At 62.8% G+C, this 55291-nt stretch carries 61 protein-coding genes and 1 pseudogene (2 of these 62 only partly in view); 33 read left to right on the forward strand and 29 right to left on the reverse strand.

The window, feature by feature from the left end; all coding sequences use genetic code 11:
* Positions 1–258: the 3' end of a TetR/AcrR family transcriptional regulator gene (locus O7A70_RS17595; RefSeq protein WP_015318879.1), read on the forward strand. Its footprint begins 333 nt before the window's first position; only the last 258 of its 591 coding nucleotides appear in the window; its start codon lies off the left edge, out of view; its stop codon occupies positions 256–258.
* Positions 259–573: 315 nt separating this feature from the next.
* Here O7A70_RS17595 and O7A70_RS17600 read toward each other — a convergent pair whose 3' ends face one another.
* The 7 genes and pseudogenes from O7A70_RS17600 to O7A70_RS17630 form a co-directional block, all read right to left on the reverse strand.
* On the reverse strand, positions 574–1596 hold the full coding sequence (locus O7A70_RS17600) for a LacI family DNA-binding transcriptional regulator (protein WP_337141503.1): 1023 nt from the start codon (positions 1594–1596) through the stop codon (positions 574–576).
* A 27-nt stretch (positions 1597–1623) separates the two neighbouring features.
* Positions 1624–2415, reverse strand: a complete 792-nt coding sequence (locus tag O7A70_RS17605; protein WP_337129943.1) for an ATP-binding cassette domain-containing protein — start codon at positions 2413–2415, stop codon at positions 1624–1626.
* Between the two features lie 3 nt (positions 2416–2418).
* Complete coding sequence (locus O7A70_RS17610) at positions 2419–3405, reverse strand: ABC transporter permease (protein WP_337141505.1); 987 nt, start codon at positions 3403–3405, stop codon at positions 2419–2421.
* 115 nt (positions 3406–3520) lie between these two features.
* Positions 3521–4456, reverse strand: coding sequence for a substrate-binding domain-containing protein (locus O7A70_RS17615; protein WP_023794606.1), 936 nt, complete (start codon positions 4454–4456; stop codon positions 3521–3523).
* Between the two features lie 293 nt (positions 4457–4749).
* Positions 4750–5907: a fumarylacetoacetate hydrolase family protein gene (locus O7A70_RS17620; RefSeq protein WP_337141507.1), complete on the reverse strand. Its 1158-nt coding sequence runs from the start codon at positions 5905–5907 to the stop codon at positions 4750–4752.
* A 96-nt stretch (positions 5908–6003) separates the two neighbouring features.
* Positions 6004–6903 carry an aldose 1-epimerase gene (locus O7A70_RS17625; RefSeq protein WP_337141509.1) on the reverse strand — a complete coding sequence of 300 codons (900 nt, stop codon included), beginning with the start codon at positions 6901–6903 and terminating at the stop codon, positions 6004–6006.
* Positions 6890–7257 (reverse strand): annotated as a pseudogene (locus O7A70_RS17630) (SDR family oxidoreductase); the annotation flags it as partial. The pseudogene O7A70_RS17630 and the gene O7A70_RS17625, both read right to left, overlap by 14 nt.
* Before the next feature lie 198 nt (positions 7258–7455).
* Here O7A70_RS17630 and O7A70_RS17635 point away from each other — a divergent pair.
* From O7A70_RS17635 to O7A70_RS17655, 5 genes are all read left to right on the forward strand, one after another.
* Complete coding sequence (locus tag O7A70_RS17635; protein ID WP_337141511.1) at positions 7456–8343, forward strand: ABC transporter permease; 888 nt, start codon at positions 7456–7458, stop codon at positions 8341–8343.
* Positions 8340–9161, forward strand: coding sequence for an ABC transporter permease (locus tag O7A70_RS17640; protein WP_337141513.1), 822 nt, complete (start codon positions 8340–8342; stop codon positions 9159–9161). The genes O7A70_RS17635 and O7A70_RS17640 overlap by 4 nt, the downstream gene beginning before the upstream one ends.
* Before the next feature lie 27 nt (positions 9162–9188).
* Complete coding sequence (locus tag O7A70_RS17645; protein WP_337141515.1) at positions 9189–10259, forward strand: ABC transporter substrate-binding protein; 1071 nt, start codon at positions 9189–9191, stop codon at positions 10257–10259.
* 178 nt (positions 10260–10437) lie between these two features.
* Positions 10438–11046: a cupin domain-containing protein gene (locus O7A70_RS17650; protein WP_337141516.1), complete on the forward strand. Its 609-nt coding sequence runs from the start codon at positions 10438–10440 to the stop codon at positions 11044–11046.
* Entirely contained in the window at positions 11036–12121 is a 1086-nt protein-coding gene (locus tag O7A70_RS17655; RefSeq protein ID WP_337141518.1) for an ABC transporter ATP-binding protein, read from the forward strand. The genes O7A70_RS17650 and O7A70_RS17655 overlap by 11 nt, the downstream gene beginning before the upstream one ends.
* A gap of 449 nt (positions 12122–12570) precedes the next feature.
* Here the strand turns inward: O7A70_RS17655 and O7A70_RS17660 are convergent, their stop codons facing one another.
* A complete protein-coding gene (locus tag O7A70_RS17660) occupies positions 12571–13275 on the reverse strand; it encodes an SOS response-associated peptidase (RefSeq protein WP_337141519.1) in 705 nt (234 codons plus the stop codon).
* A 166-nt stretch (positions 13276–13441) separates the two neighbouring features.
* Here O7A70_RS17660 and O7A70_RS17665 point away from each other — a divergent pair, with 166 nt between their 5' ends.
* Complete coding sequence (locus O7A70_RS17665; protein ID WP_337141520.1) at positions 13442–13795, forward strand: nuclear transport factor 2 family protein; 354 nt, start codon at positions 13442–13444, stop codon at positions 13793–13795.
* A 90-nt stretch (positions 13796–13885) separates the two neighbouring features.
* Here the strand turns inward: O7A70_RS17665 and O7A70_RS17670 are convergent, their stop codons facing one another.
* A complete protein-coding gene (locus O7A70_RS17670) occupies positions 13886–14365 on the reverse strand; it encodes an SRPBCC family protein (protein WP_337141522.1) in 480 nt (159 codons plus the stop codon).
* Positions 14362–14718, reverse strand: a complete 357-nt coding sequence (locus tag O7A70_RS17675) for an ArsR/SmtB family transcription factor (RefSeq protein WP_337141524.1) — start codon at positions 14716–14718, stop codon at positions 14362–14364. Before O7A70_RS17675 ends, O7A70_RS17670 begins: the two co-directional genes overlap by 4 nt.
* Before the next feature lie 161 nt (positions 14719–14879).
* Here O7A70_RS17675 and O7A70_RS17680 point away from each other — a divergent pair, with 161 nt between their 5' ends.
* Positions 14880–15233, forward strand: a complete 354-nt coding sequence (locus O7A70_RS17680; protein WP_337141526.1) for an ArsC family reductase — start codon at positions 14880–14882, stop codon at positions 15231–15233.
* Between the two features lie 61 nt (positions 15234–15294).
* On the opposite strand, the gene O7A70_RS17685 is transcribed toward O7A70_RS17680, so the two are convergent.
* From O7A70_RS17685 to O7A70_RS17695, 3 genes are read right to left on the reverse strand one after another with little or no spacing between them, the layout of a single operon-like run.
* Positions 15295–15651, reverse strand: a complete 357-nt coding sequence (locus O7A70_RS17685) for a DUF488 domain-containing protein (protein WP_140771668.1) — start codon at positions 15649–15651, stop codon at positions 15295–15297.
* A 15-nt stretch (positions 15652–15666) separates the two neighbouring features.
* Positions 15667–16932 (reverse strand): aminopeptidase, encoded by a 1266-nt coding sequence (locus tag O7A70_RS17690; RefSeq protein ID WP_337141528.1) that lies wholly within the window; start codon positions 16930–16932, stop codon positions 15667–15669.
* Positions 16929–17921 (reverse strand): LysR substrate-binding domain-containing protein, encoded by a 993-nt coding sequence (locus tag O7A70_RS17695; protein ID WP_337141530.1) that lies wholly within the window; start codon positions 17919–17921, stop codon positions 16929–16931. The genes O7A70_RS17690 and O7A70_RS17695 overlap by 4 nt, the downstream gene beginning before the upstream one ends.
* Before the next feature lie 96 nt (positions 17922–18017).
* Between O7A70_RS17695 and O7A70_RS17700 the strand changes: the two genes are divergently transcribed.
* The 3 genes from O7A70_RS17700 to sbmA all read left to right on the forward strand — a co-directional run bounded on the left by O7A70_RS17700 (position 18018) and on the right by sbmA (position 20849).
* The gene (locus O7A70_RS17700) at positions 18018–18242 is read left to right on the forward strand and encodes a hypothetical protein (protein ID WP_032935024.1); all 225 of its coding nucleotides are present in this window, start codon (positions 18018–18020) and stop codon (positions 18240–18242) included.
* Positions 18243–18317: 75 nt separating this feature from the next.
* On the forward strand, positions 18318–19478 hold the full coding sequence (locus O7A70_RS17705) for a YbfB/YjiJ family MFS transporter (RefSeq protein WP_337141533.1): 1161 nt from the start codon (positions 18318–18320) through the stop codon (positions 19476–19478).
* Between the two features lie 108 nt (positions 19479–19586).
* On the forward strand, positions 19587–20849 hold the full coding sequence (sbmA, locus tag O7A70_RS17710; RefSeq protein WP_337141534.1) for a peptide antibiotic transporter SbmA: 1263 nt from the start codon (positions 19587–19589) through the stop codon (positions 20847–20849).
* Between the two features lie 26 nt (positions 20850–20875).
* On the opposite strand, the gene O7A70_RS17715 is transcribed toward sbmA, so the two are convergent.
* Positions 20876–21880, reverse strand: coding sequence for a polysaccharide deacetylase family protein (locus O7A70_RS17715; protein WP_337141629.1), 1005 nt, complete (start codon positions 21878–21880; stop codon positions 20876–20878).
* 192 nt (positions 21881–22072) lie between these two features.
* Between O7A70_RS17715 and O7A70_RS17720 the strand changes: the two genes are divergently transcribed.
* Both O7A70_RS17720 and der read left to right on the forward strand, forming a co-directional pair.
* A complete protein-coding gene (locus tag O7A70_RS17720) occupies positions 22073–22738 on the forward strand; it encodes a tetratricopeptide repeat protein (RefSeq protein WP_027142295.1) in 666 nt (221 codons plus the stop codon).
* Positions 22735–24165, forward strand: a complete 1431-nt coding sequence (gene der / locus O7A70_RS17725; RefSeq protein WP_337141536.1) for a ribosome biogenesis GTPase Der — start codon at positions 22735–22737, stop codon at positions 24163–24165. Before O7A70_RS17720 ends, der begins: the two co-directional genes overlap by 4 nt.
* 18 nt (positions 24166–24183) lie before the next feature.
* On the opposite strand, the gene O7A70_RS17730 is transcribed toward der, so the two are convergent.
* A complete protein-coding gene (locus tag O7A70_RS17730; RefSeq protein ID WP_337141538.1) occupies positions 24184–25104 on the reverse strand; it encodes a LysR substrate-binding domain-containing protein in 921 nt (306 codons plus the stop codon).
* A gap of 116 nt (positions 25105–25220) precedes the next feature.
* Between O7A70_RS17730 and O7A70_RS17735 the strand changes: the two genes are divergently transcribed.
* A complete protein-coding gene (locus tag O7A70_RS17735) occupies positions 25221–26531 on the forward strand; it encodes an MFS transporter (RefSeq protein ID WP_337141540.1) in 1311 nt (436 codons plus the stop codon).
* 7 nt (positions 26532–26538) lie between these two features.
* Here the strand turns inward: O7A70_RS17735 and O7A70_RS17740 are convergent, their stop codons facing one another.
* Positions 26539–27717 carry an acyltransferase family protein gene (locus tag O7A70_RS17740; protein WP_337141542.1) on the reverse strand — a complete coding sequence of 393 codons (1179 nt, stop codon included), beginning with the start codon at positions 27715–27717 and terminating at the stop codon, positions 26539–26541.
* Between the two features lie 247 nt (positions 27718–27964).
* On the opposite strand from O7A70_RS17740, the gene O7A70_RS17745 reads away from it, so the two are divergent.
* The 6 genes from O7A70_RS17745 to O7A70_RS17770 all read left to right on the forward strand — a co-directional run bounded on the left by O7A70_RS17745 (position 27965) and on the right by O7A70_RS17770 (position 32095).
* A complete protein-coding gene (locus O7A70_RS17745; protein WP_337141544.1) occupies positions 27965–29146 on the forward strand; it encodes a cell wall hydrolase in 1182 nt (393 codons plus the stop codon).
* A gap of 257 nt (positions 29147–29403) precedes the next feature.
* Entirely contained in the window at positions 29404–29805 is a 402-nt protein-coding gene (locus O7A70_RS17750) for an AtpZ/AtpI family protein (protein WP_337141545.1), read from the forward strand.
* 57 nt (positions 29806–29862) lie between these two features.
* On the forward strand, positions 29863–30621 hold the full coding sequence (locus O7A70_RS17755; RefSeq protein ID WP_027142301.1) for a F0F1 ATP synthase subunit A: 759 nt from the start codon (positions 29863–29865) through the stop codon (positions 30619–30621).
* 85 nt (positions 30622–30706) lie between these two features.
* A complete protein-coding gene (locus O7A70_RS17760; RefSeq protein WP_013896722.1) occupies positions 30707–30931 on the forward strand; it encodes a F0F1 ATP synthase subunit C in 225 nt (74 codons plus the stop codon).
* 62 nt (positions 30932–30993) lie between these two features.
* Positions 30994–31593: a F0F1 ATP synthase subunit B gene (locus tag O7A70_RS17765; RefSeq protein WP_140507881.1), complete on the forward strand. Its 600-nt coding sequence runs from the start codon at positions 30994–30996 to the stop codon at positions 31591–31593.
* Between the two features lie 10 nt (positions 31594–31603).
* Entirely contained in the window at positions 31604–32095 is a 492-nt protein-coding gene (locus O7A70_RS17770; RefSeq protein WP_337141546.1) for a F0F1 ATP synthase subunit B, read from the forward strand.
* A gap of 118 nt (positions 32096–32213) precedes the next feature.
* Here O7A70_RS17770 and O7A70_RS17775 read toward each other — a convergent pair whose 3' ends face one another.
* Together O7A70_RS17775 and O7A70_RS17780 are read right to left on the reverse strand one after the other, a co-directional pair.
* Complete coding sequence (locus tag O7A70_RS17775; protein WP_337141547.1) at positions 32214–32912, reverse strand: ribonuclease HII; 699 nt, start codon at positions 32910–32912, stop codon at positions 32214–32216.
* A 152-nt stretch (positions 32913–33064) separates the two neighbouring features.
* On the reverse strand, positions 33065–34219 hold the full coding sequence (locus tag O7A70_RS17780) for a PA0069 family radical SAM protein (protein WP_337107942.1): 1155 nt from the start codon (positions 34217–34219) through the stop codon (positions 33065–33067).
* 151 nt (positions 34220–34370) lie between these two features.
* Between O7A70_RS17780 and O7A70_RS17785 the strand changes: the two genes are divergently transcribed.
* Positions 34371–34898, forward strand: coding sequence for a glycosyltransferase (locus O7A70_RS17785; protein ID WP_337141548.1), 528 nt, complete (start codon positions 34371–34373; stop codon positions 34896–34898).
* A gap of 31 nt (positions 34899–34929) precedes the next feature.
* On the opposite strand, the gene moaB is transcribed toward O7A70_RS17785, so the two are convergent.
* From moaB to O7A70_RS17815, 6 genes are all read right to left on the reverse strand, one after another.
* Entirely contained in the window at positions 34930–35484 is a 555-nt protein-coding gene (gene moaB, locus O7A70_RS17790) for a molybdenum cofactor biosynthesis protein B (protein ID WP_337141549.1), read from the reverse strand.
* A 1-nt stretch (position 35485) separates the two neighbouring features.
* Positions 35486–36373 (reverse strand): 4-(cytidine 5'-diphospho)-2-C-methyl-D-erythritol kinase, encoded by an 888-nt coding sequence (locus O7A70_RS17795; RefSeq protein WP_337141550.1) that lies wholly within the window; start codon positions 36371–36373, stop codon positions 35486–35488.
* Between the two features lie 26 nt (positions 36374–36399).
* Complete coding sequence (locus O7A70_RS17800) at positions 36400–36585, reverse strand: hypothetical protein (RefSeq protein WP_127277518.1); 186 nt, start codon at positions 36583–36585, stop codon at positions 36400–36402.
* 83 nt (positions 36586–36668) lie between these two features.
* The gene (locus O7A70_RS17805) at positions 36669–37532 is read right to left on the reverse strand and encodes a S49 family peptidase (RefSeq protein ID WP_140507976.1); all 864 of its coding nucleotides are present in this window, start codon (positions 37530–37532) and stop codon (positions 36669–36671) included.
* A 77-nt stretch (positions 37533–37609) separates the two neighbouring features.
* The gene (locus O7A70_RS17810; protein ID WP_337141551.1) at positions 37610–38410 is read right to left on the reverse strand and encodes a tRNA1(Val) (adenine(37)-N6)-methyltransferase; all 801 of its coding nucleotides are present in this window, start codon (positions 38408–38410) and stop codon (positions 37610–37612) included.
* Complete coding sequence (locus O7A70_RS17815) at positions 38410–38634, reverse strand: putative signal transducing protein (protein WP_027142312.1); 225 nt, start codon at positions 38632–38634, stop codon at positions 38410–38412. Before O7A70_RS17815 ends, O7A70_RS17810 begins: the two co-directional genes overlap by 1 nt.
* 189 nt (positions 38635–38823) lie before the next feature.
* Between O7A70_RS17815 and O7A70_RS17820 the strand changes: the two genes are divergently transcribed.
* The 5 genes from O7A70_RS17820 (at position 38824) to O7A70_RS17840 (ending at position 43683) form a co-directional block, all read left to right on the forward strand.
* Entirely contained in the window at positions 38824–39840 is a 1017-nt protein-coding gene (locus O7A70_RS17820; RefSeq protein WP_337107884.1) for a polyprenyl synthetase family protein, read from the forward strand.
* 108 nt (positions 39841–39948) lie between these two features.
* Positions 39949–40617, forward strand: a complete 669-nt coding sequence (locus O7A70_RS17825; protein ID WP_337141552.1) for a GntR family transcriptional regulator — start codon at positions 39949–39951, stop codon at positions 40615–40617.
* 107 nt (positions 40618–40724) lie between these two features.
* Positions 40725–41318, forward strand: a complete 594-nt coding sequence (locus tag O7A70_RS17830; protein ID WP_337141553.1) for a biotin transporter BioY — start codon at positions 40725–40727, stop codon at positions 41316–41318.
* Positions 41315–41764, forward strand: a complete 450-nt coding sequence (locus O7A70_RS17835) for a DUF1284 domain-containing protein (protein WP_337141554.1) — start codon at positions 41315–41317, stop codon at positions 41762–41764. Before O7A70_RS17830 ends, O7A70_RS17835 begins: the two co-directional genes overlap by 4 nt.
* Before the next feature lie 143 nt (positions 41765–41907).
* Positions 41908–43683 (forward strand): tetratricopeptide repeat protein, encoded by a 1776-nt coding sequence (locus O7A70_RS17840; RefSeq protein WP_337141630.1) that lies wholly within the window; start codon positions 41908–41910, stop codon positions 43681–43683.
* Between the two features lie 100 nt (positions 43684–43783).
* On the opposite strand, the gene O7A70_RS17845 is transcribed toward O7A70_RS17840, so the two are convergent.
* Entirely contained in the window at positions 43784–44245 is a 462-nt protein-coding gene (locus O7A70_RS17845) for a GNAT family N-acetyltransferase (RefSeq protein WP_337141555.1), read from the reverse strand.
* Positions 44246–44443: 198 nt separating this feature from the next.
* Here O7A70_RS17845 and O7A70_RS17850 point away from each other — a divergent pair, with 198 nt between their 5' ends.
* On the forward strand, positions 44444–45388 hold the full coding sequence (locus tag O7A70_RS17850; RefSeq protein ID WP_337141556.1) for a glycine--tRNA ligase subunit alpha: 945 nt from the start codon (positions 44444–44446) through the stop codon (positions 45386–45388).
* A 3-nt stretch (positions 45389–45391) separates the two neighbouring features.
* Here O7A70_RS17850 and O7A70_RS17855 read toward each other — a convergent pair whose 3' ends face one another.
* Complete coding sequence (locus O7A70_RS17855; RefSeq protein ID WP_181165842.1) at positions 45392–45568, reverse strand: hypothetical protein; 177 nt, start codon at positions 45566–45568, stop codon at positions 45392–45394.
* 194 nt (positions 45569–45762) lie between these two features.
* On the opposite strand from O7A70_RS17855, the gene glyS reads away from it, so the two are divergent.
* Together glyS and O7A70_RS17865 are read left to right on the forward strand one after the other, a co-directional pair.
* Complete coding sequence (gene glyS, locus O7A70_RS17860) at positions 45763–48141, forward strand: glycine--tRNA ligase subunit beta (RefSeq protein WP_337141557.1); 2379 nt, start codon at positions 45763–45765, stop codon at positions 48139–48141.
* Between the two features lie 176 nt (positions 48142–48317).
* A complete protein-coding gene (locus tag O7A70_RS17865; protein WP_337141558.1) occupies positions 48318–48614 on the forward strand; it encodes an ATPase in 297 nt (98 codons plus the stop codon).
* Positions 48615–48692: 78 nt separating this feature from the next.
* On the opposite strand, the gene O7A70_RS17870 is transcribed toward O7A70_RS17865, so the two are convergent.
* Together O7A70_RS17870 and O7A70_RS17875 are read right to left on the reverse strand one after the other, a co-directional pair.
* Positions 48693–49079: a hypothetical protein gene (locus tag O7A70_RS17870; protein WP_140882963.1), complete on the reverse strand. Its 387-nt coding sequence runs from the start codon at positions 49077–49079 to the stop codon at positions 48693–48695.
* Between the two features lie 176 nt (positions 49080–49255).
* A complete protein-coding gene (locus tag O7A70_RS17875; RefSeq protein WP_442921192.1) occupies positions 49256–49714 on the reverse strand; it encodes a hypothetical protein in 459 nt (152 codons plus the stop codon).
* Positions 49715–49868: 154 nt separating this feature from the next.
* On the opposite strand from O7A70_RS17875, the gene O7A70_RS17880 reads away from it, so the two are divergent.
* From O7A70_RS17880 to O7A70_RS17895, 4 genes are all read left to right on the forward strand, one after another.
* A complete protein-coding gene (locus O7A70_RS17880) occupies positions 49869–50843 on the forward strand; it encodes an L-threonylcarbamoyladenylate synthase (RefSeq protein WP_337141632.1) in 975 nt (324 codons plus the stop codon).
* Between the two features lie 9 nt (positions 50844–50852).
* A complete protein-coding gene (locus tag O7A70_RS17885) occupies positions 50853–52283 on the forward strand; it encodes an FAD-binding oxidoreductase (protein ID WP_337141559.1) in 1431 nt (476 codons plus the stop codon).
* A 190-nt stretch (positions 52284–52473) separates the two neighbouring features.
* Positions 52474–53040, forward strand: a complete 567-nt coding sequence (locus tag O7A70_RS17890) for a DUF6101 family protein (protein ID WP_149904078.1) — start codon at positions 52474–52476, stop codon at positions 53038–53040.
* 267 nt (positions 53041–53307) lie between these two features.
* Complete coding sequence (locus O7A70_RS17895) at positions 53308–55161, forward strand: ABC transporter ATP-binding protein (protein ID WP_337141560.1); 1854 nt, start codon at positions 53308–53310, stop codon at positions 55159–55161.
* Between the two features lie 75 nt (positions 55162–55236).
* Here O7A70_RS17895 and ubiA read toward each other — a convergent pair whose 3' ends face one another.
* Positions 55237–55291 carry the 3' end of a 4-hydroxybenzoate octaprenyltransferase gene (gene ubiA / locus O7A70_RS17900; protein ID WP_027142327.1) on the reverse strand. 929 nt of this gene lie beyond the right edge of the window, so the window shows 55 of its 984 coding nt (coding positions 930–984); its start codon lies beyond the right edge, outside the window; it ends in the stop codon at positions 55237–55239.

Consider the following 55291-nt stretch of genomic DNA (forward strand, 5'->3'; position numbering starts at 1 on the left):
GCCGCCGAACTGACCGAGCCCGATCACCCGGCAAGGCGCGTGATCAAGGAACTCAAGGAAGCCCAGCGCGAACGCCTGGTCGGGCTCTGCCGGGATGCCGGCATCGGTCAGGCCGAACTTCTCGCCGATACGCTGTCGCTGCTGTTTGAAGGCGCGCGCGTCAGCGTGCAGACCGTCGGTGCCGAGGGCCCGAGCACGCAGTTCGTGCGTATGGCCGAAGGGCTGATCGTTTCCTTCAGGGGCACCGCGGCAGGCTGACGTCTGCCGGACTGCCAACGATCTGTGCGATTCCGTGACCGGACGGACCGGACCGCACGCTTTTGGCGCGGCGGCGTCGTAATAGCTGCGGATCAGAACGAAAAAAGCCCGCTGCCGGGAGGAGGTGGCAGCGGGCTCGATTTCGAATGTGGTGCGGGAGGAGGTGCACCCCATTCAGCGTCGGCATCGCATCTGGGAGGAGTAGATGGCCGACAACCAGAAACTACGAGTTGCCCAATGATTCGGCAACAATGAATTGTGCATAGCTGCTGTGCAGATTTGCCGGGTCCCTCGATGAAGTTCAGGAGTACGACCTCACTGCACCGGCACGTTTTCCCTGAAAATCAGTCGCGGCTCGATGAATTTGCGCGTGAGATAGGGCGCCGATGATGCGATCGAGCCGAGCAGTTGGATCACCGACTGCTCCGCGATCAGCCTGGCGTTCTGATCGATGACGACGTCGGCGAGGTCGTCGACGAGATAGCCGCGTGTCTCCCTTGTCAGGTCGTGGCAGATGAACACCGGCTTGCGGTTGGGCCTGGCTTCGCGGATCGCCTTGGCAATGCCGGAGCGCCCGGCGCCGACGCAATAGATGCCGAGCAGTTCCGGCTCGTTGCGCAACGCCTTCATGGTTTCCGCATAGCTGGCATCGGGCTCGTCATTGATCTCGACGGCGCTGCTGACGGTAAGATTGGGAAACTCCTCGCCAAGCACAGAGCGGAAGCCCATCGCGCGCTCTTCATGGCCGCGATAGGAGCGCGAGCCGACGACCATCGCCAGCTGCCCCTCGCGGCCGCCCAGCAAGCGTCCCATCAAAAGGGCCGCCGTCCGTCCCGCCACGCGGTTGTCGATGCCGACATAGGCCGAGCGGGGTGCGGCCGGAATATCGGACACCAGCGTCACCAGGCGGATGCCGGCCTCGACCATGTCGCGCAGGATGTTGCGTGTCCTGGGATGATCGACCGCGATGACACCGACGCCGTTGGCCCGCAGCGACAGTTTTTCGACCGCTGTCTGCAGGGCATTGGGCGAGATGCCGGCAAGATTGTGGATCCGGCAGGACGCCACAAGCGGCAGGCGCGAGGCGTAGTCCTCGATATGCTTTGCCAAGTCCTGCATGAAGGCATTACTGCCGATCGGCAGGAAGAATTCGAGGTTTGCGGGTTTCGAGGGAAGCGTCACCTGGTCGGCGACCGGCAAATAGCCGAGCTGCTTGGCGGCCTCCATGACGCGCTGCCGGTTGGCGGCACTCGCTCCGGGCCGATTGTTGAGCACCCTGTCGACCGTTGCGGTTGACAGCCCGCAGTTCCTGGCGATGTCGGAGACGGTGGCCTTCATGCCGCGACCCTGTGCGTCGATGCCTCCTCAGTGCCCCGGCTTGCCGTCGGCGAGGGCGTCGCGGATGTCCTTGTCCGACATGCCGGTGATGATGCGCTCGACCTCCGTCACGGTTGTGGTCTTCGGATCGATGTCGTCGGCGACCACCTTGCCCCTGCGCATGACGACGATGCGGTCGACCACCTGGAAGACATGGTGGATGTTGTGCGCGATGAAGATGCAGGAGTGGCCGGAATCGCGCGCGTTGCGCACGAAGCTCAGCACGCCTTGCGTCTCGGCGACGCCGAGATTGTTGGTCGGCTCGTCGAGGATGATGAGGTCGCTGTCGAAATGCATGGCGCGCGCGATCGCGACCGCCTGGCGCTCGCCGCCGGAGAGCGAGCCGATCGGCGTCGTCGGCGGGATGTTCTTGGAGATGCCGACCTGTTTGAGCAGGTCGCGAGCGACCGTGTTCATGGCCTCCTGGTCCATGCGATTGAGGAAGCGCGGCGGCTTGATCGGTTCACGACCCAGGAACAGGTTGCGCGCGATCGACAATTGCGTGACCAGGGCGGAGTCCTGGTAGATGGTCTCGATGCCCTGGGCGATGGCGTCGCTGGTGCTGCGCAAGGTGACCTTCTTGCCGCGGATGAAGATGTCGCCGCTGGTCAGCGGCACCGCGCCGGAGAGAACCTTGATCAGCGTCGATTTGCCGGCGCCATTGTCGCCCAGTAGGCCGACGATCTCACGCTCGTTGACATGGAAATTGGCGTCCACCAGCGCTTGCACGCGGCCATAGGACTTGCGGATGTTCTGCATGCGGATCAGTGGCTCGGCCATGGTTCAAGTCCCCGCCTGGTGCCGGCGTTCCAGCCATGAATGCAGCGCCATCATGCCAAGGATGATCGCGCCGATGAAGATGTTGTAGGCAAGGCCGGGCACGCCGATCAGCACGATGCCGTTGCGCATCACGCGCAGGATCAGGATGCCGAGCACGGTGCCGATGATGGTGCCGCGCCCGCCGGTCAGCGCCGTGCCGCCGATCACCACCATGGCGATCACCTCGAGCTCGTAGCCGGTGCCGCTGTTGGGGTTGGCGGCGGATGTGCGCAGCGAGGAGATGACGCCGGCAAGCGAGGCCATGAGCGACGACAGGACGAACAGGCCGACCTTGACGCCGCTGACATTGACGCCGCGGGCGCGCGCCGCGTTGGGATTGCCGCCCGCCGCCTGGATCCAGTTGCCGGTCCGGCTTTGCGTCAAGACGTAGCCGAGCGCGATCGCCGCGGCGATGAACCAGAACAGCGACATGTAGATGCGGAACGGCCCGATGAAGAAGTCGCCGACCAGCGCCTCCGCCAGCCAGCTGCCCTCGGCGCTCCAGGTGCGCTGCGGAAACCCGTCGGTGATGAAAAGCGCGCTGCCGCGCACCACCAGGAGCATGCCGAGCGTCACCAGGAAGGACGGGATCTTGAGCTGCGTGACGAACCAGCCATTGACCAGCCCGATCAAGGCGGCAACCACCAGCGCGACGACGAAGCCCATCTCCAGCGACGTGACGCCGGCATTGAACAGCGTCCACATCAGCACCGGCGAGAAGCCGAACAGCGACCCGACGGAAAGGTCGAATTCGCCTGACGTCATCAGCAGCGTCATCGCCAGCGCGATCAAGCCGAGTTCGACCGTGAAGGCCAGTGTGTTGGAGATGTTCTGCGGTGACAGGAAGTCGTGGTTGAAACCCCAGAAAACGGCGATCTCGACGATGAGCAGAACGAAGGGTCCGAATTCCGGCCGCGCGATCAGGCGTTGAGTGAGCGAATGATTTTCCACTGGTAACCCGCGACATGGTTGGAACGGGCCGCGACCACCACCGCATCGGGTGGACATGCCGCGGCCATGAAGGTATCTGGCGCCGCACGAGATGCGCGGCGCCAGCGATCGCGGATTATTTTCCGGACAGGATCTTGTCGTAGACCGCCGCGGTGTCCTTCTCGTAGAGCGCGCCGGTGATGACGTTGAAGCCCGGAGGAATGCCGCTGGCCGCCATGTTGGCGAGCGACAGTGCCACATAGCTGGTCGCCTGCGGATCCTGCCACTGGCCGGCATTGACATAGCCGTTCAGCACTTCCTGGGTGGTGTCGAGCGAGTTGCCCCAGCCGACGACCGGGATTTCGCCCGGCTTGACGCCGACCTGGTCGAACACGCGCTTGATCGAACCGGTGACGAGGTCGCCCAGGCCGATGATGGCTTTGACCTTGCCCTTATGGGCGGTGAGATAGTCGACCATGCGGTTGATCACCTCGGCCTGGTCGAGCGTCGCTTCGGTCACTTCATAGGTGATGCCGAGCGGTCCGAAGACGCTCTTGATGCCTTCTTCTTCCTGCACGCCGTAGGTGGCGCCGGGGATCTCGACCGGCATCCATACGAAGTCGCCCTTTTTCACCAGGCCCTTGTCGACCAGATACTGCGCCCAATGCTTGCCGAAGGTGACGTTGTCGCCACCGACATAGGCGTTGAAATTGGCCTTGGGATCGGGCGTGTTGAAGTTGATGATCGGAACGTTGGCCGCGCGCGCTTCCTTGACGATCTCGACCAGGCTGCCCGGATCGGGGCTGGTGGTGACGATGCCGTCGGCCTTGGCCGAGAGGGCGGCGCGCACCGCTTCCTGCTGCGAGGCGACGTCTCCATTGTGGAACGAGGTGTTGACGGTGTTGCCGGTGTCCTTGGCCCATTGCTTGGCGCCGGCGAGGAAGTAGGTCCACACCGGGTCGGCCGGCCCGCCATGTGAAATCCAGTAGAACGTCTTGGCCTGCGCGGCTGCCGGAATGACCGTCAGCGCGATCAGCAGGCCGTAGAGCACAAGTCTTAATCTCGTCAGCATTTGATTTCCTCCCGGTTGAAGATGATCCGTCCCTTGTTCCGGCTTCAGCCGGATTGCGTCTTTTGCCAGCGCCGCTCGGATGCCTAAGAGCATTCCCTTTTTCGACGGATGGCAAGCCTCCATCTGCAGATGTAGTCGGCGCCTGACGGGGCGCCATCAACGACCCCATCAGATCGCATCAGTTGGGATGATTTTTTCCAGGCCAGCCGAATGATCGTCGCCGAGGCTCAGCCGGGCGGACTGCCCTGGCCAGTTTGGGCGGTCACTTGGGGCGAAAGCCCCCGAAGAGCCGGTTAGAGCAGGCCGGCCTTGGCGAGATCCCGCATCAAATGGCTGGCGCCGTAGCTCCAGTGCGGGCAATCGGGCGACAGCCGCACGCGGTTGACCAGTGCGCCGAATTTTTCCGACGAGATGGTGACGATGTCGCCGACCTTGTGCGTGAACCCCTTGCCCTTTTCGCCGCGATCCTTCGACGGCACGAACATCGTGCCGAGATAGAGCGCCAGCCCGTCCGGATACTGATGGTGCGGCCCCATGGCCGCCGCAACCAGTTCCTCCGGCGAACGGCTGATCTCGGCCATCGAGCTTGCGCCCTCCAGCGAAAATCCGTCTTCGCCCTCGACCTTCAGGCGCACGACGGCCTGCTTCACGTCATCAATGGAGAACGTATCGTCGAACAGCCGGATGAAAGGGCCAAGCGAGGCCGAGGCGTTGTTGTCCTTGGCCTTGCCGAGCAGCAGCGCCGAGCGCCCTTCGACGTCGCGCAGATTGACGTCGTTGCCGATGGTGGCGCCGACGATCCTGCCGCTTGACGTGGCGATCATGGCGATCTCCGGCTCCGGATTGTTCCAGGTCGACACCGGGTGGAGGCCGACGTCGGCGCCGAAGCCGACCGAGGCCATGGGCTGGCACTTGGTGAAGATCTCGGCATCGGGGCCGATGCCCACTTCCAGATATTGCGACCAGGCACCGCGCGAAATCAGCTTGGCCTTGATCTCCATCGCCTCGGGCGAACCGGGCTTGAGCTTCGACAGGTCGTGACCGATCAGGCCGGCAATGTCGGCGCGGATAGCGTCGGCCTTTTCCGCCGAGCCGCGCGCCTGTTCCTCGATCACCCGCTCGAGCAGGCTGACGACAAAAGTGACGCCGGATGCCTTGATCGCCTGCAGGTCGACCGGAGACAGCAGAAAGGGTTTTGCCGGATCGCGCGTGGCTTCGAAACTGTTGGCCGCGATATCGTCGAGGAGGCCGATCGGCCTGCCCTTGGCCGAGCGCACATGGCCGGCCGGATCAGCCAATTCGCAAACGTCGCGCACCGTGGGCGCCGCGCTCGACGTGATGTCGAAGACGGTCCCGTCACGCACCGTGACCACAATGGGATGCGAGGCGGGCGGTAGTCGAGCGCGGCCGAGAAAGACACCGTCACCAGGGATGTTAATCGTGTTCGTCATCGTTCTCTCGTTGTTGGGCGGGACAAATCAGATTGTGAAATTCCGGCGGCCTCTCTTCAAGTCAAATCGCACCGAAGGCCACACGCTTCTCCGGCATCAAAGCTCATGCCAGCGCAGTCGCGTCCGCGAGGTCATCGATTCCCTCGGCTCGAGTGTCCTCAGGCCGCCGATGTGATGAGCATCCACTGTATGCGAGACAGGTTCGAAACAGAAAAAACCGGCGTCTCGTGCCGGCGAATAGAGAATGAAGACGCCGAGTGGCGGCGATGCCTCGATCGAGACGACGATGGCATCATCGGGTTGGACGATCGAGGCGCGTCCATCCCATCCCTCAAACGCATTGTTTACCCAGGTATCGGGAAGCGGCGCACGTCTCGAGAAATCCCAATCGAGGTGGTCGGTGAGTGGCACCATCCTGGTCGGCAGGTGGCGTTCATCCTCAAGCCAGACGCTCTTGGCCGATGCCTGGAGCGACGTGTGCGCCTTGCGCGGAAACCATGGATGGAAGCCAAGCCCATAAGGCAGCCGGATTTCGGCCCGGTTCTCAATGGTCAAAGTAGCGCTCAACGCGCCGTTCTCCAGTCCATAGAGCACGCTCGCATAGTAGCGATAGGGTCCGATCGACCCATCGCCCAGAACAAACTCCGCCTCGGTCCCCGTCCGCCGCTTCAGACGCCAAGGCTTTTGAAAAGCGTCGCCATGAAGCGGGAACGGCTCGCCTTCGACATTGGGTTCTATCGCATGGAAACGCTTGTCGAACTCGAAGCCGCCGCCGGAAATCCGGTTCGACCATGGCGCCAGCAACTGGGAGCCGAATTTCAGCAATCCTTCCGACGGCTTTATCACCGGTGTGACCACGCCGTCGGAGCGAAGCGCGTCGTAGCGCAGGATTGCCGCGCCCTGGCGAGGGTTGACAACCACCCTGGCGCGTTCGTCGGCAAGTTCGATCGTGTCCATGTTCGTCATCGACGGGATAACACGACTACCAGCCGCCATCGACGTGGATATCCTGACAACTGATCATGTCCGCGGCAGGCGAAACAAGAAACAGCACAAGATCGGCGACGTGATTCGGCTCGATGCGGCGCTTCAGGCTCTGGTTGCCATGATCCAATCACTGTATTCCTTGAGCCGCTCGCCGAACACGCGCCCCTCTGCTTCGGAAACGACTGCGCCCGGCGACACTGCATTTACGGTGATACCATGCGGCCCCAGTTCCCGTGCCAGCAATTTCGTGAGGCCCAGCATCGCGCCCTTCGATGCGACATAAGGTACATAGCCATCCCACCGGCCATTGAGTGTGATCGAGCAGAAGTTCACGATTTTACCATACGCCTTCGCCTTCATGCCGCTTCCACCTTCACCCGTGCGGCCCATCCCGTCCACGCCTTCCGACGGGGGTGGCCGCGACCATCAAGTGGTATCGACGCTGGACGGGTTCGAAGGCTGGGTTGATGGGGCGCCGATCAGGCGAGGTCGTGATTCAGCTTGACAGTTTCATGAATATGAAAAAAACTAAGATGATTTCATAATCTTACAGGCAGGTCGATGTCGACCCTTGCAGCAAATCAGCCGTTGCCGGAATTCCGCTCTTCGCCGGTGTTCCGCTTCACCATGTTGCTGCCCGGCGCATTGGTCACCTTCCTGCTGATCCTGTTCGCCCTTGGCCTCGTGCTTTTCCTTGCCTTACGCGGCAATGACGGCTCATTGCTCGGCGCCGGTTTCAGCCTGTCGAATTTCATCACCGTGGCCTCGGACCCTCTCTACTGGACGGTGACGTTGCGCTCGCTGGTCATCGCCGGCCTGGTGACGATGGCAACGGTCGTCACCGCCTATCCCGTCGCCTACTATCTGGCCTTCCATGCCGGCCGCAGGCGCGGCCTGCTGCTGTTCCTGGTGACGCTGCCGTTCTGGACCAGCTATCTCCTGCGTGTCTTCGCCTGGAAGATCGTGCTGGCCTACAATGGCGTGCTGAATTCGGCGCTGATTGAAAGTGGCATCTGGTCCGAGCCGACACTGGCATTCCTCAACACGCCGGCCGCTGTCGTCGTCACGCTCGCCCACGCCTACGCGCCTTTCGCCATACTGCCGATCTATGTGGCGCTGGATACCATTCCGAAATCGCTGCTCGAAGCCGCTTCCGACCTTGGCGCCAGGCCATTCACATCATTCCGCCGCGTCGTCCTGCCCAATTCGATGCCGGGCGTCCTGGCAGCGGCCCTCGTCGTCTTCGTGCCGACCGTCGGCGACTATGTCACCCCGGCCATGGTGGGCGGCCCAGCCAGTACCATGATCGGCTCGCTGATCCAGTCGCAGTTCGGCAAGGCCAATGACTGGCCGTTCGGCGCCGCACTTTCGGTCTGCGTCATGCTGGTCATTCTGCTCGTGGTGTTGGTCGCGCGCGGCGCCGACCGCCGGTTTGGCAGCCGCACATGAAAGCAGGGCACGCCAACATGAAACGGGATGGCCGGTGGCTCGGCCTGTATGTGGTTGCCTATCTGGTCTTTCTCTATCTGCCGGTCCTGCTGATCCCGCTGTTTTCCTTCAACGATTCCATCCAGGCCGCGTTTCCCCTGCAAGGCTTCACACTGCAATGGTATGCCACGCTCCACGGCAATCCGGCCCTGTCGGGTGCGCTCGTCAACAGTCTCGTCATCGGCGCCATCGCCGCCTCGGGCGCCACGCTGTGCGGCATCACCGTGTCCTATATGGACCTCTATGGCCGCTCACCGCTGGCCGCCACGATCAGCGCCATCGCGCGGCTGCCGATCCTCATTCCCGGCGTCATCGTCGGCATATCACTGCTGATCCTGGTCAATCTCGTCGGCCTCGGACCGTCGCGTGTCGCCATCGTGCTCGGCCATATCCTGGTCGCCTTGCCGACCACCGTGGTCGTCATGCGTAGCCGTTTCGCCGCCATTCCCGGGACGGTTCGCGAGGCGGCGCTCGACCTCGGCGCCTCCGACTGGACGACGTTCCGGCGCGTCATGCTGCCGCTCAGCCTGCCTGCCGTGCTGTCGGCCTTCATGCTCGCCTTCCTGATCTCCTTCGACGAGTTCATCGTCGTCTTCTTCCTCGCCGGCACGGAGCCGACCCTGCCGCTCTATATCTGGAGCCAGCTGCGCTTTCCCCGCTCGCTGCCAACCGTCATGGCGCTGGGAACAGTGATCCTGGCCGTGTCCTTCATCATCGCCGGAACCGCCGAAATCCTGCGCCATCGCGGGCTCGGCGCGGTTCGCCGCAATCCAGCCTGAACCACAACAACGAGAGAGGAGAACAAAATGATAGTCCACCTGAAATCGATATCGGGACACAAGGCCCGGGCCGGCCTCGCAGCACTTGCGCTAGCACTGTCTTCGACCGTGGCGCTCGCCGCCGAGAAGCTGCAGTACTTCACCTGGTCGGGCTACGAGCTGCCCGATTTCAACAAGAGCTTCCTTGCCGCGCACCCCGATGGCGTCGAGGCTTCGATCTTCGGCGACGACGACGATGCCTTCACCAAGGTCAAGGCCGGCTTCCGGCCCGATATCGCGCACCCCTGCTACGACAAGGTGGCGCGCTGGAACAAGGAAGGCCTGCTGCAGCCGATCGACACCAAGCGCATCAAGAACTGGGACTCGATCTTCCCGGTGTTCAAGAACCTGCCCGACCTGCAGGCCGGCGACGGCAAGGTCTGGATGGTGCCATGGGACTGGGGCAACACCTCGATCCTCTACCGCACCGATCTGGTGAAGAACCCCGAGGCGAGCTGGAACCTTCTGTGGGACAAGCAATATGCCGGCCGTATGGCGACCATCGATGCGGTGCACGACACGCCGATCGTCGCCGCACTTCTGGCCGGCGTAAACCCCTTCGATATGACGGCGGAGCAGATGGACAAGGTCGCGGCAAAATTGCGCGAACAGCGCCCGCTGCTGTCGAGCTACACGACCGACATGACCTCGGTCGAGCAGGCGCTTGCCAGCGGCCAGTTGGTCGCTGCCATGACCTGGAATGCCTCGGCCACCTCGCTCAGGAAGCAGGGTGTGCCGGTCGAGTTCATGAAGCCGAAGGAGGGCATGCTGACCTGGGCCTGCGGCTTCGTCATGCTGAAGGACGCCAAGAACGTCGATCTCGCCTATGACTTCATCAACAGCCGGCTGGACGCCGATTCCGGCAAATTCCTGATCGAGTCCTACGGCTATGGCAGCTCGCTCTCGACCGCCTTCGCCGGCGTGCCGAAGGACGAATTGGAAAAGTTGCAACTGCCGTCCGACCCGGAAGTGATGTTGAAGAGCACGATCTTCACTGGGCCGATGAAACAGAACGACGATGTCGCCAAGATGTTCGAAAAAGTGAAGGCTGGCGGTTAAGCGCGGTTCTTCTTTCTCCCATTGTTGTGGGAGAAGGTGTCGCCGAAGGCGACGGATGAGGGTGTTCCAGCTTGGCACCGGCGGTATTCCGTCACGCACCCCTCAACCGTCTCGGCGCTGCGCGCCGGTCCACCTTCTCCCAGAAGAAGGGGAGAAGGGAAAACAACGAGGATCGACAATGGACATACTGGACGAAGCCGCTTCAAAGCCGAAGGACGATGCCGACGTTCGCGTCGGCCGCCGCGTGCGGGCGTTGCGACTCGAGCGCCGCTTGTCACTGGCAGAACTGGCGGCAAAAACCGGCATATCGATCGGTGCGCTCAGCCAGATCGAACGCGGCATGTCCTCGCTGCGCGTCAAGGTGATCTGGCCGCTTGCCGCCGCCCTCGACATCGAGCCGTCGGCGCTGATCGCCGACGGCGGCGATGCCGTCAATGATCTCTATTGCGTGCGGGCCGACAAGCGGCGTTCGATCCCCGTGAAGTCGGAAGGCATCGCCAAGGCGCTGCTGTCTCCGCCCGGCGCCACGCTGACCGGCATGCTGGTGACGGTGGAAGCCGGCGGCGGCACGGCGGAAGCCTATGCGCATGCCGGCCATGAATTCGGCTGTGTACTCGCGGGCGAGGTCGAACTGGTGGTGGATTCGACGAAATATTTGCTGAAGGCCGGCGACAGTTTTGCTTTCAAGAGCACGCTTCTGCATGCCTTCCGCAACCCCGGTGGCGAGCAATGCCGGATCCTTTGGGTCAACACGACCAAGCCCTCCGAGGTTCGCGATGGCGCCTGATCCAATTGTGCGGCTGCAGGCGGTGTCGAAGGTGTTTCCGGGTGGCATAGTCGGGCTCGATGCCGTCGATCTCGACATCGTCGGCGGCGAATTCCTGACCCTTCTGGGTCCGTCCGGCTGCGGCAAGACCACCAGCTTGCGCGTCATTGCCGGCTTCGAAAGCCCTTCGAGAGGCAGAGTGTTGCTCGATGGCCGCGACATCACCGCGCTGCGGCCGTTCGACCGGCCGGTCAACACCGTGTTCCAGGACTATGCGCTGTTTCCTCATATGAATGTCGCCGAAAATGTCGGCTTCGGCCTGTCGCTGCGCAAGCTGGCCGGCGGCGAACAGGCAAGACGCGTCGCCGAGGCTCTTGACATGGTCGGCCTTGCCGACAAGCTGCGCGCCCGCGTCTCCGAATTGTCGGGCGGCCAGCGCCAGCGTGTCGCGCTTGCGCGTGCCATCGTCTGCGAGCCCCGCGTGCTCCTGCTCGACGAGCCGCTGTCGGCGCTGGATGCGCATCTGCGCGAACAGATGCAGGTCGAATTGAAGCGGCTGCAGTCGCGGCTCGGCACCACATTCGTCATGGTCACGCATGATCAGACCGAAGCGCTGTCGATCTCCGACCGCATCGTCGTCATGAACAAGGGCCGCATCGAGCAGACCGCACCACCGGCGACGCTTTACGACCGCCCCGCCACCAAGTTTGTGGCAAGTTTCATCGGCACCATGAACCTGCTGCAGTCGCGCTTTGTCGGCAGCTATGGCGATCGCCTGCGTTTCACCGCCGGCGCCTTGCCGCTGGAAGCTGTCCCCGACACCGGCGATCAGCCTCGCGAGGGCGAGATGCGCACCATAGGTGTGCGCCCGGAGGATTTGCTGGCGGCCGCCGAGGCCACGCCCGGTACGGCGCCGGCACGGGTCAACAGCATCGTCTTCCATGGCCGTACGTTGCGCCTGCACGCCGAACTGGGGCAAGGCATGCCCGTTGTCATCGACGCGCCGCGCCAGGCCGAGGGCTTTCAATTCAGCGCCGGCGACGTGGCGCATATCAGCCTTCGCCGTGGCGCCAACTGCCCTATGTTGCCTGGGTAGTTGTGGGTCGCCGCTATGGGGCTGGTTCCATGCTATGTGGTCAACAAAAGAACATTGGAATTAAGTAGGAATTGACTCGTCCAGGAATGAATTCCTATTTTGGCGGATGCCCGAACCCAGCAGCCGGCCGCGCCGAAATGTGCAAACCCTTTGCTTGGCCCACGAAGTCGGGCAGCTAATTCGTGTCCGATGCAGGAACTGCAACATCACTCGGTACTATCTGCCGGGCGATCTAGCGAAGCTGGTCGGTGACATCCCCTTTTGGGACGTTGAACGGCACATGCGATGCGAGCGCTGCAAACTTCGCGAGCTTGACGCGGGCATCATTCTGCCAAGCGCGGCCGAACGTTTGAAAATTCGTATCAGGCGCCTTGTCGAGATTCGCATGGTTCGCCGAGTGATTTGGCGAGACGACGATTGAAGGTGCGGCTGGCAGGGTAATCCTTGGCTTAGAAAAGAGATCCTTGGACTGGCACCTGCTGCGGGAACTTGATCTGTGTGGGTGGCTTCTCAACGATGACCAACGCGTCGTCGGGAGCCATCCGCTGCAAATGCCGGGCTTCCGTCCACGGCGCTGTCAGCCAGGTCTCCGTCTCGTCCGGTGTGGTCAGGATCACAGGCATAGCCTTCTCATGGATCGGCGCGATAAGGGCGTTCGGCTTGGTTGTCATAAAGGCGTATAGTTCAAAGTCACCGGGCCCATCCTTGACTTTTCGAACGCCCTGCCAGCGGGTCCAGAAACCAGCGAAGAAGAATAAAGATCGGCTTTCGTCACGGGCAAACCAGTAATTTCGCTGGATCCCTGTTTCTGGGTCCTTGTCGTTCGAGGTAGGGCTGGGTTCGGCAAAGCTGGTCACTGGCACGACACACCTGTGTTCGACGCCGACATACTGTTGCCAGTGCGAATATTGCGGATTGCGAACGTTCGTGGTGCCGTAGTCGGCCTTACCTTTCATGCGCTCTGGCGGCGTCGGCAAACCCCAAAGCAGTTTCGCTAGCTCCCGATTCCCCTGTGGCGTGTTGCGAACAACCGGGCCGAGCTGATTGGGATAGATATCCACTGAAGGTTCGAGATTGCCGATGACGTCGCGCAGGGTGCGTGTCCATTGGCGGACCGCCTCTTGCGTCGTGGTGATGTTGTAGAGGTTGCACATTCACCCAGCATTGCGGAATTGGCTTGCGTCTGCAACCGAAGTCGATCCGCGATAGGATGGCCAGGCACCCATCCTGACAGCGCCATGTCAGCTATCGAACGGTCCGGCGGTGGTCGGCCAGCAGGCGGTTCCCTATTTGCAATGGGTCTGAACAGGAGGAACACAAATGACGACAGCGGAAATTGCCAAGGATTTCACCGAGCTCCTCAAGCAGGGCGACAATGAAGGCGCTGCCGAGAAGTACAATGCCGACGATATCGCCAGTTACGAAGCCATGGAGGGGCCGATGGCCGTCAGCCACGGCAAGGCGGCTCTCAAGGAGAAGAGCCAGTGGTGGCAAGAGAACAACGAAGTGCACGGCGGTTCGGTCGAGGGTCCCTATGTCAATGGCGACCAGTTCGCGGTGCGCTTCACGTTTGACATAACGCCCAAGGCCACGGGCCAGCGTGTCACCATGGATGAGATCGGCCTTTACACGGTCAAGAACGGCAAGATCACCGAAGAGCGATTCTACTACTAGGGCCCGAAATACCATCGGCTCTCGGGAGCCTTTCGCTGAATGGATCCGAAATGGCGGCCACGGGTATGCCCTGGCCGCCACGTAAGTTGTTCAAATCGTCTTCACATATTGCGCGAGTTGATCGGCCACCGTGCCCCAGCCGTCGAAGAAACCCATCTCTTCATGGTTGTTGCGGGTGGCCTCGTCGCGATGGATGGCGGTGGCGGTGTAGCGCGTGCCCTTGCCGTCCGGCTGGAGGGAAATGACCGCGGTGATGAAGGGCTCGCCCGAGGGCCGATAGCCAGGCAGCAGCGCATCCGTCCACACCAGCCGCTCGTTCGGCACGATTTCCAGATAGCAGCAATGGCGGTCGTTGACCTCCTTGCCGTCGGGCGACTGCATGCGCGTCCTGAACAGGCCGCCCGGCCGCAGATCGATCTCGCAGTCGGTGATGACCCAAGGCTTCGGCGTGAACCATTGCTTGACATGCTGCGGTGTCGTCCAGGCTCGCCACAGCAATTCGCGTGGCGCATCGAGCACGCGCTCCAGCGTCAGGTCCAGCCTCGGATCCGGCTTGAACGGATAGCTCATTTTTCTGTTTCCTTGAGGGTCATGACATAGGCGTCGAACTGGTCGAGGCGGCGCTCCCAAAGCGTGCGCTGTTCGGCCAGCCAGCTTTCGGCGAGCTTCAACGGCTCAGGCGCAAGTTCGTAGGTCCTGACCCGCCCAGTCTTTTGCGAACGAACCAGCCCGCAGCCTTCGAGAATCTTGAGATGGTCGATGAAGGAGGGCAGGGCCATGTCGAAGGGCTGGGCGAGTTCGCTGACCGACGCGGGGCTCCGGTTCAGACGCTCCACAACGCGCCGCCGCGTCTGGTCGGCAAGCGCGCGAAAGATACCGTCGATCGGCGGGGGGCTCGGGTTTGCGCTCTGAAGGCTGGTCATCATTGGTCCTGGGTCGTCGCCAAAACGGTCAACAATACTTAGGGAAATTCCTTAGTATTGGCAAGCACCAAATTTCGGACATGCCGGCCAAGCTGCTGGCAAAGCGGGAAGGGCGGTTTTAGGCTGTGGGCGGATTCGACTGTCAGCCAGGGGACCACGCTTTGACGATCACCATGTACGGCATCACCACCTGCGACACGATCAGGAAGGCGCGCGTCTGGCTGGAAAGCCATGGCGTTGCCTATCGGTTCCACGACTATCGCGCCGAAGGGATCGAGGCAGCCAGGCTGAATGGCTGGGTCGGCAAGGTCGGCTGGGAAAAGCTGCTCAACAAGGGCAGCACGACGTTTCGCGAACTGCCGGAGGCGGACAGGCAAGGCCTCGACGAGAAGAAGGCGAAAGCGCTGATGATGGCCAGGCCGACGATGATCAAGCGGCCAGTGCTGGAAGTCGGCGACAATATCCTCGTCGGGTTCAAGCCGGATGTTTATGAAGGGGCGGTGGGCGGGAAGTAGACCCGACTCTCACCCCCGCCGCGATCCTTCGCGCCCCCTCTGTCCCGCCGGCGTCTCGATGTTATGCGTGGGCTCGCAAATACCCCGCCAGCGCCACGGCGTTGTTATGCGCTTCGTCGTGGGCGCCATAGAGCAGCGTCACCTTGCCGTCGCCGAGCAGGGCGCGCAGTTGCGCCACCGCCTTTTCATTCCCATCCAATTCGCCACGATACCGCTTCTGGAATTCCGCCCAGCGCGCCGGCTCATGCCCGAACCATTTGCGCAGTTCGTCGCTCGGCGCGATCTCCTTCAGCCACAGCGCCAGCGCCGCATCCTTCTTGGCGACGCCGCGCGGCCATATCCGATCCACCAGCACCCGCTGGCCATCGTCCTTCCCGGGTGCTTCGTAGACGCGCTTGACCGCGATGTCGAAGGCCATCACACCTCCGCTGGTCTACAGCCCCTGGGCCCACTCGCCCTTGCGCATCACCGGCACGCGGGCGCCATCCCTGGCGACGCCGTCAATGTCGATCTTGTTCGACCCGATCATCCAGTCGATGTGGATGAAGCTCTTGTTGCCGCCGCGTGCCGCGATTTCGTCCTGGCTGAGCGAGGCGCCGTCGACGAAGCACTTCGAATAGCATTGGCCGAGCGCGATATGGCAGGCGGCGTTTTCATCGAACAGCGTGTTGAAGAACAACAGGCCGCTGGCCGAGATCGGCGAGGAATGCGGCACCAGCGCCACCTCGCCGAGGCGGCGCGCGCCTTCGTCGGTGTCGAGCACTTTCTTCAGCACGTCCTCGCCTTTCGAAGCCTTGGCCTCGACGATCCGCCCGCCTTCGAAGCGCACCGAGATGTCGTCGATCAGCGTGCCTTGGTAGGACAGCGGCTTGGTCGAAGACACGTGGCCCTCGACCCGCCTCGCATGCGGCGTGGTGAAGACCTCTTCCGTCGGGATGTTGGGGTTGCAGGTGATGCCGTTCTTGGCGGTCGAGGCGCCGCCCATCCACTCATGGCCATCCGCCAGCCCGACCGTCAGGTCGGTGCCCGGTCCGGCAAAATGCAGCGAATGGAACTTATGCTCGTTCAGCCATTTGGTGCGCTCGGCTAACGCTGCGTTATGGGCCTTCCAGTTGCCGATCGGATCCTCGACGTCGACGCGCGAAGCGGAGAAGATGGCGTCCGCCAGCTTCGCCACCGCGACATCGTCGGGCTCGCCCGGAAATACCTGTTTTGCCCAGGCCAGATCCGGATAGGCGACGATGTTCCAGTTGATGTCGAAGCCGGTGATCTTCTCCAGCGCCGGCTGGTAGGCCATCGAATTGGCCTTGTTGGCGCGCGCCACCTTCGCCGGATCCTGCGTCGACAGCAGCGACGGATCCTCGCCGCGCACGGCAAGCCTGGCCGCATTGTTGGAGAAGGCCTTCGCCATGCCTTCATAGAGCCAGCCGGCGGCGCGGTCGAAGCCGGCGTCGGCGCCAAAACGGTAGCGCGCCAGCGTCATCTCGTCATCGTTGAAGATCGGCGTCACCAGCCCCGCGCCGGCCTTGTAGGCATGCTCGACGATGCGCCTGGTCAGCGGCAGCGCCGCGATCGACGATGTCAGCACCAAATCCTGTCCGGGTTGCAATTGCAGCCCGACCTTGATTGCGACCTCCGCCAGCCTGTCGAGCTTCACCGGGTCGATCGTTGCGGAAACGCCGCGCGAATGTGTGGTCATGATCCTGCCTGTCGTAGTGGGATGTCTGATTGAACATAGACCGGTGCCGCGGTGCTTTCCACCGCGATCGCGCCGCTTGGCTCCGCGACCGACGATCCGAACTGCGCCATCGTCGCCGCGATCTCTTCCTTGATCCAGATTTTGAAGTCCCGGACCTTGCGGCTCTCGGCTTTGGTGGTGGAGGTCACCAGCCAGTAGCCGAGTCCGCTCTGGGCGCGGATTCCGAACGGTGCCACCAGCCGCCCATCGGCCAGCGCATCGGCCGTCAGCAATTGCCAGCCCAGCATCACGCCATGGCCGGCGATTGCCGATTCCAGGCACAGCATCGGGTCGGTGAAGCGCGCACCTTTCTGGAAGGTGACGGGTTGAACGCCGGCGGCCGCGAACCAGCTTTCCCAGTTGATCATCGCCCGCTCGTCGGTGATGGCGCAGGTCTGCGCCAGGTCGCCGATCGACTTCAGTTTTCTTGCAATGCCAGGCGCGCAGACCGGGAAGACTTCCTGCGCCAAAAGCAGCTCCGCCTTTCCGCCCGGCCATTTGCCATCGCCAAGCCGGATGGCGATGTCGACATCCGAGCGATCGAGATTGGCCAGCCGCACCGAGGCATCGATACGCAACAGCACGTTGGGATGCCGGTCGAAGTGCCGCGACAGCCGTGGCAACAGCCATTTGGAGGCGAAGGCCGGTGCTGCAGAAACGACCAATGTGCATTGGGTCGCCTCGTCGGCCAGTGCCACGGCCTGGGCAAGCTCGCGAAATCCAGCGCCAAGGCGGGCCGCGAAGACCGCGCCGAATTCGGTCAGCACGAGACCGCTCGTCGTGCGCTCGAACAGTGCCTGGCCGAGCTGTTTTTCGGTGCGGCTGATCTGCTGGCTGACGGCGCTGACAGAAACATTGAGTTCGCCGGCGGCGGTCGTGAGCGAGCCGAGACGGGCGACGGTTTCCACGGCGCGAAGGCCGTTGAGATGAACGCGGTTGAGCATGGCCATTTGAGATTTTCTAAACCGATCCGGCCGAAATCTCAATTGAAAGAGATATCGAAACGGCGGACTTTATGGATGGAGACAGGCCCTATGGAGCCGGAAATGTTGAGGATATTGTTGTCGCTGAAGGTCCTGTTCGCCGCCACTTCTTCCGACGACACGCGCTGCGACATCGATACGCTGAGGTGGCTGACCGATCCGCTTGCGCATCCGGCGCTTGACGCTATGTCGGAGCGCGAGCTCGGTGATGTGCCATTCCGGCTGACGGCGCGCCGGACCGTGCATGAGACCGTTTCACTGAGCGCCGGTTTCGGCGGGCGCTGCTGAGCGCAACTCGGGCACTGAACTGGCCCAACATAAGGCGGATTGTTTCACCCGCCCGCACATTTATTGTGCACTGCAATGACTTCGCCCCAATCGACAGCGCTGCGTTACGCCTTCGCCGGAATGATCGCCATGGCGGTGGCCATGGGCATCGGCCGCTTCGTTTACACGCCGATCCTGCCCGGCATGATGGAGGAACTGCATCTGTCGCCGGCCGATGCCGGCTGGATCGCCTCGGCCAACTATCTCGGCTACCTCGTCGGCGCGTTGGCGGCGGCGGGCAACTGGGCGCATGGACGCGAGCGTTTGCTGATGCTCGTCGCCCTCGGTGCCAGCGCCATGCTGGCCGCCCTGATGGGGTTGACCGACACCATGGCCGCCTTTCTCGCCATCCGTTTTCTGGCCGGTCTGGCGAGCGCCTTCGTCATGGTGTTCATGGCCAGCATCGTTTTCAGCCATATCGCTGCGGCCGGGCGCGGCGACCTGCAGGCCTGGCATTTCGGCGGCGTTGGCCTCGGCATCGCGATATCGGCGGCGATGATGGCCGTACTGGTCACGGGTCACGCCGGGTGGGCGCAGGGCTGGCTGTGGTCAGGTGCGATTTCGGTTTGCGGCTTCGTCGCCGTGGCGCTGCTGGCGCACCAGGGTCCGCTCACCAATGGCGAAGCCCTCCCGGAACCGGCGCTGCCGAAAGACCGGTCGCTGATGAAGGTGATCGTCGCCTATGGCCTGTTCGGTTTCGGCTATGTGGTGACGGCGACCTTCCTCGTCGCCATTGTCCGGCAAGGCGGCGGCAGCCGCGTCTTCGAGGCCGTGGTGTGGATGGTTGCCGGCCTTGCCGGTTTCCCTTCGGTCTGGCTGTGGCAGAAGATAGCGGCGCGGATCGGGCTCTATGCCGCCTATGCCTTGGGATGCTTCGTCGAAGTTGTTGGCGTTACCGCGAGCGTCGCCGCCGGCGGGCGCACGGGGCCGCTGCTTGGGGGCGTGCTGCTCGGCGGCACCTTCATTGCCATCACCGCACTTGGTCTGCAGGCGGCGCGGCGGCAGGCCCCAGGGTCGCCCCGGCGCGTCTTTGCCCTGATGACCGCCTCCTTCGGTCTTGGCCAGATCATCGGCCCGATCGCGGCCGGGCTTCTGGCGCAAGCGTCGGGCGATTTCTTCCTCGCCTCCATCGTCGCCGCGGCCGTCCTGGTCGTCTCCGGCGCCGTCACATGGTCGGCTGCGCCAAAATCGCCATGATTTGCCGTCTTGCTCCGCGCCTGAGATCGGGCAGGCATTTTCTTTCCCCCTAATGTGTGACTTTATGCCCGCCGACTGATTTGCGCATAGATCGAGGAATTCGCCACAGTGTTCGTATCCTTCTTCCCGCAGCCGAAGCTCTTCTTCTCTTCGGCCGCCATCTGGAGCCTTGCAGCAATCCTGTTCTGGTTCTTTGGTGGCGAACAGATCGGCGCTTTTTTTGGGTTGCCACCCAATGCTCCTGATGTCGCGAAGATCGTTGGCGTGTCGGTTTTCTGGTCGAAGCCATTTCTTTGGTTTTATGTATATTTTTCCTTGGCAGTTATCGTTTTCTACGGATTTTGGGCCTGGTACCGGCCACACCCGTGGCAGAACTGGTCTATTCTTGGGTCGTCTCTAATTCTTTTTGTGATTTATTATCAAGTTCAGGTGAGCGTCGCTTTCAACGATTGGTATGGCCCGTTCTATGATTTGATCCAAAAGGCGCTTGGTACCCCATTTTCTGCGACTCCATGGGATTTCTACTCGCAGCTTCTCACGATTACGTGGATAGCGCTTTTGGCAGTTACGGTGGGGGTCCTCAATAGATTCTTCGTTAGTCATTGGATCTTCCGCTGGCGCACCGCAATGAATGATTACTACATGGCCAATTGGAGCAGGCTGCGCCATATCGAAGGTGCATCGCAACGCGTCCAGGATGACACGATGCGGTTTTCCAACATGATGGAGGGTCTGGGAGTTAGTCTGGTGAGTTCGATCATGACATTGATCGCATTCCTGCCGCTTCTGATGCGGTTTTCTGCGGTTGTCACGGAACTCCCTCTTGTCGGTGAGGTGCCGCACTCACTTGTGGTGGTTGCGATACTGTGGTCGATTTTCGGCACTACTTTCCTTTGGCTGGTTGGCATCAAGTTGCCAGGGCTCGAGTTTCGGAATCAGCGTGTCGAGGCCGCTTACCGCAAGGAACTTGTTTATGGTGAGGACGATGCAAATCGTGCACAGCCGCAGACTGTCAGGGAGCTATTCGCTAGTGTTCGAAAGAATTATTTTAGGCTATATTTCCACTATGTATACTTTAACATCGCCAGGATATTTTACCTGCAGATCGACAATATATTTCCCTATATCGTCCTTGTTCCTACGATGGTGGCGGGGAAAATTAAGCTTGGAGCGCTTAATCAAATTCTTAACTCATTCGATCAGGTCCGTTCTTCGTTCCAATACCTCGTCAATTCTTGGAGCGAGATCGTCGTGCTGACGTCCATATATAAACGCTTGCGCGCTTTTGAAGCGACTTTGGATGGCGAGCCGCTTCCCAGCATAGATCGCCGCTTTATTGAACGCCACGCCCAGCAGTCCGATCCAGCTTAACAGAAGAGGAATCAGCGGTTGGCGGCTCAGCCGCCAACCGCTGCCTGCCTTTGGACGCCATCCTGCCGCGAAACATAATCGCGAAAACTGATGCATTCGACATCTGATTTGACGCAGACCTCGCCGGCAAAGCGTTCCAGCGCGTTCCAGTAGGCGCCGTCATTCATCAGCGTGAAGTGGAAGCCGAGTTCCAGCGGAATGCGCTTGCCCTGATATTGCGCATCGAAGGCGGTGCGAAACGCCTGATAGGTCCGGTCGGCGAACTCCCCGGCCTTGCTCGGCCGCTCGAAGCCGCCGGAATGCCTGATATAGAGATTGTAGTCCATGGCGATCACCGGCCGCGATGTCGGTCCCTCCGGGATTAGCGGTAGGGAAAAACGGGTGATGCCGCCGACGGTCGGCGGCAGGGCAGGGCCCTTTGAAACGCCGCTGGCGTCGAATTGATAGCCGGCCGCCGGCAGTGCCTCGTAAAGCGCTTTGCCTGTCGACAGATACGGTGCCCGGAAACCCACCACCGCATGCCGCGCGAAATCACGCCAGCCCTCGGGTTCGGGCGCAATGCCGTTGATCGCATAGGCGTTCTCGAGAACGTGCTCGAAGGAGCCGAACTCTTTCAGCCAGTCGGCCTTGGTCCAGTCCTTGCCGTCGAAATGGCCGCAGACGTGGCTGGCGATGTCGTGGCCCTCGTGGGCAGCGAGGCCGATCTGTTCCAGCCGCTCGGCCACTTCCTGCCTGGAGACGGCAAAGCCGATGTTGGATTTGCCCGCGCTCTTGCCCGGCGCGGTATATTGGCCGCGTGTCTCGGGCGACAGCAGGAAGACGCAGGACAGGAAATAAGTAAAATGCGCGCCGGTGCGCTGGGCCAGCGCCCTGCTGCGCTTCCATTGCGAGATGTCGCGCGCGCTGTCGAAGGAGATGATGACGACCTGCTTCGGCCTTGGTGCTGGTGGCGCCGACGGGTCGGCCAGGGCCGCGCCGGCGGTGGCGAACGAGGCAATCGAGAACGCAACAACGCGGGACAAACAAGGGATCGGCAAATTTACGGACTCCGGATGGTCGGCAAGCCGGCTATCGCGCAAATGTGGCGCCGGTGCGATTGGGGTTTTCGTGGGTTTGCCCCGGCAATAGCCGATTTTCCGCTCGAACCCCTTCCATGCCGACAAAATTTCGCTAAAACGCGGGCTCATGAACCGCCCCGGCCCGGGGCAGGAATGGTTTGATTGATGTCCGACGACAGTTTTATCCGCGAAGTCAATGACGAGATGCGTCGCGAACAGGCGCAGAAGCTGTGGGACCGTTTCGGCCCGGCCTTGCTTGTGATTGCCATCCTGGTGGTGCTCGGTACCGCCGCCTTCGTCGGCTATCGCTATTGGGACGAGACACGCGCCAACCGCTCCGGCGACGCCTTCTCGCAGGCGCTGAAGCTCGCCAATGACGGCAAGAACGATGACGCGCTGGCCGCGCTCGTTCAGCTGGAAAAGGATGGCTACGGCGCCTATCCGCTGCTCGCCCGCATGCGCGCCGCGACCGTCAAGGCCAACAAGGGCGACGTCGATGCGGCCGTCAAGGATTTCGACGATGTCGCCGCCGACACCGCCATTCCCCAGGGTCTGCGCGACATGGCGCGGCTGAGGGCGGCGCTCCTGCTCGTCGATCACGGCTCCTTCGCCGACGTGTCGAGCCGCGTCGAGGCGCTGACATCGGACACCAACACGCTGCGCCACAGCGCGCGCGAGGCGCTCGGGCTTGCCGCCTGGAAGGAAGGCAAGACCCAGGACGCCCTGAAACTGTTCGACCAGATCGCCTCCGATGACGGCGCCCCGCGCAACACGCGAGAGCGGGCGACCTTGATGTCCGAGCTGATCCGCGGGTCGGGCAGTGCATCGTGACCTTCAAAGTCGCCATCATAGGCAGACCTAACGTCGGCAAGTCGACGCTTTTCAATCGGCTGGTGGGAAGGAAGCTGGCGCTTGTCGACGACACGCCGGGTGTTACCCGTGACCGCCGTGTCCATGCCGCCAAGCTTTACGATCTGCATTTCGATGTCATCGACACAGCGGGCTTCGAGGATGCCGGCGCTTCGACCTTGCCGGGACGCATGCGCGCGCAGACCGAAATCGCCATCCGCGAGGCGGATCTGATCTTCTTCACCATCGACGCCAAGTCCGGCCTGTTGCCGGATGACAGGACCTTTGCCGAGATCGTGCGCAAATCCGGCAAGCCGGTCGTGCTGGTCGCCAACAAGGCCGAGGCGAAGGGCGCCCAAGGCGGCATGCTGGAGGCCTGGGAGCTCGGGCTTGGCGAGCCGATCCCGGTTTCGGCCGAACATGGCCAGGGTATGCCCGACCTGCGCGACGCGGTGATCGAAGCGCTTGGCCAGGCGCGCGCCTTCGGTGAAGACGAGGACGGCGAAGACGAAGAAGCCGCCGCCAACGAAGTGCTGATCGGCGAGGACATCGCCGATCCGGATGCCGAGCCGGCCTATGACGACACCAAGCCGATGCGCATCGCCGTCGTTGGCCGTCCTAACGCCGGCAAGTCGACGCTGATCAATGCACTGATCGGCGAGGAGCGGCTGCTGACCGGACCGGAAGCCGGCATCACCCGCGATTCCATCTCCGTCGACTGGGACTGGCGCGGCCGCCGCATAAAACTGTTCGACACGGCCGGCATGCGCCGCAAGGCCAGGATCCACGAGAAGCTGGAAGTGATGTCGGTGCAGGATGGCTTGCGCGCCATCCGCTTCGCCGAGATCGTCATCATCGTGCTCGACGCCACCATTCCCTTCGAGAAGCAGGATCTGCAGATTGCCGACCTGATCATCCGCGAGGGCCGGGCACCGGTGATCGCCTTCAACAAATGGGACCTCATCGACAACCCGCAGGAGCTGTTGGCCGAACTGCGCGAGAAGACCGAGCGGCTGTTGCCGCAGGCGCGCGGCATCCAGGCCGTGCCGGTCTCGGCCGAGACCGGACGCGGCCTCGACAAGCTGATGGATGCGGTGCTGAAGACGCACAAGGTCTGGAACAGCCGTGTTTCGACCGGCAAGCTCAACCGCTGGCTCGAAGCCATCCTGACGCATCATCCGCCGCCCGCCGTTGCCGGGCGCCGGCTGAAGGTCAAATACGTCACCCAGGCCAAGACGCGGCCGCCGGGCTTCGTGGTCCAGTGCTCGCGGCCGGATGCGATGCCGCAAAGCTATGTCCGCTATCTCTCCAACAGCCTGCGCGAAGCCTTCGACATGCCCGGCGTGCCGATCCGCATCGCGTTGAGGACGTCCGACAACCCCTTCGCCGGCCGGGCGAAGAAGCGCTGAGGCTCGGCTCGGCAACGCTTAAGCGACTTTCAGCAGGTTCTCTTTCGTCTCGGCGCCCTCAGGCAACGCCTCGAACGCCGATTGCAGCAGGATGTCGGCCAGCCGCGCCGCGACCGGATCGAGCTCGGCATCCTTCTGATGCAGGTGCAGCGCCATCTTCGGCAGCGGCGGCAGCCCGAGCACTCCGGGCGCGAGCGCCCTGACATTCGCGGGCAGGCCGATATCGGTGCGGATCGTCAGCCCGAGGCCTGCCGCCACCGCCGCCCATATACCGCCAAGGCTAGGGCTGGAGAACGCCATGCGCCAGGGCCGCCCGGCACGATCCAGCGTCTCGGTCGCCACGGTGCGCAGCAGGCAAGGCGCCTCGAACACAACCAGTTGCAGCGTCTCGTCAGTGTGTGGGCCTGCCTCCATCGGTTTTGCCGGGCCGATCCAGCGCGCCTGCACGTCGGCGACATGCCGGCTGTATGGCAGCTTCGTGCCGTCATGCCAGGCGAGCGCGATGTCGAGATTGCCGGAGAGGATACGCTCGGCCAACTCGTGGCTGCGCCCGATCCGTGCTTCGATCCGAACCTTGGGATGGGCACGGGCGAAGCGCCCGAGCACTTCCGGCAACACGGCCTCGCCGAAATCCTCCTGCAGGCCGAGCCGCACCCAGCCCTCCAGTTCGACGTCACGGATGGCCAATGCTGCCTCGTCATTGAGCTCGATCAGGCGCCGCGCATAGCCAAGCATCGTCTCGCCGGCTTCGGTCAGGGACAGGCCACGCCCCGCCTTGCGGAAGATCGGCGTATCGGCCTGCTCCTCCAGTTTCTTCAACTGTGCGCTGACGGCGGAGGTCGAGCGGCCAAGCCGCTCGGCTGCCCTGGCGAAACTTCCCAGTTCCATCCCGGTGATGAAAGTTCTCAGCACGTCAAGATCGAATGTGACACGTCGCATTGGATCGTCCTTGTTTTCAGGATTATCAATCAAAAACTTCCTGATTTTATGGATGAAGCTATGGCGCTACATCCATCCCGTCAAGGCCGCTCGACCGGCGTCACGGGAATGGAATCATGTCTGCCACCGTCATTCGCAACGATTGCCAGCCATCCGGGCGAGGCGCCGCCACCACCCCGGCCGGCCGGACCTTCGGGCCTAATCATCGCTGGAAGGTCCTGGGTATCGGGGTTGCCGCGAACGCCGGTTTCTCGGCCACTTTCTCGGGCATACCGGCCACGGCGGTCGTGCTTCGCCAAGGCTATCACTTGAACAATGCCGAACTCGGCCTGGTGCTCGGTCTTCTCGGGCTGGGGGTTGCGCTCAGCGAACTGCCATGGGGTCTGCTCACCGACCGGTGGGGGGATCGCCGCGTGCTTCTGATCGGGCTTGGCGCGACGGCGGCGTGGCTGCTTGCGATGGCGATCCTCGTCGTGCCGACGAGGGCGGGCATTCCCGATGTCACGCTGCTGGCGGCAAGCCTGCTCGTCACGGGACTGCTCGGCGGCAGTGTCAACGGTTCGAGCGGCCGCGCCATCATGGCCTGGTTCCGGGAGAATGAGCGCGGTTTTGCCATGAGCATCAGGCAGACGGCGGTGCCGCTTGGCGGCGGCCTCGGCGCGCTCGTCCTGCCTTCGCTTGCCCTGGCTTTCGGTTTTGCCGCGGTGTTCGGGCTCCTGGCGGCGGCATCCGCTCTCTCCGCCATGTTCGCCTGGCGTTGGCTGCACGAACCGCCGGCGGCGGGTGGCGGCCACGCCGTTCCGTCCGAGGTGGCCGGCCCGGCGCCATTGCGCAACACAGAGGTCTGGCGCATTTCGACCGCCATCGGCCTGCTCTGCTTTCCGCAAGTGGCGGTCCTCACTTTCGCGTCGGTGTTCCTGCACGACTTTGCCGGACTTGGCACGACGGCGATCAGCGCCAGCCTCGCCGCGGTGCAGGTCGGTGCCATGGTCATGCGCGTCTGGAGCGGCCGCTTCACCGATCGCCACGGCAACCGCCGTCAGTTCCTTCGCTTGTGCAGTGCGCTGAGCGCCCTGGCCTTCGTGATGCTCTGGATGCTGGTTCTGGCCGTACCCGCAATGCCGGACAGCCAATCCGTCCTGATCGCTGTCCTGCCCTTGGTGCTTGTCGTCGCCGGCATCTCGGTCTCCGCCTGGCACGGCGTTGCCTATACCGAGCTTGCCACGCTGGCCGGTGCCGGCCATGTCGGAACCGCGCTCAGCCTCGCCAACAGCTTTGTCTTCGTCGGCTTCTTCCTGGTGCCGGTAGCCATTCCGGGGCTGCTGCAGCTCTGGTCCTGGCCCGGCGTCTGGCTGTCGGCCGCGGTTTGCGCGCTGATCGCCTGGCCGATCTTCCTGCGGCCAGCGGCCCGATCCGAAGCGGACTAACGGGACGTCAGGCGGTCGCCGCTACAGGTGCTTCCCTGGAAGAGGGCGCTTGCCGCATCATCGGGAACCATTGCTTGGCCCAGGTGATGAAGGGGTTCTCCACCGTCCGGTGGATGATAATCGCAAACAGCAGGCTGGCCACGCCTGCCGCAATGGCCGCCGCCATCGGTCCGCAGTCGAAATAAAGCAGATTGCGGATGACGATCTGGTGAATCATGTAAAATGCAAAGCTGATCTCTCCACAGAAAACCAAGAGACGGGAGGATAGGATGCGCGTCACGCCGCCGGACTGGTGTGCGAAGACATAGACCATGGCGGCGAACAGCGGATACATCCCGTATTCCTGGTAGGCGAAGGACACCATGACCGATGCATGGTCGAGAAGGATTTGCGTTATCTCGGCGTGCACACTCAGGTAAGACGCCAGGCATGCGGCCACGGCGATCTGCCAGAACGCCACCCACTTGTCGGGAATACGCCGGCCGCTGAACAACTGATAGACGGCTATCCCCGACAAGAATTCCGCCATCCGCAAGGGCGGAAAGAGTTGAGCAAACGATGCGTCCGTAACGTATAAATCCGGCCACGTTGGTCCGCTGGTGGGCGCAAAGACCGGGTGCGGCAATACCGTCGTAAGGGCAAGCAGGCCAAGGACGGCGAGCGTCCAACCGCAGATTACCAGCAATATACGTCGTGGTTTCAGGATCAGGATGAACGGCAGCAGGAGATAGAAAAACAGCTCCACCGATATCGACCACGAGACGCCATTATAGGCGTAAGCCGTGCCATAGGTCGGAACCCACGAACTCTGCAATGCAGTCGTCAAATATGCGGTGAGGAAGCTTCTCGGACTGTGAAGTGTTACCAGGGCAAAGAAAAAACACAGCATATGAACCGGCCATATCCGGAAGAATCGCTGGGCGATGAAATTTCTGACGTCGCGCGAGGTCTGGAATTTCCCCTGGAAGCTGTAAGACAACACGAAACCCGAAAGGACGAAGAAGAACGATACGGCGCAACCGAGATCCAGATCCCAAAGGGATCGAGAAGCGTCGATGCCGAGTTGCTTCAGGTGATGGATGAAGATCGACAGGGCCGCGACGGCTCGCAAGGCCGTCAGATTGTGAAGCTGAGGGCGCCTGGCTGCTTTCGCCGATGCCACGCCATTGACGTTCGTAATCTCCACCACCGCCCCCGGACTTGCGGAATCGTTTGAACCGGTTCCATTTGACCGCCGGATTATGGATATCCCGTTAAAGTTGTGCTCCCTTTACGTGGTCATGCTTGTCACCGGTTGCCGCAAAACCGCCCGACTTCGAAGCCACGACCTTGAGCCTACCGGGAAAACCCGACCGATCCCGTTAACGTCCCATCAAGGTTAATGCATCATTTTGCTCTCCAGTGGGGTCAGTTGCGTTCCTGGAGAGAGTTCCGTGCATCGACGTGTGTTGAAGCGGCTGATGGCCGCCGCCGGTGAGAAACGCAGCCTTGTGTCTCCGTTCATCATCGGTCTCGGTATCTGGATCGGCTTTCCGACCGTCGCCGCCTACCAGGACATGACCGGCCTCGTTTCCGGCCTCGAATCGCCGACCGCGCGCTGGAACTCCTATGTCGAGAAATCCGTCGCCGGTTCGGTCCACGCAGCCGAGATGCCGTTCGTCGAGTCCGACATCACCGGCTCGATCTCGGGTTCCGGCGTTCGCCTTCCCGGTATCGGCTCCGTTTCGTTCCGCGGCAAGGGCGGCAAGGTCAGCGGGTCGCCCGACGAGGATCGCGTCGTGCGCGCCGACAAGAAGGGCCGCATCGTCCAGGTCTCTCCCGTAGCGCCGCCGAAGAACTTCAATGCCGGCTCGATCTTCCAGCGGACCTCCTCGCTGATGCGGCCGAGCATGGATGGCGACCTGAAAATGGCATTCGCCAAGCCTCAGATCAAAGGCAAGGAAATCCAGATCGCCGCCGCCTTCCACGCGCGTGAGGACAGGAAGCCGGATCCCGGCGTGCCGGCCATGCTTGCGGCCCTCGTCAACAACGACCATCCCGATGTGCTGGCGACCGCCTATGCGCAATCCGCGCCGGACTATGCCAAGGCCTCGCCCTTTGAAGCCCTGCTTCAGGACGAGCAGCCCAACAGCGGCCGCTTCATTCCGCCGATGGCCAAGGGCGACCACGCCTGGATCCAGAATCCGCTTCCTGCCAGCGTCTTCTCCAAGCCGGAGCAGAAATGCCTGGCCAACGGCATCTATTTCGAGGCACGCGGCGAAGCAGTGCGCGGCCAGGCCGCCGTTGCCCAGGTGATCCTCAACCGGGTCCGCAATCCCGCCTATCCCAATTCGATCTGCGGCGTCGTCTACCAGAACGACAGCTGGTTCAACCGCTGTCAGTTTTCATTCGCTTGCGACGGCAGGAAGAAGCGCATCGACAATCCTGTCGCCTACCAGACCGCGCAGGACATCGGCATGGCCGTCACCGCCGGCAAGATCTTCATTCCGGAAGTAGGATCGTCCACCCACTACTATGCGAACTATGTTCATCCCGGCTGGGCGCACACAATGCAGAAGATGACCAAGATCGGCCTGCATATCTTTTACCGGACCTATGGTGGCGGCTGGAGTTGAGCGGCCCGCCGCCCGCCGCTCTTTTCGCGCGGTCGCACGGTCGATTGGAGACCCATTGTCTGGGGGATTCGCGCGGCGCATCCCCCTGATCGCCGCGGGCACGATGTCGCACCTCGCTAGTACATTGATTTCATTGTCTAAAATACACAGCTCGGAAGTTCCGTCCGTGGCTTGACGGGCGCAAACCCTCTAACTATGTTGCCGGCGACTTTAGAAGCGGACGGACGGTGACGGTCTGCCCGGGCAGGGGGGTTGCGATGGCCGAAAAAAAGGGGCCAGACGGAACCGGAGAAACCGGCCGCGGCAAAGAGCATGACCCCGAAATCCGCGACGACGATCTTGAGCGACGTCGGCGTGAACTTGGAGCATCGCTTGCGACCAGGCTGCCGAACCGGCTCGAGGGGAAAGACGACGCGAAACTAGTGACCGGATACGGTCAGGCGATCAAACTATCCAGCGAGTTTATCGCAGGGGTGGTGGTGGGCGCCGGCATCGGCTGGATCATCGATCGTATGGCGGGGACATCGCCGTGGGGTCTGATCGTTTTCCTGCTGCTTGGTTTTGGCGCCGGCGTGCTCAATGTCATGCGTTCGGCTGGCGTTGTGGCGGAATTCGGACAAGGTGCCAAGCCGCGCCGTGACCGGGATGACAGCAAATGACCGCCCTTCAGGCGGCAATGGTAATTTAGCCGTACGCGGCATTGACGGGGTTTGAACGTGGCAGCTGACAAGGTCGATCCGATCCACCAGTTCCATATCAACAAGCTGATACCGATCGAGATCGGCGGCTATGACCTGTCTTTCACCAATTCCGCCCTGTTCATGGTCGCCACCGTGGTCGTTGCCGCGGCGTTCCTGTTCCTGACGACATCGAGCCGCAGCCTGGTTCCAGGCCGACTGCAGTCGGTCTCCGAAATGGCTTACGAATTCGTCGGCAACATGCTGCGCGACGCCGCCGGCACGCAGGGCATGAAGTTCTTCCCCTTCGTGTTCTCGCTGTTCATGTTCGTGCTGGTCGCCAATCTGCTCGGCCTGTTTCCCTATTTCTTCACTGTTACAAGCCACATCATCGTCACCTTCGGCCTCGCGGCCCTGGTGATCGGAACCGTGGTGGTCTACGGCTTCATGAAGCATGGTCTTGGCTTCCTCAAGCTGTTCGTGCCGCATGGCGTGCCGGTGTTCCTGCTGCCGCTGGTGGTGCTGATCGAGGTCATCTCCTTCGTGTCGCGCCCGGTCAGCCTCTCGGTTCGTCTGTTCGCCAACATGCTTGCCGGCCACATCACGCTCAAGGTGTTCTCTGGGTTCGTCGTCAGCCTCTCCGCGCTGGGCGCGGTCGGTGTGGCGGGTTCGATCCTGCCGTTGGCGATGGCGGTAGCGCTGACGGCGCTTGAACTGCTGGTCGCTTTCTTGCAGGCCTACGTCTTTGCCGTGTTGACCTGCATGTATCTCAACGACGCCCTGCATCCCGGGCACTGAGGCCAAGAGTTCCGGCCCAAGAGTTTCCAACATTGGTGCCGGATGAAATCGCAACGGAATTTTCAGATCCAAAGGAGTTGAACAAATGGACGCAGAAGCAGCAAAGTACATCGGCGCCGGCATCGCTTGCCTGGGCATGGGTGGCGCGGGCATTGGCCTGGGCAACATCTTCGGCAGCTACCTCTCGGGCGCGCTGCGCAACCCGTCGGCTGCCGACGGCCAGTTCGGCCGCCTGATTTTCGGCTTCGCCGTGACCGAAGCTCTGGGCATCTTCTCGCTTCTCATCGCGCTGCTGGCCCTGTTCGGCTGAGTACTGAGAAGATTGGACAGGCCGGCCGCGCTAGCGGCGGGCCTGATATCTGGGGATAGTCCATGTTCGTGACATCTGCCTTCGCGCAAGAGTCCGCGCCATCAGCCGACACCAGCCACGCTGCGACCGGAGGCGACACGCATTCCGGCACCAGCGTGCCTGCCGAAGCGCACGGCACGTTTCCGCCATTCAATCCGGAGACGTTTCCGTCGCAGCTTCTGTGGCTGGCGATCACGTTCGGGCTGTTCTACCTCTTCCTGAAGCGGGTCGTGATGCCGCGCGTCGGCGGCATCATCGACGTCCGCAACGACCGCATCAGCCAGGATCTCGACCAGGCAGCCAAGTTGAAGGGCGAGGCGGACGCCGCCGTTGCCGCTTACGAGCAGGAACTGGCGGAGGCCAAGAAGAACGCCAATTCGATCGGCCAGCAGGCCAACGATGCGGCCAAGGCGGAAGCCGAGACCGCGCGCAAGAAGATCGAGGCCGCGCTCGACGCCAAACTTGGCGAGGCCGAGGCACGCATTGCTTCCATCAAGGCCAACGCCATGAAGGAAGTCGGCAGCATCGCCGAAGACACCGCTTCGGCGATCGTCGAGGCACTGGTTGGCGGCAAGACCAGCAAGGCCGAGATCGCGGCCGCGGTCAAATCCGTGGCCCGGTGAGGAGCGCATCATGGACGCTACATCTCTCGCAACGCTCTGGGCCACGATTGCCCTGATCATCTTCCTGGGCATCGCCGTCTATATCAAGGTGCCCCGCATGATCGCCAAGGCGCTCGACGCCCGCGCCGCCAGGATCAGCAGTGAACTCGACGAGGCACGCAAGCTGCGCGAAGAAGCCCAGCAACTGCTCGGCCAGTACAAGAAGAAGCGCAAGGAAGCCGAGCAGGAAGCTGCCGACATTGTCGCGGCCGCCAAGCGCGAGGCGGATCTGCTGGCCGCCGATGCCTACAAGAAGACCGAGGATTACGTTGCCAGGCGCACCGCGCTTGCCGAGCAGAAGATCGGCCAGGCCGAACGCGAAGCGATCGGCGAAGTGCGCGCCAGCGCCGTCGACATCGCTGTCGAGGCGGCACGCGCATTGCTCGCCGCCAAGGTCGACTCCAAGGCCGGAGCCGACCTGTTCAGGTCCGCGCTGCAGGATGTGAAGGCGAAGCTGAACTAAGCTGACAGCATTGAGCAAATCAAAGCCGCCCGGGCAACCTGGCGGCTTTTTTGTGCGGTGCGTCAACGCTGCCAATCTCCCCTCGTGGGGGAGATCGGCAATCACCACTGCCGTCGCCTTACTCCAGCCCGGCGAAGCTTTCTTCTTCTTCCGTCACCTCGGCGCCGCCCAACCGGAACGGCGCAAACGAGATGCGGTGCAGCCGAGCGACGGGGCCATGCGCCTCGATCGCCGTACGGTGCCGGACCGTGGCGTAGCCCATATGGACTTCGAAGCCGTAGCGGTCGTGATGATTGCCGCAGCCGCACATCATGCGGTCGCGCATGACCTTGGCCACGATCGAGGCTGCGGCGATCGATTGCGAGCGCTGGTCGCCCTTGATCAGCGCGCGTCCTTCGCAGGGCAGTCCCGGCGGCACGTCGCGCCCATCCGCCAGCGCGAGCTTTGCCTGGATGGGCAGCCCGACCAGTGCGCGGCGCATCGCTTCGAGGCTCGCCTTGAGGATGTTGCTGCCATCGATGCCTTCGGCGCTGACCGACGCCATCGAGACGCCGAGCGCGGAGCCGATGATGCGCAGAAACAGCGCTTCGCGCTGCAAGTGGCTGAGCCGCTTGGAATCGTCGAGCCCTTCGGGAATGTTGGCGGGGTCGAGTACCACTGCCGCCGCTACCACCGGCCCGGCCAACGGGCCACGGCCGGCTTCGTCCATCCCCGCGACCGGCCACAGGCCATCGGCCATCGCCTTCGTCTCGAAGGAGAAATCGGGTTTCTCGACGATTTCGAAGAGAGGCGGAGAATCAGAACGCGCGCGAGCCATGTTGCGGCGAGGTTCGCATCGGCTCTGATTCTCCGCAAGTCCCTCCGGGTCGGGTGGGGCGCCGGACCGGGAGGGCACCGTCTGCAGGCCGGGGCAGGCCGGACGGGATCTTTTTGCAGGGCGGCAATGAACAGCCGCGGTGTCTTTCGGCTTCAGAGCAGCATCAACTGCTCCTGGTCCTTACCGGCCGCGACGAACTGGTCGGTCCGCAGCGTGCGCCGTTCAGCATTGAGGCCGAGCCGCTTGGCGGTGATCTCGAAGCGCCGGCCGATCTGCCATGCATAGGGCCCAGCGCCCTTCATGCGCTTGCCCCACTCCGAATCGTAGTCCTTGCCGTCGCGCATCGAACGGATCAGCGACATCACGTGGCGATAGCGGTCGGGATAGTGGCGCAGCAGCCAGTCCTTGAAGATTGGGCTGACCTCCAGCGGCAGGCGCAGCACCACATAGCCGGCCTCCCGCGCACCGGCATGATGTGCCGAGTCGAGGATGCGTTCCATCTCCTGGTCGGTCAGGCCCGGAATGATCGGCGCCACCATCACCGAAGCCGGGATGCCGGCTTCCGAAAGCTGCCTGATCGCTTCCAGCCGCTTGGTCGGCGTCGATGCGCGGGGCTCCATCGTCCTGGCCAGCATGCGGTCAAGCGTCGTTACCGACAGCGCCACCTTGGCGAGCCCGCGCTCGGCCATGCGCGACAGAATGTCGATGTCGCGCACCACTAGGGCTGACTTGGTGACGATGCCGACCGGATGACCGCGTGCCTCCAGCACTTCGAGGATTTCGCGCATGATCCGGTACTGCTTCTCGATCGGCTGGTAGGGATCGGTGTTGGTGCCGATGGCGATGGTGCGCGGCTGGTAGCCATCCTTCGACAACTCCTTGTCGAGCAGGCGTGCCGCATCCGGCTTGGCGAACAGCTTGGATTCGAAATCCAGGCCCGGCGACAGGCCCATGAACGAGTGCGTCGGCCGCGCGAAGCAATAGACGCAACCGTGCTCGCAACCGCGATAGGGATTGATCGACCGGTCGAAGGAGATGTCGGGCGATTCGTTGCGGGTGATGATGGTGCGCGGCTTCTCCACCTGCACCTCGGTCTTGAACGGAGGCAGTTCCTCCAGCGAACTCCAGCCATCGTCAAAGACATGCCGGCTGACAGGTTCGAACCGGCCGGACGGATTGATGCCCGCCGATCGGCCACGGTTGCGGTCCGGACGGACCCGCATGCCACTCTGCTCGATCATCGCGTTGGCCATCTCGGCTCGTCCTGCTCCGAAGGCCGCAATATCGGCGCGCATGATCGGTTCCATCTTCGCCCGCTCCCAGGGACTGTCCATGTTGTGTCGAATCGCTCTGCTCATGAAATTATTCCTATTTTGTTGATGAGAACAAAGCAAGAACTTTTCTATGGCGCGATGCAAAAACTGGCGTCGGTCAGTGGTTTCCGCTATTCGGCTCACGATGCTCAGTGTTCTCATCGAAACGCATAATGACGAGGAGGGTCTCGCCCGCACGTTGGCGACGCTGATTGGCGGCGCGGTCGAGGGCGTGGTGCGAGAGGTCGTCGTCTGCGACACCGGCTCCACCGACCACACGCATCGTGTCGCCGAGCATGCCGGCTGCCACTATGTGGGGAGCGGCGGCATCGCCGCCGGCATCCGCCAGGCCAAGGGTGACTGGCTGCTGTTTCTCGAACCGGGTGCGAGGCTGGTAGAGGGCTGGATCGACGCGGTCGTCGCCCATACGGCCAGGCAGACCATGGCCGCCCGGTTCGCGCGGGCGCGGGGCAGCCGTACGCCGTTCTTGGCCAGGGTCTTTTCCGCAAACCGTGCTCTCGCCGACGGACTGGTGATCAGCAAGCGGCAGGCGGCATCTCTGTCCAAGAATGCCGGCACCGCCGAGGCGTTGGCGCGCGGCTTGGCGACAAAGAAGCTCGACGCCGAGATCTGGGTGGCGCCACCGAGGCAGGCGCAGCGCTCTCCGAGGTGATTTTTGCAGTTGCTCTGCGTGGCGTTGCTTTTTAAGGGGCCGATTTGCCGCGCCGCAGATGTTCGTCCAGGCGCGGCATGATCTCGACGAAGTTGCAGGGCATGTGCCGGTAGTCGAGCTGTGCCTTGAGGATGCCGTCCCAGGCATCCTTGCAGGCGCCGGGCGAGCCCGGCAGCACGAAGACGAAAGTGGCGTTGACGACGCCGCCGGTCGCCCGGCTCTGGATCGTCGAGGTGCCGATCTTGTCGTAGGAGATGCGGTGGAAAACTTCCGAAAAGCCATCCATGCGCTTTTCGAAAATCGGCTCCAGCGCCTCGGGCGTCACATCGCGGCCGGTGAAACCGGTTCCGCCGGTGGTGATCACGACGTCGATGGCCTTGTCCCGCGACCACGCCAGAACGGTGTCACGGATTTTTTCGCGGTCGTCGATGACGATATCTCGGCCGGCCAGGATGTGGCCGGCCTCGGTGATGCGATCGGCCAGCGTCTGGCCGGATTTGTCGTTGGCAAGGCTGCGTGTGTCGGAAACCGTCAGCACCGCGATGCGCACCGGAATGAAGGCACGGCTCTCGTCAATCCTGGCCATCTCACTCAGCCTCCGATGCAATGCTGCGTGTTGCCGCGACGAACCAGTCGGGCTGGCGGCTGCGGATCTCGGCCGCCGCGCGCTTGGCGACATTGCCGGTCTCGAACAGGCCGAAGCATGTAGCGCCCGATCCGGACATTCGTGAAAAACCCGATCCGGCCTTATCAAGCCATGAAAGCGCCCTGCCTATGGCGGGTCGCATCGCAAGGGCCGCAGGTTCGAGATCGTTGCGGGTGATCTCCAGCCAGTTGCGCAGGCTGTGAAACTCGATGCTGCGCGGCAGCGGCGGCAGTGGCTCATTGTCGCGCCGGGACAGTGCTGCGAAGATTTCCGCCGTCGAGACCGGCGTGCCTGGATTGACCAGCACCAGACCCAGCGCCGAAAAATCCGGCACCATCGACAGCTCCTCACCGATGCCGCGCGCCACCAGCGGCTTTGCCGCCAGGCACATCGGCACATCGGCGCCAAGCGAGAGACCGATGCGCGCCAGCTCGGCGCTATCGATGTCCAGCCCCCAGCTGTCGGCCAGCCCGCGCAGCACGGCCGCCGCGTCGCTCGACCCTCCGCCCACGCCGGACGCGACTGGAAGGTTCTTTTCGAGCCTGATGATCACGGGCGGCGTGCTCCGAAGACCGGCGGCCTGCCGTAACGCGTCGCGTGCCTTGAGCACCAGATTGTCGCCATCGGGCGGAACGTCCGGCGCGTAGCGGCCGGATATGGTGAAATCGTCGCCTTCAGCCGGCGCGATCTCGATCCTGTCGCCAAAGCGCGTGAACACAGCCAGGCTTTCGATGAGATGATAGCCGTCGGGGCGCCTGCCGGTGACGTGCAGGGCAAGGTTTATCTTGGCCGGTGCTGCCCATGTCCGGACATGCGGACCGGACTCCACAGTCTCGATTGCGAGTGAAATGAGGGTCAGTCCTTGGCCAGCCGGTATTCGCCGGTCTTCGGATCCTTGACCAGCGTTCCCATCGCGCCGTTGGCCGCCTGTTTTTCGGTCCGCCGTACCTTGGCCGTCACGCGCTCAGCCTCGCGCAGGAAGGTGCGGTAGCCGAAATAGGCGGCAACGCCGACGACGGCAAAGAAAATGAGTTGCGGCATGTCAAAACTCCTACCACGCTGGGCCAGTAAGGGCGGCCGGTCGGGTCTTTCGGGCAACCATGCTAGACGCTTTCATGGCTTTTTCAAAGCCCGAAGCGCGCCCACAATGCGCGCTCTTCCGCCGCATCAATGACGCCGCTGGCCGCTGCCGCGGCGATATCGGGCGCTGAAAAGCCCTTGCTCGAGCCGAACAGGCCGAAGCGGCCGAACAGACCGCGCGGCGCCGTTATCAGCTTGAGCTGGGTCTTCGGCCCGAAGCGGGTCTTCAGTACTGTGCGCATGTCGCCCAGCGCATCGACGAGGCCGAGTTCCAAGCCTCTCTTGCCGGTCCAGAACAATCCGGTGAACAGCTCCGGATCGTCCGCCAGCTTCGTGCCGCGCCGCTCCTTGACCAGATCGATGAAGGTCTCGTGCACTTCGAGCTGCAGCACCTTCAGCCGCTCGACGTCTTCCTTTTTCTCGGGCTTGAACGGATCGAGCACTGCCTTGTTCTGGCCGGCGGTGTGGACACGGCGCTCGATGCCGATCTTCTTCATTAGTTCCGGGAAACCGAACGAGGCCGACACCACGCCGATCGATCCGACGATGGAGGAGGGGTCGGCGAAGACCTCGTCGCCGGCGACAGCGATCATGTAGCCGCCAGACGCCGCGACATCCTCGACGAAGACAAGCACCTTTTTGTTCTTCTCGACCGCAAGGTCCCGAATTCGCTTGAAGATCAGCCGCGACTGCACCGGGGAGCCGCCGGGGGAGTTGATCGAGATCGCGACCGCCGGCGCGTCGAAGGAAAACGCCTTTTCGATCAGCCCGGCGGTGGAGGCAAGCGACAGGCTCGGCCGGAACGGACCGCCGCCGGCCATGATGGTGCCGTGCAGCCGGATGACCGGAATGGTGTCGACGGTGGAGCGCCAGGACTTCGGCAGCAGACGGTTGAAAAGACGTTTCACGATGAAGTGGTCTCCGGCGATGGTTGCAGGCATGTAGGGATTTCCCGCCCAACGACAATGTTCAGGCCGCGAACAGCTCAGTCTCCGAACAGCGAGGCGAGCCCGTTGGTTATCATTTCGCTGCGCTCGTCGGGGCCGTTGCCCGATCGCGCGTGAAGCATCAGGGGCGGACGGATGGCGAGCTTTCCCCGCGCCCCAAGCGCCGCCCGCACGATAATGCGGATCGCCGCCGCGTCGGGGCGAGGGTGCACGGCGAGCATCTCGGCTTCGCCGAAGCGGCCTGAAATCGCGTCGAGAATGGAGCCGAGCTGTTCGGGCCGGGCGATCACGGCAAGCTCGCCGCGCGGCCTGACAACCGCTGCCGCACTGCGGATCCAGTTTTCGAACAGGCCATCCTCCATGACATGGGCCTCTTTTCGCAGGCGGTCCGATGTGGCGCGGTCCCGTGCTGCGTTGAAAGGCGGGTTCATGATGACGAAGTCGAAATCATTGTCGGCAAGGCCGGCGGCGGCCCGGGCCCGGCCCGAAACGGTGACATCGGCGACAAGCACGGCCGCGCGATCGCTGAGATGCGCATTGCCGGGATGGGCAAGCGTGGCCGCCGCGAAGGCAGCCATCTCAGGCGCGCGTTCGACCAGCACAGCCTGGGCGTCCGGACAGCGCGACAGCACTGCCAGACCGGCAGCACCGGCGCCGGCCCCGAAATCGGCGAGCCGCCCGCCAAACGAGGATGGCACCGATGCGGCCAGCATCATCGCATCCATCCCGGCGCGATGGCCGCCATGCTTGGGCTGCACGAGCCAGAACCGGCCGCGGTGGAAGGCATCGACCGTATGGGCCGGCATATCCGTGTCAAGGGTGGCTGGCGCGGCGGACATTATTTCTGGCGGATCTCGTTGGCGATGCCGGCGTCGGTCAGGATGCGTCGCGCTGCGTCGGCCTGGTCGGCGTCGACCATGACGCGCCGCGGCAGGATGCCGAGCGAGCCGTCGAGCACGCTCATATTCTGGTCGGCGACGAAGCAGCCGATGCCGGCGTCGCGCATCAGCGATTCGACAAACGAGATGATGACGGCGTCGTTGGTGCGGATTAGCTCTATCATCGCAAGAAACTCGCAGGTTGCAGCATGCATGTAAACGTGCGGCCGCACTCCCGCGTTTGCCGACGTTGACAGGCTGTCGTCGCCGCCGCGCCAATTCGCCACTTGCCGTGGCCGTGCCCGCCGCCCTAGAGTCCGTGCCGGGACTAAGGGTGCCGTCGCACGCGTTATACCAAGACGGGAGTGATTGTCGTGGGTGTCGTTCTCAACATCGAAAACGGGAAGCGGGAGCCCGCCTCCATCAAGGATTTGATCGATCTGACGGCGGCCGATATGGGGCGCGTCAACAAACTGATCCTGTCCAAGGCCGGCTCCGACGTCGAGATGATTCCCGAAGTCGCCAACCACCTGATCTCGTCCGGCGGCAAGCGGCTCAGGCCAATGCTGACGCTGGCTGCGGCGCAGATGTTCGGCTATGCCGGCGAGGGCCACGTCAAGCTCGCCACTTCGGTCGAGTTCATGCATACGGCCACGCTTCTGCATGACGACGTTGTCGATGAAAGCGGCATGCGGCGCGGCAAGAAGACCGCCCGCATGATCTGGGGCAACCAGGCCAGTGTGCTGGTCGGTGACTTCCTGCTCGGTCAGGCCTTCCGCATGATGGTAGATGTCGGCTCGCTCGAAGCGCTCGACATCCTGTCGAGCGCCGCCTCGATCATCGCCGAGGGCGAGGTCATGCAGCTTGCCGCCGCCAAGAACCTCGAAACCACCGAGGACGAGCACTTCGCCGTCATCAAGGCGAAGACCGCAGCGCTGTTTTCGGCCGCCGCCGAGGTTGGCCCGGTTATCGCCCAGGCGACCCGCAACGATCGCGCTGCGCTGCGCTCCTACGGAATGAATCTCGGTCTTGCCTTCCAGCTCATCGACGATGCGCTGGACTATGGCGGCACCAGCAAGGATCTCGGCAAGAATGTCGGCGACGATTTCCGCGAGGGCAAGGTGACCTTGCCGGTCATCCTCGCCTACCGGCGCGGCAGCAAGGCCGAACGCACCTTCTGGAAGCGTGCCATCGAGGACAATGTGGTCGACGACGCCGGGCTGGAAAAGGCGATCGGCCTGATGACCCGCCATGGCGCCATTGCCGACACAATCGGGCGCGCCCGCCATTTCGGCGAGATCGCCCGCGACGCCTTGGCGCCTCTGGAAGAGACGCCGCAGAAATCGGCGCTGATCGACGTCATCGATTTCTGCATCAGCCGGGTGAACTGAGGCGACCGGCTTTCGCTGGGCTTCCCGGGGCTGCGCCAGTGAAAAGACGCCTGTGAATTCGACCCTGCCGTCTCGACAAGCCGCCTTGCCGCAAATTATCTATAAATCATGGCAAAAGGCACGGACGACACCATAGCGGTGCGCATCAGCAAGGTATTGGCGGATCGCATCATTTCCGGCACGATCGAGCCGGGGGCGAGGCTGCGGCAGGATCATGTCGCCGAGGAATTCAACACCAGCCATGTTCCCGTGCGCGAGGCCTTCCGCCGCCTCGAGGCGCAAGGGCTCGCCGTCAGCGAGCCGCGCCGTGGCGTGCGCGTGGCGGCCTTCGACCTGGGTGAGGTCAAGGAGGTCGCCGAAATGCGGGCGGCGCTCGAAGTGCTGGCACTGCGCCACGCCGCGCCGCATCTGACCTCGGCCATTCTCGACCAGGCCGAGGAGGCGACCAAGGCCGGCGACAAATCCCGCGATGTCAGGTCGTGGGAGGAGGCCAATCGCGCCTTTCACCGGCTGATCCTGGCGCCATGCGGCATGCCGCGCCTGCTTGCCACCATCGACGACCTGCACGCGGCAAGCGCCCGCTTCCTGTTCGCGGCATGGCGCTCGGAGTGGGAGACGCGCACCGATCAGGACCACCGGGCGATCCTCAGTGCCTTGCGGCAGGGAAATACCGAATCGGCCGCGGCAACACTGGGACGGCATGTGCAATGGATTGGCCGCAAGCCGGTCAGGACAGCGTCCGGCGCCACACGCGAAGCCTTCGCGATCGTGGGTTAAGCGCCCTTTTCCCAAGCCTGGGCTTGCTATCGCTCCAAAAATGTGGATTCGATAATAGATCGAACGCAGAAATTATCTATAATTTTGGATCGACCGAAGGGAAGCCTATGACCAACCTCGCATTCTCGTCCGCCAGACCGTCCTTCAGCCCGCTGCGCCTCCAGCAGCGATCGCTCGGCTGGCAGGCCGGCGCCGTCGTGCTCGGCACGCTCTTCCTGGCGCTGTCCTCCTATATCGAGGTGCCGATGGTGCCTGTTCCCGTGACCATGCAGACCTTTGCCGTGACCCTGATCGGTGCGCTCTACGGCTGGCGGCTTGGTGCGGTGACGATCGCCGCCTGGCTGGTCGAAGGTGCTGCCGGCTTCCCGGTCCTGGCCGGCGGCGCTGCCGGCATACAGCATTTCGTCGGCCCGACGGGCGGCTATCTCTTTGCCTTCCCGATCACCGGCGCGCTGGTCGGCTGGCTGGCCGAACGCGGCTGGAACGGCAACAGGGTCATCCTCGCCTTCCTTGCCATGTTGGTCGGTAACCTTCTGTGCCTGGTTATCGGAACGGTGTGGCTCGCTGCCATCATTGGCGTTGAAAAAGCCATCACCTTCGGCTTCGTGCCGTTCATCGTCGGCGGGTTGCTGAAGTCGGCGCTTGGCGCCGCGACGCTGATGGCGCTCCCGCGCGGCAAGATGAACTTGCCGAAGCCGTGACGATCAGGCTTCGCGCCCATCATCTCCTTTGCCTGCTCACCTATGTGGGCAAGGGATACAGCCCCGCTTTCACCGCCAATTATGACGGGATCGCGGAGCGCCTGAGCCGGGGCGAGGACATCCTCCTCGTCTCCGGCCCGGACGACGTCTGCGCCCCGTTGCTTGGCGAGCCGGAACCGCACTGCTTGCGCGACAGCGCGGCCGGGCGGGACCGGCAGGCCGGCGATGACGTGGAAGCGCTGCTGGCTCGGCCGATCCGGGACGGCGTCCGCCTCGATCTCGATGCCGCGACCCTGATGCGGCTGCGGCAGGCGTTTTCAGCCGGCCACGTGCGCACGGCATGCGGGGGCTGCGAATGGAGCGGGCTGTGCGGCACGGTGGCAAGCGGCGGCTATCGCGATACGCGGTTGCAACGGCCCGTTGAGACGCAAAACTGTCCCTTTTAGCCATGGTTTGTTAATCGGGTGACCCGATTGTGAATTTTGGGCGGATTGAAGCGCGACCCCAAAAAGGCCATGCTTTGCCTGGAAAGATCGAGTCTGGGTCGATCCCGCTGACGCGGAGATGGCGCCTGGCTGAAAGGGATATGATGCAGCAAGGACGTGCGCGCTGGCTGACAAGGCTGGCAATTGTGACGGGCATGGCGATCTCGGCTTTGCCGGCCTATGCCAAGCAATCCACCGAACCGGTCAAGATCTCGTCGTTCTCGGGCGCCTATCTGGCTGCCCGGATCGCCGAGGGCGACAACGACCTCGACAGCGCCATCGCGTACTACAAGCAGGCCTTGGCCTTCAATCCGAGCGACACCGCACTGCAGCAGAGCCTGATGCTATCGTTGATCGCGCAAGGCCGCTTCGACGAATCGCTGGTCTATGCCGACAAGCTCAAGGAAGTGCCCGATGTGGAGCGCTTCTCGCGCCTGGCGCTGGCCGTCGATTCCTTCCACAAGAAGGATTTCACCAAGGCGCAGTACTGGCTGAAGCTGTCGCTGGAATCCGACCTCGACCGGCTGATCTCCGGCGTCATGTCCGGCTGGGCCGAACAAGGTGCCGGCCAGGCCAGCGAAGCGATGGCTTCGATCGACAAGTTGCAGGGGCCGGACTGGTTCGGCCTGTTCAAATCCTTCCACCGCGCCCTGATCGCCGATGCGTCTGGTATGCCCGAAAAGGCCGAGGCGATCTACGCGGCGACGATGCAGGATACCACGGCCGGCGGTGCGGCGCCTGAAACCTGGATGCGCAACGCGCAGGCCTATGCATCGTTCCTGGCCCGCAAGGGTGACAAGGCCAAGGCGATCTCGGTGCTCGACCAGGCCGAGGCGTTCTCGCCGGGCAAGCTGGAAATCGTCGCCTTGCGTGACAGGATCAGCAAGGGCGACAAGATTTCGCCCTTCGTGTCTGGTCCGTCCGACGGTGCTTCCGAAATCCTGCTCGATCTTGCCACCGCGCTCAACCGCGGCGGCGGCGAGCCATTCGTGCGCCTCTATCTGCAATATGCCCTGGCCCTGAAGCCCGACAGTGACGCGGCCCTCGTGCAGCTCGCCGCCGTCGCCGAGCAGCTGAAGGACGGCGAGGGCGCCATCGCGCTCTATCGGCGCATCCCGGACTCTTCGCCGCTGAAGGAGATTTCGGACCTGCAGCTTGGCCTCAATCTTGCCGACCTCGACCGCCATGACGAGGCGATCACGCATCTGAAGGCCTTCGTCGAAGCCCATCCCAACGACATGCGCGCCTATCTGGCGCTCGGCGGTGTCTACTCCTCGAAGGATGATTTCCGCTCCGCCGCAAATCTCTACGACAAGGCCGTCGAGGCGCTGAAGACGCCAACCGCCGCCAACTGGAACATCTTCTATCAGCGCGGTATCGCCTATGAGCGGCTGAAGGAATGGCCGAAGGCCGAGCCGAATTTCCGCAAGGCGCTGGAATTGCAGCCAGATCAGCCGCAGGTGCTGAACTATCTCGGCTATTCCTGGGTCGACATGAACACCAACCTGAAGGAAGGCCTGGAGATGATCCAGAAGGCCGTCGATCTCAGGCCAAGCGACGGCTACATCGTCGATTCCCTGGGTTGGGCCTATTTCCGCCTCGGCCGGTTCGATGACGCCGTGCGCGAGATGGAACGCGCGGTCGCGCTGAAGCCGGAAGATCCGGTTCTGAACGACCATCTCGGCGACGCCTATTGGCGCGTCGGCCGCAAGCTGGAAGCCACCTTCCAGTGGAACCAGGCTCGCGACCTGAAGCCCGATCCCGACGTGCTGGCCACCCTGCAGCAGAAGCTGATGAAGGGCCTGCCGCCGATCGAATCCAACACGGCGCAGGAGACCCCGAAGGTCAAGCCGGAGCCGGTTCCGGCCCCCAAGGGCTGAAAATCGCCTTCTTTGGAATGCGAACGGGGCTCTCAGGGCCCCGTTTTCGTTTTGATATCCGTTCCGCTCAAAAATGCCTGCCGGCGCGCCGGAAACGTCCTCAGAACATCTTGCGATAGACGACGAAGCCCGAGCGTTCGCCGACCGTGTCATAGAGCTTCATTGCCGTGTGATTGGTTTCATGCGTCAGCCAATATACCCGGCCGGAACCGGCCGCCTGGGCGTGCTCGTAGACGCCTTCGATCAGCGCCCGGCCGATGCCTTTGCCGCGCGAGGCCTCGTTGGTGAAAAGGTCCTGCAGATAGCAGTTCGGCGCGATCGCCGTGGTGCTGCGGTGGAACAGGTAGTGGACGAGGCCGAGAAGCTGGCTCCCGCTCTCGGCGACCAGCGCATGGACCGGCTCATAGGCGTCGAAGAAGCGCGACCATGTCATCGCGGTGATGTCGCTTGCCAGCGCCGTCTCGCCCGAACGGCCATAGAACGCATTGTAGCCGTCCCACAGCGGCAGCCATCGGTCGAAATCCTGGCGCGTGACGGGGCGGATGGTGATCGGGTTGGACATGGCTGAACCTGCTGTGCTTGAAGCGGACGCTTTGTTGGATCGCGGACCGTGGCGGCGAGCAATGGGCCAGTCGCACGCAAAGTTTTCAACATCGCCCGGCATGCTCACGGCGGCCCGCATCGGACGCGCCTTGCTTGACGCTTCGCCGCCGTGTCTCTAGGACGTGGCCGCAAGCTAGCCTGTGTCGCCGAGGCCACCGTGACGATTGAAATATCAGCCCATATGCATCCCAGCCGCTCCTTCCAGGGGCTGATCCTGGCCTTGCACAATTACTGGGCGGCTTATGGCTGCGTTATCCTGCAGCCCTATGACATGGAGGTCGGGGCCGGCACGTTTCATCCCGCAACGACGCTGCGCGCGCTCGGGCCCAGGCGCTGGAACGCCGCCTATGTCCAACCATCGCGACGTCCGAAGGACGGCCGCTACGGCGAGAATCCCAACCGGCTGCAGCACTACTATCAGTACCAGGTGATCCTGAAGCCCAACCCGCCGAACCTGCAGGAGCTTTACCTCGGCTCGCTGGCGGCGATAGGCGTCGACCCGTTGCTGCACGACATCCGCTTCGTCGAGGACGACTGGGAAAGCCCGACGTTGGGCGCCTGGGGTCTTGGCTGGGAATGCTGGTGTGACGGCATGGAAGTGTCGCAATTCACCTACTTCCAGCAGGTCTGCGGCATCGAATGCGCGCCGGTCGCGGGCGAACTCACCTACGGCCTGGAGCGCCTGGCCATGTATGTGCAGGGCGTCGACAATGTCTACGACCTCAACTTCAACGGCCGCGAGGGCGGCGACAAGGTCACCTATGGCGATGTGTTCCTGCAGGCCGAGCAGGAATATTCGCGCCACAATTTCGAATACGCCAACACGGCGATGCTGCTCAGGCATTTCGAAGACGCCGAGGCCGAGTGCAAGGCGCTGCTCGAGGCCGGCGCGCCGGCCTCAAACGACAATCTGCCGATGCACAAGATGGTCTTCCCGGCCTACGACCAGTGCATCAAGGCGAGCCATGTCTTCAACCTGCTCGACGCGCGCGGCGTGATCTCGGTCACCGAACGGCAGAGCTACATCCTGCGGGTGCGCAATCTGGCGAAAGCCTGCGGCGAGGCGTTCTTGAAGACGCAGGCCGGTGGCCTGGCGGCCTGAGTCTCAACCGCCGTTGATCATTTCGAGGGAAGCGTTGATCGGCGGCAGGATCTGGCCGCTCGGACCAGCCATCGTCCGCAGCGCCTGCCGCACGCCCGGCATCGAGAAGGCGCCGTGAGCCTGCGCGGCGAAGCAGGCGCTGAGCGCGAGGATCTGAAGAAGTCTGGATGCCGTTTTCATGATCGTTCAGCCAATAGTTCCCTGCCTGAGCGTGGGTCGCTTCAGCGCTGCGTTCGGTTCATGGAAATCTTTGATCCAAGGACGAGCGGCATCGGCTCGTCCCGACAAGGTGGCCAAAATTTCTGGAAAGGGTGACAGCGGCCAGCCGAGTTGCTATGCCCCGCGCGGACAATTTTGCCGCGTGAGCCCCAACCATGCCTGACCTGCTTCTAGAACTTCGCTCGGAAGAGATTCCCGCTCGCATGCAGCGCAAGGCGGCGGGTGATCTGAGGAAGATGTTGACCGACGGTCTGGTCGAGGCGGGGCTGACCTACGAGGCGGCGCGTGAGTATTGGACGCCGCGGCGCCTCACCCTCGATATCCGTGGCCTCAACGCACGCTCGAAGGATATTCACGAGGATATCAAGGGGCCGTCGACATCGGCGCCTGAACAGGCGGTCCAGGGTTTTCTGCGCAAGGCCGGGCTGTCTTCGATCGCCGAGGCGCATGTCCATTCCGACCCGAAGAAGGGCGACTTCTATGTCGCGCACATTTCGAAGCCGGGCAGGGCGGCCGAAGAGATCATCGCCGGACTGGTGCCAGATATTATCCGCACTTTCCCCTGGCCGAAGTCGATGCGCTGGGGGCCGGCCTCGGCCAGGCCCGGATCACTGCGCTGGGTGCGCCCGCTGCAATCGATCCTGTGCACCTTCGGCCCCGAGACCGAGGAGCCGGTCGTGGTCGATTTCGAGATCGACGGCATCCGCTCAAGCAACATCACCTACGGCCACCGCTTCCATGCGCCGGGCGAAATCACCGTTCGCCGCTTCGACGACTATGTGTCGAAGCTAGAGGCGGCCAAGGTCGTGCTCGATGCAGACCGGCGCAAGGAGATCATCCTCGCCGACGCCAGCAATCTCGCTTTCGCCAACGGGCTCGACCTTGTCGAGGACGAGGGACTGCTTGAAGAAGTATCCGCGCTGGTCGAATGGCCTGTCGTGCTGATGGGCGAGTTCGAAGAGGCTTTCCTGGCCATTCCGGCGGAGGTGATCCGCCTGACCATCCGCGCCAACCAGAAATGCTTTGTGACGCGGCCGCAGGGGGAAGGCGAGACGCTCTCCAGCCGCTTCATCCTGACCGCCAACATCGAAGCCAGTGACGGCGGCAAGGAAATCGCGCACGGCAACGGCAAGGTGGTGCGCGCCCGCCTGTCCGACGCGCTCTATTTCTGGAAGACCGACCAGGGGGATCTGCCCGATCTCGTTGAACTGGAAGCATCGGCTGAAAAGTTCGGGCTCGATCTGAAGAAGCCGCTCGACCAGCGCATGGCCCGGCTCGACCATCTCAATGTCACCTTCCATGCCAAGCTCGGCACGCAGGGCGAGCGGGTGGAGCGGATTGCCCGGCTGGCGCAAGAATTGGCGCCGATCGTCGGCGCCGATAGTGCGCTCGCAAGTCGTGCTGCTGTTCTCGCCAAGGCCGATCTCACCACTGAAGTGGTCGGCGAGTTTCCCGAATTGCAAGGGGCCATGGGCCGCAAATACGCGCTGTTGCAGGGCGAGCATGCTTCGGTCGCAGCGGCGGCGGAAGAGCACTACAAGCCGCAGGGCCCGTCCGATTATGTGCCGAGCGACCCGGTGTCGGTCGCTGTCGCGCTCGCTGACAAGCTGGACACGCTGGTCGGCTTCTGGGCCATCGACGAAAAGCCTACGGGATCGAAGGATCCGTACGCGCTGCGTCGATCGGCGCTAGGCGTGGTGCGGGTCATACTGGAAAACAAGCTCAAGCTCTCACTGGGCATCGCCATCGCGGCAGCGGTCTCGTCGGCACTCGCCGCATACGAACAAAAAGGCGAAGGCGCTGTGAGCCGCGGCGTCGTCGCCATGCTCGATTCGCGCATTCGCGACTACAAGGGCGCAAGCCGATTGTTGTTGGAAGCAGGCCTGATTTCCAACCTGTTGAAAGGCGGGCTGGCCAAGGCGAGTTCAGAAAGCTTTGGCTCCGCTGACCAGGAGCGAGAGTTCTTTGACAGCCAGCGTCTGATGGAGCTTGAGGCATCGCTGTCGCCGCTGATTGCCGACCTCCTATCTTTCTTCCACGATCGTCTCAAAGTCTATCTTCGCGACCAGGGCGCACGGCACGATCTCATCGATGCCGTCATCACGCCACAGTCCGACGACCTTCTGCAGATCGTACGCCGCGTTGAAGCCCTTGGCTCTTTCCTCGACACCGAGGACGGCAAGAATTTGCTCGCCGGCACCAAGCGTGCCGCCAACATTCTGGCCGCCGAGGAGAAGAAGAAAACGGCGGTCGCCGAAACCGTTGAGCCGGCGTTGTTCCGGCAAGATGCCGAGAAGTCGCTGTTTGCGGCGGTGAATCAGGCCGAGAAGCAAGCCGGCGAAGCGATTCAAAACCAAGACTTTTCCGCTGCCATGCTGGCGCTTAGCGTGTTGCGTGAACCCGTTGATTCATTCTTTGAGCATGTTCTCGTGAATGATGAGGACTTGTCGGTACGTGCCAACCGTCTTGCGCTGCTTGCCCGTATTCGGACCGCTACCGGCCAGGTCGCGGATTTCTCGAAAATCGCCGGCTGAGAAACATGATCCCGAAAAGTGGGCACCGGTTTTCGGACAAGATCATGCAGGGATAAACCGGGCTGTAGGCCTACGAAAAATATCTGCCAGCCGGTCGTTCGAACCGGCTTACAGTCATATGACGATGATCTCTCCTTGGCAAAAGGGACATGTTCCCCAACCCAACGGAGGCTTCCATGAATTCCGATCACGAAATCGAAGTGACAGAAGAGACCTCGGCCCCCGCCGAGGCGATTGAATCCGCTTCCGAAACCGCCCTCGATCATGCCGCCGCCACGGTCGAAGCCGCGGATCTGTCTGATGAAGACGAGGATGGCGATGACGAGGATGGCAATGACGAAGACGGCGAAGAGTCCGACGAAGACGACGCCGATGACGCTGTGAAGGCCGAAGGTGACGACGCCGAGGGCGAAGAAGAATCCGACGACGGCGAGTCCGACGAAGAAGACGACGACAAGGAAGAAGCGGCCTGATTTCAGGTCACAGGTTTTCTCGAGGAAAGGGCGGTGCTATGGCGCCGCCCTTTTTGTTGTCTTTTCAAACTGATTTGATCAGTTCTCCAGAATGCTGACCCGCACGCTGTTTTCATAGACGTCGACCTGGATCAGCGGCTCGCCATTGACGATGGCCCGCTTGGTCGACGAACTCATCGCGCCGGGGCGTTCCAGCATGCGCTGCAGATCGGCGCGCTGATCGTTGGTCCTGAACCAGGCATCACCCTCGTCGTCGCTGTCGCGGCGATGGAATTTATGCCAGTTGGCGCGGTCCTGCCGCACCATCTGCGCGGCGCCGTCCAGCGCATAGCCGTCGCTCGCCTGGTGATCGCGATCGGAAATGCGGGCGACATAGGACCCCAGCATGTCGTCCGCATGGGCCGCGCCGCCAAGCAATGACGCCAGCAGAAGCCCTGCCACTGTAACGGTCTTCGATTTTTTCATGAGCAACCCCCTTGCCTTGAACAATGCAATCCCGTCTGCCGAAGCCGCTTGGCTAAATTCAGGCCGCGGCGCCGACCGGCGAGATACGCCGGACGAAATTCGCCTGACAATGGTGCGCAGCGCGCCAGACCGCCGTCAAGCAGCCGAGCATTTGACTGCCCGGTTTGGTGAGGTCGCTATTTGACCTTGCCGGCTCCCGAAGCGGGCTGTCGGGCTGCCGGCCGCGGTGCGGCTGCCGCCGGTGCCGCTGCTTTCCCTTGCACTGCAGGCGCGGGGGCGGCCGAGGCGGTCGCCGTGGCGGGGGCGGTTGCCGCTGCCGGGGTTTTGGCCTGCACCGGTGTCGAGAAGGCGCCGCCGACGACCCCGCCACGAATGATCATCGGGCTCAGCGGGAAGACGTGCCTCGCCCCGGCCTTGTCCGGGATTGCCGCCACCTTTTCATCGGTGACGTCAGGCTCGCCGAGCGCAACGACGGACACCACGTCGCTCGCCTTGCCGTCGGCGGCCTTCAGCGCAAGGATGGAGGGCGTCGAGGCAGGCGCGCTGGGAAAGACCAGCGACGAGGCCTGAGCCCCGCCAGCCGTAGCAGCCAGACTGATAGCAAGCGTTCCCCAGATACGCATAGACACTGACATAGCTCCCCATTGCCCAGAAGCCGCACGATAGTGCCCGACGATTGATACCGGCTTTCATGGAAACATAGCATTTTAGGAATTGATGAATTGCCAATGCCCGCTTGCCCCGGCGGCGCTGTCGTACTACGCAGCCGGCATCCGCGAGGTGACGAGAGTGGCTGAAATACTTGCCGTCGGCGAAGCGATGGAACCGGCGTTGGCGCTGCTTGAGGGCGGCGATGTCGTCGCCATTCCGACCGAGACCGTCTACGGGCTGGCCGGTGACGCCACCAACGGCATTGGCGTGGCGCGTATTTTCGAAGCCAAGGGGCGGCCGCGTTTCAATCCGCTGATCGCCCATGTCGCCGACATGGCGATGGCCGAGCGCATTGCCTCGTTCGATCCGTTGTCGAAGAAGCTCGCGCTTGCCTTCTGGCCGGGTCCGCTGACGCTGGTGCTGCCGCAGCGCCCCGGCAACGGCATTCATCCGCTGGTCACCGCCGGGCTCGACACGATCGCCTTGCGCATGCCGAGGGGTTTTGGCGGCGAGCTGATCGCCAGGCTTGGCCGACCGCTTGCGGCGCCCAGCGCCAATTCATCCGGCAAGATCAGCGCGACGACGGCGCAAGCCGTTGCGGCGGACCTCGGCGCCCGCATCAAGCTGGTGGTCGATGGCGGCGCCACACCGGTCGGGCTGGAATCGACCATCGTCAAGGCCGAAGGCGAGAGGTTGCGCCTGCTTCGGCCTGGTGGCATTGCCGCAGGCGAAATCGCGGCGGCCGTCGGCATCGACCTGCTGCGCGGCGGCGCTGCCGGCGTCGAAGCGCCGGGCATGCTGGCCTCGCACTACGCGCCGGGTGCCGCGGTGCGGCTCAATGCGCGGGCGATCGGCGAGGGCGAAGCGCTGCTCGGCTTTGGCAGCCAGAGGGCGGAAGGCTGGCGCGGCGCAACCGCTTTCCTCAACCTGTCGGTTTCAGGCGACCTGCGTGAAGCGGCAAGCAATCTCTTCGCCTATATTCAGGATCTCGACCGCAGCGGCGCGCGCACCATCGCGGTCGAGCCGATTCCCCTTGACGGGCTCGGCGAGGCGATCAACGACCGGCTCTCCCGTGCCGCCGCTCCTCGTGACAACGCACAGCCCTCGACGTAGTTTTGCCAGATGACCGAGACTGCAAAGACACTCGATCCCTCTCTCATCGATCGTTTCGCGGCGATCGTCGGCGACAAATATGCGCTGCGCGACCAGCAGGACATCGCACCTTATCTGATCGAGCGACGCGGCCTCTGGCATGGCGCGACGTCCCTGGTGCTGCGGCCGGGCAGCGTCGACGAGGTCAGCCGGATCATGCGGCTGGCGACAGAGACCGGAACGCCAATCGTGCCGCAAAGCGGCAACACCGGGCTGGTCGGCGCGCAGGTGCCGGACAAATCCGGCCATGAAATCGTCCTGTCGCTGTCGCGGCTGAACCGCATCCGCGAGATCGATGTCCTGTCGAACACGGTCACGGTCGAGGCCGGCGTCATCCTGCAGACCTTGCAGGAAGCGGCCGACGCCGCCGACCGGCTGTTCCCGCTCTCGCTCGCCGCGCAGGGCTCCTGCCAGATCGGCGGCAATCTGTCGTCCAATGCCGGCGGCACCGGCGTGCTTGCCTATGGCAATGCGCGCGAACTCTGCCTCGGCGTCGAGGTGGTGCTGCCGACCGGCGAGGTGTTCGACGATTTGCGCAAGCTGAAGAAGGACAATACCGGCTACGACCTGAAGAACCTGTTCGTCGGCGCCGAAGGCACGCTCGGTATCATCACCGCCGCCGTGCTCAAACTGTTTCCGAAGCCCAAGGGGCGCGACGTCGCCTTCGTCGGCCTGTCGTCGCCCGAGGCCGCTCTTTCCCTGTTCAGCCTTGCCATGGACCGCGCCGGGGCAGCGCTCACCGCCTTCGAACTGATCGGCAAGCGGCCATACGATTTCACGCTGGCGCATGCCCCGGGCGTGACGCGGCCGCTGATGGAGGATTGGCCCTGGTATGTGCTGATGCAGATATCGTCCGGCCGCTCATCGGAGGATTCTCGGGCGCTGATCGAGGACGTGCTTTCCGCGGGCCTCGAGCAGGAATTCGTCGGCGACGCGGTCATCGCCGCCAGCCTCGGGCAGGGCGACGCCTTCTGGGATTTCCGCGAGCTGTTGCCCGAGGCACAGAAGCCGGAAGGCGCCTCGATCAAGCACGACATTTCAGTGCCGATCGCATCGATACCGCGCTTCATCGCGGAGGCCGCTGGCGCGGTGGCCTCGGTCAGTGCTGGCGCCAGGGTGGTCTGTTTCGGCCATATGGGAGACGGCAACCTACACTATAACATCTCGCGGCCCGTCGACGGCGACGACGAGGCGTTTCTGGCGCTCTACCATGCCATGAACAAGGCCGTGCATGACGTGGTGCGCAGCCTGCATGGTTCGATCTCGGCAGAGCATGGCATCGGCCAGTTGAAGCGCGACGAACTGATCGCCACCGCGCCGCCGATGGCCATCGATCTCATGCGCCGGGTAAAGGCTGCCTTCGATCCGGCCGGCATCATGAATCCTGGTAAGGTTATCTGATCCTTTCAACATCTTGTGGCTGGTGGCATTCCGATAACCATCCCTGAGATCAGCAAAATTTAACCGACTTTCTTAAGCGCGGCGGTAAGGAGCCGGCGCTACTGTTTCCCCATAACGAGGCCGGGAAAACTGGCCCGGAGAGAACCGGACACCGGCTCTCAGGAGACAGACAGGAAGGCGCTCGATGAACGTGAATACTGGACTGAAGCCAGTCTGGGCGGGACGCAACATGCGTCTCGACCCATTCCGCTTGCCGCAGGTGGTGAGCTACGCGACACGCGACGATTATGGCGACGTGACCTTCACCATCGACCAGCGTGGCGCCGTGATCCGCCGCCTGCTCGAGATGAGCGGCCTGCCGGCGATCATTGTGCTGCCCGCCAATGCATTTCGCGGTGTCGCCGCTCGTGCGATGGAGGATCCGGAAGGCAATGTCACGGTGACCCTGGAACTACTGCACAACGATCCGATGTTGTCGGTGCCGCTGCTGGTGGCCGACGATCTCGAAGACGTCGCCGCCGACTGGCGCGCCTGGGCCGATGCCTACCGTTTGCCGATGCTGTTGATCGAATCCGACGGCGTCGCCCGCACCCTGGAAGAATCGCTCGGCGCCGCCATCAAGACATTGCCGCCGCAGGACCGCCGCAAGGGCCGTGTCTCGACCATGCGCCGCCCGCGCTTCCTTGCCCGCCGCAGGGCTGGTGACCTCGGCCTCAGGCTGGTCATCGACGGCCAGGAGATCATTGCGCGGGAGTGAGCGTCATTCGGGTTCCGGATCGTCGAGACACTGAGGCCGCTGTGCAGCAGGCTCGGTGGCGTCCACAAACGTGCCGCCGATCGGCCAAGGAGATTAGGCAGCCGCCTAGTAACGCCGCGACACCGCACGAAGACCAGAATGTCACGGCCGGAGGTGCTCTTATCGCACAGAGCCGCAAAAATCGGACATTTGTCGTGTTCAAGTGAGACTGCCGCAAGGACGTTAAGGTCCTGTCTCATTTTCGCGGTTTTCTGTACAAATGGTCTTATGTCGATTTCAGATGCGATCTACCGTCGATTTGAGACTTTAATCCAGCCGCTCGATATTCCTTACCAGCCGCTGCCAGCAACAGGGCCGGTGGCGGTTCTCTTGCACTTCATTTGGATGTTCCGGGGTGTGCTGATCGCGCTCGCCTTTTCTTCCATGGCAATCGAGACGATCAACCTGACGATCGTCTGGGGACTTTCCATCATCGTCGATGGCGTGACACAACAGGGTGCTTCTGCCTTCCTGCACAACGAATGGCCGCTCCTGACTTTCCTCGGTCTTCTGATCTTTCCGGCGATGCCGGTTGCCTCTTTCCTACTGAACACTCTCAACTCACATACGCTTGGCGTCGCCATGCCGGCCGCCATCCAGTGGCAGGGTCACAAGGCAGTTGAGCGACAGGATATCGCGTTTTTCCACGACCTCTTTGCTGGGCAGGTCGCCTCGCGCCTGTCGCAGGTAGCCTCGGCCGTCCAGCAGCAGATCATTGCCGCCTTTCAGTTCATACCGCGTTTCCTGCTGCAGATGGCCGGCTCCGTCGTCCTGCTGACCACCCTTTCCTGGCAACTCGCCCTGCCGGTCATTGTTTGGATCGCACTCAACGTGGCGATTGCCGTCAGGATGGCGCCGATATTTGTCGAACGCTCGCGCAAAACCGCTAAGCAACGCAGCCTGGTAGCGGGCGCTATCACCGATCTCTACACCAACATGCAAATGATCAAGCAATTCGCGGCGGAGGACAGCGAAGCCGGCGCCGTACGCCGCATCATCCTGAAGGCCGTCCACACTCAGCATATGGAACAACGCATCTATCGCACATCGGAAGTGACAGTCGTGGCGCTGAACATGATGCTCTGGCTGGCGATGCTCTCGATTGGCCTCTCAGGCCTCGTCAAGGGCTTCATCACGATCGGACAGTTCGTCGGCGCGGTTTATATTCTCCAACGATTGTCGGCACATACGTTTACCTTTCTGCAGATGGGCCAACAGATTTTCCAGGCTGTAGGCACCATCAAGGACGCTATGCCCGTTCTCACGACCCCGCCTACGATTACCGACCAGCCGGAAGCGGCGGAACTGGCGGTCAACGAAGGGGAGATCCGTTTCGAAGGCGTCTGCTTCGCATACAGGCCCAGCAAGCCCGTCATCGACAACCTGTCGCTGACGATCCAGCCCGGCGAGAAGGTCGCCCTGGTCGGTCTTTCCGGCGCGGGCAAGACCACGCTGGTAAGCTTGTTGCTGCGCTTCTACGACGTCGGGGAAGGTACGATCTCCATCGATGGACAAGACATCCGCCTGGTTACGCAAGCGAGCCTCCGTCGCGCGATCGGCGTGATCGCTCAGGACGTGGCGCTGCTGCACCGTTCGGTCGGCGACAATATCCGCTATGGTCGGCCCGATGCGACCCAGGGCGAAATCGAGCAGGCGGCGCAGATTGCGAAAGCCGACGCCTTCATTGCCGATCTCAGCGACGGCGAGGGGCGCAAAGGTTATGGCGCCTTTGTCGGCGACCGTGGCATCAAGCTCTCCGGAGGTCAGCGGCAGCGCATCGCCATCGCGCGCGTGCTGCTCAAGGATGCGCCGCTCCTGGTGCTGGACGAAGCCACCTCTGCCCTCGACAGCGAATCCGAAGCCGCCATTCAGGAACGGCTCAGTCTGGTGATGGAAGGAAAGACGGTGATCGCCATCGCCCACCGGCTGTCAACCATTGCCAGCATGGACCGCATTGTCGTGCTCGATCACGGGCGCATCGTGGAAGAAGGCAGGCTGGATGAACTCATCGAACATGGCGGCCTGTTTGCCCGTCTCTGGAAGCGCCAGATTGGCGGGTTTATTCCTGAAGAAATCACCTGACCGCACCGGAAGCCGCATTGTCCGCGGCATGACTTGGCATAGCTCTATCGCGCAACCAGGTTCTCAAGCCAATGGCTACACCAGCGGCTTCAGCGCCACCCAGAGCGCACCGCCGATCAGGCCGAGGAAG

Origin of the sequence: Mesorhizobium sp. Cs1299R1N1 (genome assembly GCF_037179655.1) — a bacterium.
GTDB classification, from domain to species: Bacteria; Pseudomonadota; Alphaproteobacteria; order Rhizobiales; family Rhizobiaceae; genus Mesorhizobium; species Mesorhizobium salmacidum.

Coding starts and splice junctions, on each gene's coding strand:
- O7A70_RS17600 (WP_337141503.1), bottom strand. CDS start 1,596: ATGAAGGCCACCGTCTCCGACATCGCCAGGAACTGCGGGCTGTCAACC.
- O7A70_RS17605 (WP_337129943.1), bottom strand. CDS start 2,415: ATGGCCGAGCCACTGATCCGCATGCAGAACATCCGCAAGTCCTATGGC.
- O7A70_RS17615 (WP_023794606.1), bottom strand. CDS start 4,456: ATGCTGACGAGATTAAGACTTGTGCTCTACGGCCTGCTGATCGCGCTG.
- O7A70_RS17620 (WP_337141507.1), bottom strand. CDS start 5,907: ATGACGAACACGATTAACATCCCTGGTGACGGTGTCTTTCTCGGCCGC.
- O7A70_RS17625 (WP_337141509.1), bottom strand. CDS start 6,903: ATGGCGGCTGGTAGTCGTGTTATCCCGTCGATGACGAACATGGACACG.
- O7A70_RS17635 (WP_337141511.1), top strand. CDS start 7,456: ATGTCGACCCTTGCAGCAAATCAGCCGTTGCCGGAATTCCGCTCTTCG.
- O7A70_RS17640 (WP_337141513.1), top strand. CDS start 8,340: ATGAAAGCAGGGCACGCCAACATGAAACGGGATGGCCGGTGGCTCGGC.
- O7A70_RS17645 (WP_337141515.1), top strand. CDS start 9,189: ATGATAGTCCACCTGAAATCGATATCGGGACACAAGGCCCGGGCCGGC.
- O7A70_RS17650 (WP_337141516.1), top strand. CDS start 10,438: ATGGACATACTGGACGAAGCCGCTTCAAAGCCGAAGGACGATGCCGAC.
- O7A70_RS17655 (WP_337141518.1), top strand. CDS start 11,036: ATGGCGCCTGATCCAATTGTGCGGCTGCAGGCGGTGTCGAAGGTGTTT.
- O7A70_RS17660 (WP_337141519.1), bottom strand. CDS start 13,275: ATGTGCAACCTCTACAACATCACCACGACGCAAGAGGCGGTCCGCCAA.
- O7A70_RS17665 (WP_337141520.1), top strand. CDS start 13,442: ATGACGACAGCGGAAATTGCCAAGGATTTCACCGAGCTCCTCAAGCAG.
- O7A70_RS17670 (WP_337141522.1), bottom strand. CDS start 14,365: ATGAGCTATCCGTTCAAGCCGGATCCGAGGCTGGACCTGACGCTGGAG.
- O7A70_RS17675 (WP_337141524.1), bottom strand. CDS start 14,718: ATGACCAGCCTTCAGAGCGCAAACCCGAGCCCCCCGCCGATCGACGGT.
- O7A70_RS17685 (WP_140771668.1), bottom strand. CDS start 15,651: ATGGCCTTCGACATCGCGGTCAAGCGCGTCTACGAAGCACCCGGGAAG.
- O7A70_RS17690 (WP_337141528.1), bottom strand. CDS start 16,932: ATGACCACACATTCGCGCGGCGTTTCCGCAACGATCGACCCGGTGAAG.
- O7A70_RS17695 (WP_337141530.1), bottom strand. CDS start 17,921: ATGGCCATGCTCAACCGCGTTCATCTCAACGGCCTTCGCGCCGTGGAA.
- O7A70_RS17700 (WP_032935024.1), top strand. CDS start 18,018: ATGTTGAGGATATTGTTGTCGCTGAAGGTCCTGTTCGCCGCCACTTCT.
- O7A70_RS17705 (WP_337141533.1), top strand. CDS start 18,318: ATGACTTCGCCCCAATCGACAGCGCTGCGTTACGCCTTCGCCGGAATG.
- O7A70_RS17720 (WP_027142295.1), top strand. CDS start 22,073: ATGTCCGACGACAGTTTTATCCGCGAAGTCAATGACGAGATGCGTCGC.
- O7A70_RS17730 (WP_337141538.1), bottom strand. CDS start 25,104: ATGCGACGTGTCACATTCGATCTTGACGTGCTGAGAACTTTCATCACC.
- O7A70_RS17735 (WP_337141540.1), top strand. CDS start 25,221: ATGTCTGCCACCGTCATTCGCAACGATTGCCAGCCATCCGGGCGAGGC.
- O7A70_RS17750 (WP_337141545.1), top strand. CDS start 29,404: ATGGCCGAAAAAAAGGGGCCAGACGGAACCGGAGAAACCGGCCGCGGC.
- O7A70_RS17760 (WP_013896722.1), top strand. CDS start 30,707: ATGGACGCAGAAGCAGCAAAGTACATCGGCGCCGGCATCGCTTGCCTG.
- O7A70_RS17765 (WP_140507881.1), top strand. CDS start 30,994: ATGTTCGTGACATCTGCCTTCGCGCAAGAGTCCGCGCCATCAGCCGAC.
- O7A70_RS17770 (WP_337141546.1), top strand. CDS start 31,604: ATGGACGCTACATCTCTCGCAACGCTCTGGGCCACGATTGCCCTGATC.
- O7A70_RS17775 (WP_337141547.1), bottom strand. CDS start 32,912: ATGGCTCGCGCGCGTTCTGATTCTCCGCCTCTCTTCGAAATCGTCGAG.
- O7A70_RS17780 (WP_337107942.1), bottom strand. CDS start 34,219: ATGGAACCGATCATGCGCGCCGATATTGCGGCCTTCGGAGCAGGACGA.
- O7A70_RS17785 (WP_337141548.1), top strand. CDS start 34,371: ATGCTCAGTGTTCTCATCGAAACGCATAATGACGAGGAGGGTCTCGCC.
- moaB (WP_337141549.1), bottom strand. CDS start 35,484: ATGGCCAGGATTGACGAGAGCCGTGCCTTCATTCCGGTGCGCATCGCG.
- O7A70_RS17800 (WP_127277518.1), bottom strand. CDS start 36,585: ATGCCGCAACTCATTTTCTTTGCCGTCGTCGGCGTTGCCGCCTATTTC.
- O7A70_RS17810 (WP_337141551.1), bottom strand. CDS start 38,410: ATGTCCGCCGCGCCAGCCACCCTTGACACGGATATGCCGGCCCATACG.
- O7A70_RS17815 (WP_027142312.1), bottom strand. CDS start 38,634: ATGATAGAGCTAATCCGCACCAACGACGCCGTCATCATCTCGTTTGTC.
- O7A70_RS17825 (WP_337141552.1), top strand. CDS start 39,949: ATGGCAAAAGGCACGGACGACACCATAGCGGTGCGCATCAGCAAGGTA.
- O7A70_RS17830 (WP_337141553.1), top strand. CDS start 40,725: ATGACCAACCTCGCATTCTCGTCCGCCAGACCGTCCTTCAGCCCGCTG.
- O7A70_RS17840 (WP_337141630.1), top strand. CDS start 41,908: ATGCAGCAAGGACGTGCGCGCTGGCTGACAAGGCTGGCAATTGTGACG.
- O7A70_RS17845 (WP_337141555.1), bottom strand. CDS start 44,245: ATGTCCAACCCGATCACCATCCGCCCCGTCACGCGCCAGGATTTCGAC.
- O7A70_RS17855 (WP_181165842.1), bottom strand. CDS start 45,568: ATGAAAACGGCATCCAGACTTCTTCAGATCCTCGCGCTCAGCGCCTGC.
- glyS (WP_337141557.1), top strand. CDS start 45,763: ATGCCTGACCTGCTTCTAGAACTTCGCTCGGAAGAGATTCCCGCTCGC.
- O7A70_RS17865 (WP_337141558.1), top strand. CDS start 48,318: ATGAATTCCGATCACGAAATCGAAGTGACAGAAGAGACCTCGGCCCCC.
- O7A70_RS17870 (WP_140882963.1), bottom strand. CDS start 49,079: ATGAAAAAATCGAAGACCGTTACAGTGGCAGGGCTTCTGCTGGCGTCA.
- O7A70_RS17875 (WP_442921192.1), bottom strand. CDS start 49,714: ATGTCAGTGTCTATGCGTATCTGGGGAACGCTTGCTATCAGTCTGGCT.
- O7A70_RS17885 (WP_337141559.1), top strand. CDS start 50,853: ATGACCGAGACTGCAAAGACACTCGATCCCTCTCTCATCGATCGTTTC.
- O7A70_RS17895 (WP_337141560.1), top strand. CDS start 53,308: ATGTCGATTTCAGATGCGATCTACCGTCGATTTGAGACTTTAATCCAG.